The sequence below is a fragment of the Acidobacteriota bacterium genome, from assembly GCA_020853395.1.
Lineage (GTDB): Bacteria > Acidobacteriota > Vicinamibacteria > Vicinamibacterales > SCN-69-37 > JADYYY01.
In genome coordinates this window covers 1-56,334 of sequence record JADYYY010000009.1, presented here as the reverse complement: position 1 = coordinate 56,334, position 56,334 = coordinate 1, and the positions used below count along the sequence as shown (strand labels likewise).

Sequence of the window (56,334 nt, the reverse complement as noted above, 5' to 3'; positions counted from 1 at the left end):
ACGTCCTTCGAGTCGTGCTGGCGACCGTCCACATCCCGCTCGCCGACGTGCCGCGCGCGTTGACGACCGACGGCCTCGTCGCGCTGATGGGGCTCGTCGCGGCCGAGCTGCCGAGATTCGGCGTGACGGCGCCCAGGATCGCGGTCGCCGGCCTGAATCCGCATGCGGGCGAAGCCGGCCTGCTCGGCGCCGAAGACGCCGCGATCATCGCGCCCGCGATCGCCGGCGCCCGCGATCGCGGCATCAACGCGTACGGGCCCTATCCGGCCGACACGCTCTTCGTTCGCGCCGTGCGAGGTGAATTCGACGTCGTGATCGCGATGTACCACGACCAAGGGCTCGTCCCCGTGAAGCTCATCGCGTTCGGCAAGTCGGTCAACGTGACGCTCGGCCTGCCGATCATCCGGACCTCGGTCGATCACGGCACGGCCTTCGACATCGCCGGCAAGGGCACGGCGGACGAAGGCAGCCTCGTCGAGGCCGTGCGGCTCGCCGCCAGGCTCGCGCGCGGCCGCGATCACTCCACGACGGCGGCAACCGGCTGAGAGGCGGCGGGCCGTCGCATGAGGAAGACGACCGGGATCAGCACGATGAACACGATCCCGAGGAGCCGGAACAGGTCGACGAACGCCAGCATCGACGCCTGCCGCTGCACCATCCCGTTCATCGCCGCCAGGGCGACCAGGTCGTTCGGCGTGCCGAGCAGCCGGCCGAGCGCCTGACGCGTCGCCTCGCTCGCGGGATTGTACGGGCTGATGTGCTCGCTGAGCACGGCGGCATGCGTGACGCGCGTGCGGGTCAACAGCGTGGCGACCGCGGCGATGCCGACGCTGCTGCCGACGTTCCGCATGAGGTTGAAGAGGCTCGACGCGTTGCCGATTTCCTCGCGCGGCAGGTCCGCCATCGCGACGGTCGTCAGCGGCACGAACAGCAGTCCGAGCGCGACGCCTTGAATGACCTGGGGCCAGAAGAAATCCCAGTAGCCCGCCTGGAGGTTGATGGAACCGAGCCAGATCAAGGTCCACGCGCCGACGGCGAGGCCGACGGCGATCAGCTTGCGGGGATCCACCCGCGAGGTGAGCAGCCCGACGACCGGCATCGCGATGAACGAGCCCATGCCGCGCGGCGCGAGCGCGATGCCGGCCTGCAGCGACGGGTAGCCGTAGAGCGACTGCATCATCACCGGCATCAGGACCAGGCTGCCGAAGAGCACGAAGCCGAGCGCCGTCATGAGCAGCACGCCGACCGCGAACGTGCGATGCCGGAACACGTGCAGATCCACGATCGGATGACGGGAGCGGAGCTCGCGCCAGCAGAACGTCACGAGGCCGAACATCGCGGCCACCGCCAGCCCGACGATGAGCGTCGAATCGAACCAGTCCTCCTCCTGTCCTCGATCGAGCATCACTTGGAGGCAGCCCGCGCCGATCGCCAGCAGCGACAGGCCGAGATAGTCGATCGTCGCCGACGCCGCCCGGCGCAGGTACGCCGGATCGAAGACCCACAGCCGCGTGAGCAGCACCGACACGACGCCGATCGGGATGTTGATGTAGAACACCCACCGCCACGAGTAGTTGTCGGTCAGCCAGCCGCCCAGCACCGGCCCCAGGATGGGCGCGACCACTATGCCGAGGCCCCAGAATCCCATGGCCTTGCCCCGTTCGTGCGGCGGGAACGCCTCGAGCAGGATGGCCTGCGAGAGCGGCTGCATCACGCCGCCGGTCGCGCCCTGCATCACGCGGAAGATCACGAGCACGAGGAGGTTCGGCGCGACGCCGCAGAGCATCGAGGCGGCCGTGAAGCTCGTGATCGACAGAATCAGGAGGCGCTTGCGGCCGAAGAGCGACGCGAGCCAGCCGGTCATCGGCAGCACGACGGCGTTGGCCGCGATGTACGACGTGAGCACCCAGGTCGATTCCTCGACCGTGGCCGACAGGCTGCCCGCGATGTGCGAGAGCGAGACGTTCACCACGGTCGTATCGAGCACGACCATGAACGTGCCGAACATCACCGCGACGGCGGTGAGCCACGGGTTGACGTGCGCGCCCTGCTCGTCGGATGCGGGGCGGCTCGGCGCGTTGCCGGCTCCGCCGGCTGGCGGGGATCCGTCGCTCATCGCAGGTAGACGGTCGCGTTCACCGACATGCCGGGCCGCAGCACGGCGTCGGAGGTCCTGTCGTCGAGGACGATCTTGACCGGCACGCGCTGCACGACCTTCACGAAGTTGCCGGTGGCGTTGTCGGGCGGCAGCAGGCTGAACGTCGCGCCGGTGGCGCCCGCGATGCTGTCCACGTGTCCGGCGAGCGGATGGCCGCCGAAGGCGTCGACCTCGACCTCGGCCCGCTGGCCGGCCTTCATGTCGCGCAACTGCGTTTCCTTGAAGTTCGCCACCACCCACACGTCGTCGAGCGTGGCGATCGCCATGAGCGGCTGGCCCGGTTGCACGATCTGTCCGGGTTCGACGGACCGGCGGCTGACCACGCCGTTGGCCGGTGCGCGGACAGTGGTGCGCTCGAGGTTCGTCTGCGCCTGTTGCAGCGCCGTGCGGGCCTGCAGCACGTGCGCGTCCGCGACGGCCGCCTGCGCTTCGGTCAGCGCGATTTGCTGCGGTGCCGTGGCGGCGGCCGTGGTCTGCGCTCTGGCTTGTGCGAGCGCGGCGTCGGCCTGGCCGCGGCGCGCGGTGGCCACGTCCAGATTCGCCTCGGCCTCGCGCACGGCCGCCTCCGCCGATGCGACCGCCGCACGGGATGCCTCGGCCGTCGAGGCGGCCAGATCGAATTGCTGACGGGGCACCTGGTCCTTCTGCACGAGCGGCCGCAGGCGCTCGAGGTCCTGCGCCGCACGGGTCGCGACGGCGGCGGCTTCGGCGACGCGCGCGCGCGCGGCGGCGAGCTTCGCGGACGCCGCGTCCACCTCGCGCTGCGCCGCCTTCAGCGCGGCGTCGGCGCTGCCGGTGCCGGCCTCGGCGATGTCCTGGCCGCTCCTCGCCGTCGCCGACGTCACCGGCACGCTGCTGCGCGCCGCGCGGGCCGCCGCTTCGGCCGCCGCGAGGTCGGCCTCGGCGCGCGCCAGCGCGATCCGGTAGTCGTGGGGGTCGATCTCGACGAGCACGTCGCCGGCGTTGACGGTCTGGTTGTCGCGCACGTGCATCGCCAGCACGGCACCGCCGACGCGGGCCGCGACGGGACTGACGTGGCCGCTGACCTGCGCGTCATCGGTGGACTCGCGCGGCGAGAGCACCGTCCACAGCCAGTAGCCGCCGACGAGCACGGCGACGGCCAGCCCGCCGAGCATCCACGGGCGCCACGAAGAAGAAGCACGAATCGCCACTACGGGTGTCCTCCCACCAGCGTCAGGAACCGGGTTTCGCCCTCGCCGAGCGCCCGCGCGAGCTCGATCTTCGCGAGGTTGTGCCCGTAGACGCTGGCGATGTAGTGCTCGCTGGCGCGGGTCACCGCCTCCTGGGCCTGAACGAGCTCGATGCTGCTGGCGACGCCGGCGCGGAAGCGATCCTGCGCTTGTGTCAGCGCCTCGCGCGCGAGCGCGGCTTCTTCGGCCGCGGCCTCCACGCGCGCGGCGGCGGCCTTGACGTCGAGCAGCGCCGCGGAGAGGTCGTACCGCACGCCGACCGTCGCATCCGCCAGCTCGGCTTCGCGCCGGTGCAGCGCCGCATCGGCGCGCTGCACGTTGGCCGCCGTCCGTCCGCCTTCGAAGATCGGGACGTGCACGCTCGCGGCAATCGTGTAGGTGCGCTCGGCCGTGCCGGCGCTCGTGCCGAGCGCGCCGAGGTCGGTATCGAGCCGGAGGCTGGGCAGCCGGCCGCTCGCGGCGGCCTGTCGCGCCTGTCGCGCCGCGTCCACGCGGGCGGTGGCGCTCCTGACGTCCTGGCGGTGCTCGAGCGCCTCCGCGAGACCCGCCTCTTCGGTCATCTCCGGGGCCGCGACGTAGTCGACGCGGTCGCTCAGCTCGAACGCCTGCCCGGCGGGCAGGCCGATGGCGCGCGCAAGCTGCAGCTTGCGCTTGGCCAGCAGGTTCTCGGCGTCGATGAGCCTGGCCCGCGCGCCGGCCAGTTGGGTCTGCTGCCGCAGGACGTCGATGCGCGCCACGAGGCCGGCCGCGTGCTGATCCTCGGCCAGCGTGACCAGCGCCTGCGCCGTCTCGCGCTGCGACCTCGCCGACTCGACGCGGGCGCCATCGGCGAGCGCCTGCAGGTACACGTTGCCGACGGCGAGCACGACGATCTCGCGGACGCGGCGATCGTCGGCCTGCGCGGCCGCAGCCATGGCCCGCTCGGCGCGCCACTCGTGCAGGGCGGCGGCGTCGAACAACGGCGCCGACAGGGCCACGCGCGCGTCGAACACGGGGAACGGGCCGATCAGGCTGGGCAGGTCGCCGAAGCCCGTGAACCCGAACGCGGCGGTGTTGAGCACTTGATCGCTCTGGCGCACGGTGGCGGCGGCGTGAGGCAGGAGCGCGCTGAGCGCCTGGAGGCGCGAGGCGGCCGCGGATCGGACGTCGCTGGCGCTCGCGACGACCGCGAGATTCGCCGTCAAGCCGCGCTCGATGGCGCCGCCGAGCGAAAGCTGCAGCGGTTCCGGTGAGACGTTGCCGGTGGGCACCCCTCGAGCGAGCAGTTCGGGCGTGAGCGCCTGTGCGGCCGCGAGCGGGGCGCAGGCGAGCAGCAGGAGCAGCGAGCGAAGGGCGGCGATGGTCATCGGCGGGCGAGTCCTTGCCAGAGGAGCGATGCGGCGGCACTGGCGATCTCGTCGATGCTGCCGGCGTGCCAGCCTCGGATGCGATGGATGGTCAGGCCGTGCGCGAGGCTCACGATGGCCCTGGCGATCGCCGTGCGCCGGCTCGCGGCGACGGCCGTGCGCGGCGTGGCGTGTTGGAGCGCGGCTTCCCACGCCTGGACCTGAGCGGCGAAGACCCGGCCGAGCGTGTGCCGCGCTTTCTGCCGGACGTCGGGGCTGATCTCGAACTGGCAGTGCTCGATGAACTCGCGCCGCTCGTCGAAGAACGTCAGCGTTGCTTCGAGGTACTCGCGCAGCCGGCGATCGAGCGGCTCCGCTCCGGTGATGACGGGCAAGGTCGCGTCCTGCAATTCCCCGAGGTCGCGCGTCAACAGTTGCGCGAGGATTTCGTCCTTCGACCGGTAGTAGAGGTAGACCGTGCCCTTCGCCAGCCCCGCCGCCCGGGCGATGCCGTCCACCGTCGTCTCGGACACGCCGCGCCGCTCCAGGCTGTCGCGCGCGGCCGCGAGGATCTGGCCGCGCCGGAAGTCGGCCACGACATCGGTCTTGCTGACTCGGCGTGAACTCATGGGTCACTGAAATGACCGGACGGTCATTTCTGACAGTCTAGCAGACCACTGCCTCGCGCAAACGCGAGCTGCGTGTCCGGGCTATCGGGAGACGGCCTGGAAGGACGGTCGGGTTCCACGCGTCCGGGCAGGACGCGCGGCGTCGGTACGCGGCGGCTGTCGGGACCGCCCGCGCGGCGCCTCACGCCGCGGCCGACGAGTCAACCTTGGCCGCGGTCGGCCTGGAGCCGGGCGAGATCGGCGTCGACCATCATGCGGATCAGCTCCTCGAACGAGACGGAGGGCGTCCAGCCGAGCTCCCGGCGAGCCTTCGTGGAGTCGCCGATGAGATGGTCGACTTCCGCCGGCCGCAGAAACGCCGGATCCTGGACGACGTGCGCGCGCCAGTCGAGGCCGACGTGATCGAACGCGGTCTGCACCAGATCCTGCACCGAGTGGCTCTCGCCGGTGGCGATGACGTAATCGTCCGGCGTCGGCTGCTGGAGCATCATCCACATCGCCCGGACGTAGTCGCCGGCGAATCCCCAGTCGCGCTGGGCCTCGAGGTTGCCCAGCCGCAGCTCGGTGGCGAGCCCCAGCTTGATCCGCGCCACGCCGTCCGTCACCTTCCGCGTGACGAACTCCAGGCCGCGGCGCGGCGACTCGTGGTTGAAGAGGATGCCCGAGACCGCGAACAGGTCGTAGCTCTCGCGGTAGTTCACCGTGATGTAGTGCGCGAAGACCTTCGAGACGCCGTACGGACTGCGCGGATAGAACGGCGTGGTCTCCCGCTGCGGCACCTCGCGGACCTTGCCGAACATCTCCGACGACGAGGCCTGATAGATCCGGATCGACGGGTCGACGACGCGGACCGCCTCGAGCACGCGGGTCACGCCCTGGGAGTTGAACTCGCCCGTGAGCATCGGCTGTTCCCAGGAGGCGGGCACGAACGACATCGCCGCGAGGTTGTAGACCTCGTGCGGCCTCACGCGCTCGAGCGCGCGGATGAGCGAGAGCTGGTCGAGCAGGTCCCCGGGGATGAGCGTGATGCGGTCGAGCACGTGCGCGATACGCCAGTAGTTCGAGCTCGACAGGCGCCTGGTCATGCCGGTGACCTCGTAGCCCTGCTCGAGCAGCAGTTCCGACAGATAGGACCCGTCCTGTCCCGTGATACCCGTGATTAGCGCGCGTTTCGCCATACCGGCCGACCACGATAGCACGCGGGCCCGACAGCGTAGAATCGTGGCGGTGCCGGTCGCGATCCTGATCGTCAACTACCGCGTGTACCGCCACGTCGATCGCGCGTTGACCTCGCTGCGATCGTTCCTGCGTCCGGACGACGAAGTGGTGCTCGTCGATCACGCGAGCGATCCGGTCGAGCTCGCGGCTCTGCAGTCCAGGCATCCCGCGGTGACGTTCCTCCCGTCCAGTGCGAACCCAGGATTCGCCGCCGGCGTGAACCGCGCCGCGCGCGCGAGCCGGTCCCCCCATCTGCTCTGGCTCAATCCCGACACGGAGCTCGCCGGCCCGGTGCTCGACGGGCTCGAGGCATGGCTGTGCGAGCATCCCGACACGGCGGTCGTCGGCCCGCGCGTGCTGGATCCGGACGGACGCGTGGACGCATCGGCCAGACGCTTTCCCGGTCCGACGGCCGCCATCGCGGGGCGCTCGACGTGGCTCACCCGGCGATACCCGAACAACTGGTTGTCGCGGCGCAATCTGCCGGCGCGCGAGGCGACGGCGGCGATGGACGTCGACTGGCTGGCGGGAGCCTGCTTGATGACGCGGCGGGACGTCTTCGAGCAGCTCGGCGGCCTGGACGAGGAGTTCTTCCTGTACTGGGAGGATGCCGACTACTGCCGCCGCGCGACGGACGCTGGCTGGCGCTGTGTGTACCTGCCGACGGTGAGCGTGCGCCACGTGGGCGGCCGGTCGGCGGCCGCCGATCCGGCGCCGGCCATCCGCGCATTCCATCGCAGCGCCGTACGCCTGCTGTGGAAGCACGGCGGGCGCGGCAGTCGCCTCTTGCTGCCGATCGTGGGACCGGCGATGGTGATGTGGGGCGAGTTCCGCGCGCGCCTGCGCCGGCGCGGGCTCCCCTCGTCGCAGTAGAACGTCGCGGCGCGCGGCCTATGCGCCGCCGCGGAGGTACCGCCCGAGCGCATCCTGCCAGGTCGGCATCACGATGCCGACGCCAGCCAGCTTGGCGTTCGACAGCGCGGCGAATCTCGGGCGGCCGGCGGCGAGCCCGGCCTCGGCCATTCGTATCGGCACGATCGCCGCCTCCGGGCGGCCGAGCTGGACGGCGGCTTCGCGCGCCAGATCGAGCCACGTCGTCCACCCCGTGTTCACGCAGTGGTACAAGCCGTACGGGGATGCCTGCTGCAGCAGGCTTTCGGTCGCCCGCACGACGTCGTCGACGTAGCTCGGCGAGACGACGCGATCGGAGAACGCCCGTACTTCGGTGCCGGTCCTGATCCCATTTGCGATGCGGTCCACGCTGCTGCGCGCGGCCGGTCCGCCGAACAGGCTCTCGACGCGCAAGACGTAGTGCCGGGGCGCCGCCGCGGCGAACCACTCGCCGAGCAGCTTCGACGACCCGTACGTGCTCCGCGGATTGGGGGCGTCGGTCTCGTCGTACGGCACGTCCGTCTCGCCGTCGAACACGAAGTCGGTGCTGTAGTGGACCAGCACCGCGCCGAGGTCCTCGGCCGCGCGCGCCAGCGTGCGCACCGCGAACGCGTTGGTCGCGAGCGCATCCAGCGGGTGCTCCTCCGCGGCATCGACGGCGTTGTACGCGGAGCAGTTGACGATCGCGTCCGGACGGAGGTCTGCGACGACACGCCGCACGTTCGGGCTCGTCAGATCGAGCTCGGCCCGCGTCAACCCGACGACCTCGTCGCGCCGCCCGAGGCCGTGCACCATCGCGGCTCCGAGCTGACCGGCGGCGCCGAGCACCAGCACTCTCATGACGGGGCTCGGTCGAAGAAGTCCCGGACGCTCGCGACGACACGGCGCTGCTGCGCCTCGGTCAGCTCCCCGTAGATCGGCAGCGCCAGCGACGAGGCGGCGGCGCGATCGGCCACGGCGAACTCGTCCGACGCACGGCCCAGCGTCGAGAAACACTCCTGTCGATGGAACGGCACCGGGTAATAGATCTCGGTTCCGACGCCGCGGTGCGCGAGGTGCTCGCGCAAGGCGTCCCGCTGTGGTGCCCGGATGACGAACTGGTTGTACACGTGCAGGCAATCGGCTGGTTCGACCGGTAGCTCGACGACGCCGTCGAGGCCGGCTTCTGCGAACAGCCGCCGGTAGCGCGCGGCGTTGCGCCGGCGCGCCTCGGTCCACGCTGGCAGGTGGGGCGCCTTCACGCGCAGCACGGCGGCCTGCAACGCGTCCAGGCGGAAATTGCCGCCGATCCGTGCATGGAAGTACTTCGGCTCCGCGCCGTGGTTGCGCAGCAGCCGGATCTCCTGCGCGAGGCGCGCGTCTCGCGTGGTGACCAGGCCGCCGTCGCCGAACGCCCCGAGGTTCTTGGAGGGAAAGAACGAGAAGCAGCCCGCCTGGCCGATGCTGCCCGCCATGCGGCCGCGGTACCGCGCGCCGATCGCCTGCGCGGCGTCTTCGACGATCGGCACGCGCGCCTCCTGGGCGATCGCGATCAGCGCGTCCATGTCGGCGGCGAGGCCGTACAGGTGGACGGGAATGATCGCGCGCGTCCTCGGGGAGATCACGCGCCGCACGGCGTCGGGCGCGAGGTTGAAGGTGGTCTCGTCGATGTCGACGAACACCGGCGTCGCGCCCAGGCGGCTGACGCAGCCGGCCGTCGCGAAGAACGAGTAGGTCGGCACGATGACTTCGCTGCCGGGGCCGATGCCGAGCGCCATCAGCGCGACGAGGATGGCGTCGGTGCCCGAGGACACGCCGATCGCGTGCTCGACCTCGAGCATCGCGGCGAGCGTGCGCTCGAGCGCCTCGACTTCGGGACCGAGGATGAACTGCTGGCTGTCGGCGACGCGCGCGAGCGCCGCCAGAATCTCGTTCCTGAGCGGCGCGTACTGCAGCGTCAGATCGAGCAGCGGGACGGCGCTGTCGCGTGAGGCTGGCGTCGTCATTGCCGGCGGCGCCCGGCTACCGTGTCACGATGCGGGGGGCACCCCAGGCGCCGAGATCGCCGTCCGCGTTGTTCTTGCCCGGCACGCTGGTGTTCGTCTTCAGATAGACCCGGACCTGTTCGCCGGCGAACTCCGACAGATCCAGCGCGTAGTCCTGCCACTTGCGCTGCGACTCGTCGCCGTACGGATTGACGACCACGTTGAGGAGCTCGTCGTCGTTGATCGACACGCGGAAGACGACGCCGTCGCCGGCCGTCGTCCAGGCGGGTTCCTGGACGGCCGCGCTGAGATGGAGCCAGGCCCGATCCGGCACCGTCACGCTCCACGCGACGCGCGTGTTCTCCTTGGTCAGGATGGCGGGCTTCGCCACGCCGGCAATCGTCGTCTCCGCGACCGAGAACGCCTCGGGCGCCGGACGCACCTCGACCGCCTGGCCGAAGCTCGAGGCGAGGTCGAGCACGACGTTTTCGGAGGAACGCCGCAGCACCAGCCAGCCGACGACGGCGGTGAGCACGAGCACGCCGATGAGCACCCATCCGGACCGTTTCATGGGCGCCATTATACTCAGTCGGCCCGGCGCCCCTTGATCGCCGATCGCGTCTCGCGCTCCGCTTCGCGGCGCCGGATCGTCTCGCGTTTGTCGATGGTGTTCTTGCCCTTGGCGAGCGCGATGGCGAGCTTCACGCGGCCCGTTTTCGTGAAGTACATCCGCAGCGGCACGATCGTCAGGCCCTTCTCCGTCGTCTTGCCCAGCAGCTTGTTCAGCTCGGCGCGGTGCAGCAGCAGCTTGCGCGCGCGGACGGGGTCGTGCGCCGCGTAGCCGCCGTGCGAGTACTGCCCGATGTGCGCGCCGATCAGATAGGCCTCGGCCCGATCGAGGCGGCAGTAGCTGTCGCGCAGGTTCACGCGCCCTTCACGAGCGGCTTTGACTTCCGTACCGGTGAGCGCGATGCCCGCCTCGAACGTCTCGAGCAGGTGGTAGTCGTGGCCGGCTTTCCGGTTGTCGGCGATGAGGCGATCCGCGCGTTGCTCGGCCATTCCGATCCGCGGGGAGACGTCGCGGCGTCGCTATTATGGCATCGTGGGGATGCGGATCGTCGTGCTCAACTGGAACGGCCGCCGATGGCTGGACGGCTGTCTCGGAGCGCTGGCCGGCGAACGTTCCGACGCCGTCGAGGTCGTGCTCGTCGACAACGGTTCGACCGACGACTCCATTGCGCTCGTGCGCGAGCGCTTCCCCTGGGTGCGCGTGCTCGCGCTCGGCCGGAACGTCGGCTTCGCCCAGGGCAACAACGAGGGCGCGGCGGGCGCAACCGCCGAGTACCTGGTCTTCCTCAACAACGACACCGTGGTCGCGCCCGGATGGCTCGCGGCGCTGACCGCGCCGGCCGAGGCCGATCCCGGCGTGGGCCTCGTGACGTCTCGCGTGCTGTTCATGGACGACGAGACGATCGACTCCGCCGGCGACGGCTACCTGCGCGCCGGCGGCGCGTACAAGATCAATCACGGCCGGCCGTCGTCGTCGGCCGCCGCGTCGGGCGAAGTGTTCGGCGCGTGCGGGGCGGCGTTGCTCGTGCGACGGACGCTGTTCGAGCGGCTCGGCGGCTTCGCGGCCCACTTCTTCATGGTGTACGAGGACGTCGATCTCTCGTACCGGGCACGGCTCGCCGGCGCGCGCGTCGTCTACGCGTCGGATGCGATCGTCCGGCACGCCGGCAGCGCGTCGCTCGGCCGCGTCAGTCCGGACGCGGTGTTCTACGGACAGCGGAACCTCGAGTGGACGTGGATCCGCAACTCGCCGCGGCCCGTGCTGCTGCGGTCCGCCCTCGCGCACGGGCTGTACATGCTGGCCGGGTGCGTCGCGTACGCGCGGCGCGGGCTGCTTCGGCCATGGCTGCGCGGCAAGGCGGCGGCGATCCGCGGCCTCCCGAGGGCGTGGGCGGATCGACGGGCCATCCAGGCGGCGGCCGTGGTCGACGCCGAGTCGCTCTGGCGCGTGATGGACGCCGGCTGGATCGGGGTGAAGCGACGCGAGAAGCGGTTCGACTTCGACCGCGAGCCTATCGCGTCGCGATCGCCGCGTAGTCCTGAAACGTGAAGAGCCTGGCGTTCAGCCGCGCCATGTTCTCGTTGAACGTCTCGGCGAGATCGGCCAGCACCGGCGTCGTCCCGGCGGGCGGCGGCGGCACGGCCTGGAGCCGCTGGGTGTCGGCGACCGGCGATCGGTAGCGCAGCCTCACGTCGTGCAAGCCGCTCACGCGCAGCAAGTACTGCAGCGTTTCGGGATGAATCGGGCGCACGTGCGACAGGTCGCGGATGTAGCTCTCGAAGAACGCCAGCCAGCACGCGGGGTTGATCGTCTCGAGCACGACGATGCCGCCGGGACGGAGCGTTCGGGCGATGGCCTCCAGCAGCCGCGCCAGGTAGTCGGGCGGCAGGTGCTCCACGACCTGGGCGGCGAAGACGCCGCCGAGCGACGCGTCCGGCAGCGATGCGACGTGCGCGAGCGCGTCGGCCTGCACGACGTCGAGCCCTCGCGCGCGCGAGGCCTCCACCATCGCGCGGTTCAGATCCAGGCCGCGCGCCGTGATGCCCTGCGCGCGCAGCAGCTCGAGGAACTCGCCGCGGCCGCAGCCGATGTCGAGCACATCGCTCGCGCCCTGGAAGAACGGCAGGTACTCCGCGAGGCCCTCGCGGATGGCCTCCGGCGAGCCGCGAAAACGGTCCTCGAACGCGAGGTACTTGAACGCGTCGAGATCGACGGCCGGCAGCGCCGGCGATTCGGCGCGTTCGGGCGCCGGCGTCTCCTCCGCCTTCGAATCGTCTGTTGTCCGCGTCGCGCCCATCTGGACCAGCCGCTCGACCTCGCCCTTGAGCGACAACGCCGTCTGTTGCGCCAACGTCGCGGTTTCTCGCACATCGTCGATGGCCGAGAGACGACGCAGCAGCCGCTCCTCGCGAGCCGAGAGCGACTCCCAGCGCTTGAGCCAGGTGTCCGCGATCGCGCTCAGCCCGGCGTTCAGGACGTCCTGGCCCCCGGCGATCGCGCGATCCTTCGTGTCCACGTAGGCGGTGACGGTCTGGAGCAGTTGCATGAGGAGCGCGTGAGCGTGGCGCTGGGCGGCCGCGTGCTGTGCGAACGCGGCGGTCAGATCCGCGATCGTCCGCCGCGCTTCCTCGTGCGCCCCGACGTTTCGATTGAGATGGTCGACGAGCACCGCGTTGAAGTGCCGCTGGGCGACGAGCGTTGGCCCGATCTGGCGCCAGATGAACCCGCGCAGTCGTCCTTTGAGCGAGCCGTCCGACGGCGGAGGATCGCCGGGCAGGATGTCCCACGCTCGATTGACGTCCGGCAGCTTCGAGGCGTCGTAGGAAGTCGGCGCGGCCGGCGTCGTCACGTCCGGCGGTACCGCGCGATCGAGCGCGGTCAGCGCGTCGTTGTAGCGGCGGTCGGCGTCCTGCCGCTCCTGTTCGAGACGTGCCAGGCGTGCGTCGAGCGTCTCGGACACGTCAGCGCGCCGGGCCCGAGGTCACGAGCCCGGTCGTGGGGCTGCTCGCGGTCGCATACCGCTTCCTGGGAATCCGTCCGGCGAGGAACGCGAGCCGGCCCGCCTCGACGGCGTGCCTCATCGCCGCCGCCATCATGACCGGATCGGCGGCGCCGGCAATCGCCGTGTTCATCAGCACGCCGTCGGCGCCGAGCTCCATCGCGACCGCCGCATCCGACGCCGTGCCGACGCCCGCGTCGACGATGACGGGCACGCGGGCCTGCTCCTTGATGATGAGCAGGTTGTTCGGATTCTGGATGCCGAGACCCGAGCCGATCGGCGCGCCGAGCGGCATCACCGCCGCCGCGCCGGCTTCCTCGAGCTTCCGGCAGGCAATCGGATCGTCGTTGGTGTAGGGCAGCACGACGAACCCTTCTTTGACGAGGACGCGCGTGGCGGCGAGCAGCGCTTCGTTGTCCGGGAACAGCGTGCGCTCGTCGCCGATCACCTCGAGCTTCACCCAGTGCGACAAGCCGGCTTCGCGTCCGAGCCGCGCCGTGCGAATCGCGTCCTCGGCCGTATAGCACCCGGCCGTGTTCGGCAGCACGAAGATCTTCTCCGTGTCGATCCAGTCGAGCAGCGAGGCTGGACCGCGTGCGCCGAGATCGACGCGGCGCACCGCCACGGTCACCATCTCGGTGCCGGACGCGTCGTGCGCGGCTTTCATGATCTCGTGCGACGAGTACTTGCCGGTGCCGACGACGAGACGCGACGCGAACGTCCGGCCGGCAATCACCAGAGGGTCGATCATGCCGTCAGCTTACCGCTATTGCGGGTGCGGCGCATGCGCGGGCCTCGACGGCCGGCCCGCGCTACCGGAAGCGCACGATGCCGCGAGCGCGGCGCGCGCCGCCGGTGTCGATCTCGTCGAGCCGCAGGCGCAGTTGGCGGACGGTCACGTCGTGCCGCGCGGCGATCGTGCAGAGCTGTGCGAAGCGCGCCGGAGGGCAATCGTCGCTGCTCACGACGATCGTCGTCACCGTGCGATTGGCGTCCAGGAGTGCGTCGAGATCGGCGATCGTGCCGAGCACGCGCAGTCCCTCCGGGCGGTCGCCGAGGCGCGCGCTGTCGTCGTCGATGAAGCCGAGCGGCGCGAGGCCGAGTGCCGGGTTGCTCGAGAGCTCGCGCGCCGCCAGCGCGCCCCTCGGACCGGCGCCGTAGATCAGCGCGCGCGGGCCGGCCGGCTTTCGCCGCCGGAGATACTCGTCGAGCGCGTTGAGCGACGCGTGCCCGCCGGCGAGCAGCAGAACGACCAACACCGCCGCCACCGCGAACGCCTGGCGCGAGTAGCCTTCGAAGCGCGTGAGGTACAGCACGGCGATCACGCTCGCGGCCGACCCGAGCGCCGCGCCCTTGGCGATCGTCAGGACGTCCGCGCTGCCCGTGCCGGAGAGCGGCCGGCGATAGCAGCCGACGAGCCACAGCGCCGAGAGGTGCAGCCCGAGCACGAGCGGGAGAATGCTGGAGAAGGAGCCCAGGAACGCCTGCAGTTGGTCGGGATCCCGGAATCTGAGGACGAGCGCGAGGTAGTACGCCACCGCGATGAGGATCGCGTCGAACAGCAGCTCGTACGTGCGGTAGCGCGTCGCGACTTCTCCCGGCAACGGCGCCGCACCGCCCGCGGCGGTCTCGACGTGTGCCAGATAGACGCCGCCCGCCGCGACGAGCGTCCCGTAGGCCGCCACCAGCATCCAGCCGACCGGGGCCGACAGCGTCTGCAGCCCGATCGCGGCACCACCGCCCGCGGCAGCCAACGCGTAGAGCGCCAGGACGGCCTTCGAATCCGGCATGCCGAGCGCGACGATTCGATGGGAGAGATGGTCGCGTCCACCGACGAACGCGCTGCGGCCCGCCAGTTGGCGCGTCAGCGTCACGAGCAGCGTGTCGGCGCACGGCACGAGGAGCAGCACGATCGCCATCGCCGCGCCGGGACTGGTGCCGTTGCCGAGATGTGTCGCGGCGAGCAGCGTCGCACCGGCGAGGACCGAGCCGAGCAGATGGCTGCCCGCATCGCCCATGAAGATCGAGGCGGGATGCCAGTTGTGGACCAGGAACCCGAACGCGCCGCCCGCGAGCGCGCTCGTGACGAGCGCGAGCGCCACGAGCGATCCGTCGCCCGGCAGCACGAGCGCCACCGCCATGAACGTCGCCGCGATGCCGGCGATGCCGGCCGCGAGCCCGTCGATGTTGTCCAGCAGGTTGAAGGCGTTCGTGATGCCGACGTACCAGGTCACCGACAGCGCGACGTCGATCCACGCGATGCCCGTCACCGACGCGGCGCCGGTGGTCCAGACGAACAGCGAGGCGGCCGCCGTCTGCCAGGCGAGCTTCGTGATCGCCCGCATCGGCCACACGTCGTCGACGACGCCGACCAGGAAGAGGGCGCCGGCGGTCGTGACGAGCGCGCGCAGGTGAGCCTGGTGGTCGTGGAAGCCGAAGGTTGTGAGGTACCAGGCGACGGGCAGGAAGACCGCTGCGATCGCGACGCCGCCGAGCTTGGGTACCGGCCGGCGATGCCAGCGATCCTCGACCGGTGCCTCGAACAGGCCGCCGCTCTGCGCCATGCGGCGCACGGCCGGCACGACGAGGACCGTCGCCGCGAGCACGACGGCGAACACCACGAGCGGCGAGTACACAGGATGCACAGGCACGGGACCGGACGGCGCCGGAGGGGGAGGCCTGCGCGTGCGCTCAGCGGCGTCAGTGTACCAGACCTGACCAGCGCGTTCTGCAGGCCGCGCCGCCACCGACGAACGCGACGATCTCCACCTCGCCGCCTTCCTGGATCATCGTTTCGGCGTATCGGGCGCGTTTGATTACGACGCGGTCGTACTCGACCGCGACGATGCGCGGGTCGATCTCGAGCATCGCGAGCAACGCGGCGATCGACATCGGACCCGGCAGGTCCTTGGGCTCTCCGTTCAGAACAATTCGCATGACACGTCACCAAGCCCGGCGAGCAGCGCGCGGGTCGCCGCCGCTGGAGGCGGCGTCAGCGCCACGGGGTCGGGCACCGGGGCTGCCGCGGCGCGTGCGATCGCCCGCTCGTAGTCGTCGATCATCCGGATCATCGAGTGCTCGCGCTCCCAGTACGCGCGGCCGGCGTCGCCGAGCGCCGCGCGCAGCGCCGGGTCGGCGGCGAGCCGCGCCATGGCCAGCCGCAGCGAGTGATCCTCGTCCAGCAGATCGACCGCCACCGTCACCGGCGCGTCGGGGTCGCCGGCCGTCCACGGCTGCCAACTGCGAGGGTCCAACGCCGGCACGTGCGCGAGGTGCGCCAGCGCCGTGGTGATGGTGGCGCGCCGATCGGCCAGCGCCTGCAGCCAGGGGCCGGACGTTTCCACGGCCGTCGGCCAGCGGAGACCGATCGCCACGTCCACGGCGCCGATCGCGCGCTCGAAGGCGTCGTCGTCGAGCGCCGGATGCCAGGTCACGGCGTCGGCGAGACCGAGCGCGGCCGTGAGCGCCGGCACGTCGAGACCCGGCGCCGGCTCGCCGGCGAGGAGCAGACGCGTGGTCGGAAGGCGGGCGTGCGTCCAACGGAAGGCGTGCAGCACCTCAGGGAGACGTTTCTCGGGCGTCAAGCCGCCGAAGACGCCGTACACCACGGCGCTGTCGTCGTAGCCGAGCGCCGCGCGTGTCGCGCGACGTTCGGCGTCGGTCGACGGCTGCAGGCGTCCGGAGCTCAGCGCGATGTACTCGACGGGCCGGTCGGGGACGGCACTCCGGAGCTCATCGGCGCCTCCGCGCGTGTGCACGCCGACGAGCCGCGAGGCCAGGGCCACGGCGCGCGTCATCGGCCAGAGGTAGTAGTACGCGCCGTCGAAGCCGCGAACCGCGAGCTCGGCCGCGTCGGGTGACGCGTCCGGCTGGCTCAGGCGAAACTCGGCGCGGTACTCGGCCGAACGGCGGCGCGACAGCCACGCGTGCCCGCGCGCATGGTGCAGGCGGGCGTCGTGCAGCACGGTCAGGCCCGGCCAGCGGAACAGGTACGGCCAGACGAACGCGTGCTGGCGCGAGTTGCCGATCTGGTAGACGATCAGATCGTACTGGTCGCGCAGGTTGCGCCAGACGAAGTCGTGGGCGCTCTGGACGCGGACGGCGCCGGCCGCAGGCGGCATGTCGGACGCGCGGCGGGCCGCGGCGACGCGCTGCTCATCGACGAACACGTCGATGCCGTGGCCACGGCCGGCGAGCGCCGGGACGAGCGCGGCGGAGCGCCCGGCGACGCCGCTCGGCTGGGGCGGCCACGGCGAGAACCACGCGAGGCGCATCGTGCCAGTGTAAAGGGAGTTCGCCGGCACTTGAGAATCACGGGCAGTTCGCTTAGCATTCGAGATTGTTCGGTGCGCGAACAAGCGCGCCGTGGTGCACCGGGATGCGGTGCCCTCTTGCCTTCGAGTCCGACGTTCCCGGGAGACTGCTGGCCGCGATGGAAGGCTTCCTGCCTGTTCTGATCATGATCGGCTTCGGCGTGGGGTTCGCCGCCGGCAACGTGCTGCTCTCGCAGTTCATCGGCCCGAAGAAACCGACGCCCGAGAAGGTCGCGCCGTACGAGTGCGGCATGCCGCCCGTCGGCGACGCGCGCGAGCGCCAGTCGGTCAAGTTCTATCTCGTGGCCATGATCTTCCTGCTGTTCGACATCGAGGTGGCCTTCCTCTACCCGTGGGCCATCGCCTTCCGGGACCTCGGCGTGGTCGGCTACTGGCAGATCGTGACGTTCTTCGGGCTGCTGCTCACCGGCTACGTCTACGTCTGGCGGAAGGGCGCCTTCGACTGGAGCCGCGAGCGGACGCGATAGCCGAACGGTGAAGCGATGCCTCAACTCGAAATCCCAGTCCTGACGACCTCGGTCGAGAAGATGGTGCAGTGGGCGCGGCGGTCGGCCATCTGGCCGGTCACGTTCGGCCTCGCGTGCTGCGCCATCGAGATGATGGCCATGAGCTGCGGCCGCTACGACATCGCCCGCTTCGGCGCCGAGGTGTTCCGGGGGTCGCCGCGCCAGTCGGACCTGATGATCGTGGCCGGGCGGCTGTCGCGCAAGATGGCGCCCGTCCTGCGGCGCATCTACGACCAGATGCCCGAACCCAAGTGGGTGATCTCGATGGGCGCGTGCGCGAGCTGCGGCGGCGTGTTCGACAACTACGCGATCGTCCAGGGCGTCGACCAGGTCGTGCCCATCGACGTGTTCGTGCCCGGGTGCCCACCGCGCCCCGAGTCGCTCATCTACGGCATCGTCCAGCTCCAGCGGAAGATCGACCAGCAGCGGATGAGCGCCTGACCATGGGAGCCGACGACGTCCTTCACGTTTTGCAGGGGGCGCTGCCGGGCAGCGCGCTGGCCGATGCGACGGGCCCGGACGGGATGCCGGCCATTCTCGTCGAGCGAGACGACGTGCTGCGCGTCCTGCAGACGCTCCGCGATCATCCGGCGCTGCAGTTCGCGTTCTTCGCCGACGTGACCGCTGCCGACTATCATCCGGCGACGCCGCGCTTCGAGGTGGTCTACTTGCTGGCGTGCCTCGGCGCCGCGTACGCCACCGGGCAGCCCGCCCCGGCGCGGCGCCTGCGCGTCAAGGTGCGTGTGGCGGCCGAGGATCCGCGGATCGCGAGCGCCACGAGCGTGTATCCTGCCGCGGGCTGGCCGGAGCGCGAGGTGTTCGATCTGTTCGGCATCGCCTTCGACGGCCACCCGGATCTTCGCCGGATCCTGACGCCCGACGGCTGGGAGGGCCATCCGCTGCGCAAGGACTACCCGGTGCAGATCCGCAAGGACGCGGAGCGCTGGTCGCCCCTTCAGCTCACCGCGGAGGAGTTCGCCGAGAACATGCGCGCGGACCGTGAGCGAGCGACCCGGCAGGCGACCAACGTCAGGCCTCCGCGTGCTGACTGACCTCGAGCTCGTCCGTCGCACGTGTGAGGACGTGGCGGCGCTGCACCAGCGCGTCGGCGCGGAGCGCGGCGAGCTCATCGTGCGCGCGGCGGAGATCGTCCGGACCGCGCTCGTGGAGGGGCGGAAGGTGCTGGTGTTCGGCAATGGCGGCAGCGCGGCCGATGCGCAGCACTTCGCGGCCGAGCTGGTCGGACGGTTCGGTGCCGGCGTGGAGCGCCGGGCGCTTCCAGCGCTGGCGCTCGTCTCGGATCCGGCCATCGTGTCGGCCGTGTCGAACGACTTCGGTTTCGCGGCAGTGTTCGCCCGGCAGATCGAAGCCTTCGGCGCCGCTGGCGACGTCGCGATCGCGCTCACGACGAGCGGCGCGTCGCCCAACGTGAACGAGGGCCTGCGGTGGGCCCTGGATCGATCGCTCATCACGATCGCGTTGACCGGTCGGGACGGTGGAGAGAGCGGGAGGCTCGCCGACGTGCACGTCAACGTGCCCGATCGGAACCCGCAGCGTGTGCAGGAAGCCCACCAGGTAATCCTGCACCTCATCTGCGAGCTCGTGGAACGTACGCTGTAGTCCAGACGATGCCTGAGATTCGATCGGAAACGATGACCGTCAACATGGGGCCGCAGCACCCCAGCACGCACGGCGTGCTGCGCCTCGTGCTGGAGCTCGACGGCGAGACCATCGTCTCGCTCGAGCCCACCATCGGCTTCCTCCACACGGGCATCGAGAAGACGGCCGAGCAGAAGAAATGGCAGCAGGTCGTGCCGCTCGTCGAGCGGATGGACTACCTCGGCCCGCAGTCGAACAGCCTGGCCTACTGCCTGTCGGTGGAGCGGCTGCTCGGGCTCGAGCGCGTGATGCCGGATCGCGTCACCTGGATCCGCGTGCTGATCGCCGAGCTGCAGCGGCTGAGCAGCCATCTCGTGTGGCTCGGCACGCACGGCATGGAGATCGGCGCGATCTCCGTGATGATGTACTGCTTCCGCGAGCGCGAGCAGTTGCTCAACTTGAACGAGATGCTCGCCGGGTTCCGGATGTTTCCGAGCTACATCCGGGTCGGCGGGCTGCGCGAGGACCTGCCGCGCGGGTTCCATCAGGCCGTGAAGGCGTTTCTCGACGTCTTTCCGGACAAGCTGAACGAGTACGAGAAGCTGCTCACGAAGAACGACGTGTGGCTGCGGCGCACCAAGGGCGTGGGCAAGCTGTCGCGCGAGGACACGCTGGCGATGGGGCTCGTCGGGCCGATCGCGCGAGCGGCCGGCATCCCGTACGACGTGCGCAAGGTGTTCCCGTACTTGAAATACGACACGTTCGATTTCGTCGTCCCCACGCGCACCGACGGCGACGTCTTCGCGAGGTACTCGCTGAAGCTCGACGAGATGCGGGAGAGCGTGAAGATCTGCCTTCAGGCGCTCGAGCGGATCTCGCCGACCGGCCCCTACGACTGCGGCGACTACCGTGTCGTCCCGCCGCCGAAGGACCGCGTCTACACGGAGATGGAAGCGCTCATCCAGCACTTCCTGATCTACTCGCAGGGGTTCAACGTGCCGAAGGGCGAGGCCTACGTGCCGGTGGAGGGAGCGCGCGGCGAGCACGGCTTCTACATCGTGTCGGACGGCACGAACCGGCCGATGCGGGTCAAAGCGCGCGCGCCGTCGTTCTACGCGTGCCAGGCGCTCAGCAAGTTGGTCGTCGGCGGCCTGGTGGCCGACTTGATCGCCATCATCGGTTCCACCGACGTCGTCATGGGCGACGTGGACAGGTGAGATGAGAAGCGCAGGCCGCAGGGCAGGCAGCAGGGCAGGCAGCAGGGCAAAGGGCAAAGGGCAGAGGGCAAAGGTCAGGAATGAACTGACGCTGGCCCACTGGTTGTTCGGCAAGGGTGAACTGATGCTGGCCCACCGGTTGTTCGGCAGGAGTGAACTGACGCTGGTTCACTGGTTGTTCAGCAGGAGTGACCTGGCGCTGGCCGGCTGGTTGTTCGGCAAGGCTGAACTGATGCTGGCCCACCGGTTGTTCGGCAAGGGTGAACTGATGCCGGCCCACCGGTTGTTCGGCAAGGGTGAACTGACGCTGGCTCACTGGTTGTTCGGCAAGGGTGAACTGATGCCGGCCCACTGGTTGTTCGGCAAGGGTGAACTGACGCTGGCCCACTGGTCGTTCGGCAAGGGCGCCGGGATCCGCGCCAAAGGAATAGTTGGCCAGCGCCAGCTCGTTCCTGACCTTTGCCCTCTGCCCTTTGCCCTTTGCCCTACAAGGATCAAGCCATGAGTTTCCATCCGGTCATGGACTACGGTCGCGGGCACCACAAGTCCGCGCGGGCGATCCCGGAAGAAGGGCCGCCGTTCGCCTACACGCCGGAGAACCGCACCACGTTCGAACGGCTCTGCGCGCAGTACCCGCCGGAGCGGCGCAAGTCGGCGATTCTCTCGGCGCTGTTCCTGGCGCAGCGGCAGCAGGGCTATCTCACGCTGAACGCCATGCGCCACGTGGCCGAGGCCATCGGGTGCACGACGGCGGAGGTCGAGGACGTCGTGTCGTACTACACGATGTTCTACACGCGGCCGGTCGGCAAGTACGTCCTGCAGGTCTGCCGCACGTTGTCGTGCGCGCTGCTCGGCGCCGAGCGGGTCACCGAGGAGCTGGCGCAGGCGCTCGGCATCGCGCCGGGCGAGACGGATCCGGCAGGGGAGTTCACGCTGCTCGAAGTCGAGTGCCTGGGCGCGTGCGATCGCGCGCCGGTCGTGGGCGTCAACGATCACTGGCACGAATGCCAGTCGGCGGAGGCGGCACGCGCGCTCGTCGAGGGGCTCCGCACGCAGGGCCCGTCGGTGCTCACCGGCTGCCATCTGAAAGTGGAGAAGTGACGTGGAGCTGTTCCTGACTCCGCACGTGCGCGACGCCCACGGCTATGCGCTCGACGCGTACACGCGGCACGGCGGCTACGGCGCGCTGAGGAAGGCGCTGGCCATGACGCCCGAGGCCGTGATCGACATGGTGAAGGCGTCGGGGCTGCGAGGCCGCGGCGGCGCCGGATTCCCGACCGGGCTCAAGTGGCAGTTCGTGGACAAGAAGTCGCCCAAGCCGAAGTACATCTGCTGCAACGCGGACGAGAGCGAGCCCGGCACGTTCAAGGACCACGTGCTGATGGAGCGCAACCCGCACCTGTTGTTCGAAGGGTGCCTGATCGGCTGCCATGCGATCGGCGCGAAGGTCGCCTACATCTACATTCGCGGCGAGTTCTACCACGTGCAGCAGGTGCTCGAGGCCGAGCTCGAGAAGGCGCGCGCGGCCGGCTACGTGGGCCGGAACATCATGGGCACGGGCTTCGACTGCGACATCTACGTGCACCGCGGGGCCGGTGCCTACGAGGCCGGTGAGGAAACCGCGCTCATCGAGTCGCTCGAGGGCAAGCGCGCGCAGCCGCGGTTGAAGCCGCCGTTTCCGGCGGTCGAGGGCCTGTACGGCTGTCCGACCGCGGTCAACAACGTCGAGACCCTCTGCAACGTCCCGCTCATCGTCGATCGCGGCCCCGAGTGGTTCGCCGGCCTCGGGCCCGAGAAGAACGGCGGCCCGAAGCTGTTCTGCGTGAGCGGGCACGTGAAGAAGCCGGGAGTCTACGAAGCGTCGATGACCGTCACGCTGCGCGATCTCGTGTACGACGACCGGTTCGCGGGCGGCATTCGGGGCGGCCACGCCTTGAAGTGCGTGATCCCGGGCGGATCGTCGGTGCCCGTGCTCCTGCCCGACCAGCTCGACGTGACGGCCAGCTTCGACGGCGTCGCGCAGGCCGGCTCGCTGCTCGGGTCGGCCGGCATCATCGTCATGGACGAGACGACGTGCATGGTGTGGGCGGCCGAGAACCTGCTGCACTTCTACAAGCACGAGTCCTGCGGCAAGTGCACGCCGTGCCGTGAGGGCGGCGACTGGCTCCACCGGATCCTCGGCAAGATCGAGCGCGGGGACGGGCAGATGCGCGATCTCGATCTGCTGCTGTCGATCGGCAACAACATCATGGGCAAGACGCTGTGCGCGTTCGGCGACGCGGCCGCCACGCCCGTGCTGTCGACCGTGAAGACGTTCCGCGCCGAGTACGAGGCGCACGTGCGCGAGGGCCGTTGCCCGCTGCCGGCGCCCTGGCGCGCCGCCTCGCGATCGCTCGCGGCGGCCCACTGAGCCATGCCATTCGAGATTCCGCCGTCGCTCGTGGCGAACGTCGCCGTCATCCTCGTCGTGTTCTTCGCGCTGCAGATCTCGGCGGCGGTGCTCGTGTACATGGAGCGCAAGGTCGCCGCGTTCGTGCAGCAGCGGTATGGGCCGTATCTGGTCGGCCCGCGCGGCCTGTTGCAGCCGCTCGCCGACATCGTCAAGCTGCTGTTCAAGGAGGAGCTGCGGCCGAAGGCCGCCGACCCGATTCTCTTCTACGTCGCGCCGGTGCTCAGCGCCGTGGCGGCGTTCGCGGCGTTCGCGGTCGTGCCGTTCGGCGCGGACACGGACCTCTTCGGGCTGCTCGAGAAGCCGATTCACCTGGCGGCCGCCGACGTGAACGTCGGCCTGCTCGTCATCTTCGCGATCACGTCGATGGGCGTGTACGGCATCGTGCTCGCCGGGTGGAGCTCGAACAGCAAGTATGCGCTGCTCGGCGGCCTCCGGTCGTCGGCGCAGATGATCAGCTACGAGATCTCGTACGGCTTGTCGTTCGCGGCGGTCATCATGCTGGCCGGGTCGCTGTCGCTGCGCGAGATCGTCGGCCAGCAGGCCGGCGGCTTCCTCGGCGTGGGCCACTGGTACCTCTGGGTGCAGCCGCTCGGCTTCTTCATCTTCCTGACGGCCGGCGTGGCCGAGACGAATCGCGCGCCGTTCGACTTTCCCGAAGCCGAGCAGGAGCTGGTCGCCGGGTATCACACCGAGTACAGCTCGATGAGCTTCGCGCTCTTCTTCCTGGCCGAGTACGTGAACATGGTGACCGTCTCGGCCGTCGCCACGAACCTCTTCCTCGGAGGCTGGCACGGGCCGCTGCTGCCCGAGTGGCTGGGGTGGATCTGGTTCCTCGTCAAGGTCTTCGCGCTGCTGTTCTTCTACATCTGGATGCGGTGGACGCTGCCGCGTTACCGGTACGACCAGCTCATGGAGTTCGGGTGGAAGTACCTGCTGCCGCTCGCGGTCCTCAATCTCCTGGTGACGGCCTTCGTGGTCGTCTACTTCGTCTGGTAGCCCGCTGATGGACGCGCTCTTCTTCTGGGTGTTCGCGGCCGTTGCGGTCGTCGCCTCGCTCCTGGTCGTCGGGCAGCGGAACCCGATGTACAGCGTGCTGCTCCTGATCGTCTCGTTCGCGGCGCTGGCCGGCCTCTACGTGCTGCTCGAGGCGCCGTTCGTCGCGGCGATCCAGATCATCATCTACGCGGGCGCCATCATGGTGGTCTTCCTGTTCGTCGTCATGCTGCTGAACGTGCCGACGGAGGACCCACCGTCCGGATACCACGCCCGCCTGTTCGGCGGCGCCGGCCCGCGCCGGTTCGGGGCGGTGCTGTCGGCCGTGCTCATCGTCGAGCTCGCCTGGGCGCTGCGCCAGTTGCAGGGCGCGTCGCTGCCGTCACCGAGCGAGTCGGCGCCGGCGACCGTCAAGGACATCGGCGTGCGTCTCTTCCAGGACTACGGCTTCGCGTTCGAAGCCACGTCCGTCCTCATCCTCATCGCCATGGTCGGGGCGATCGTGCTCGCCCGGAAGGAACGCGGCTGATGCTGCCGGAGCCGACATTCAACTCGTACCTGATGCTGTCCGCCGTGCTCTTCACGATCGGCACGGCGGGCGTGTTCCTGCGCCGGAATCTGATCACGATCCTGCTCTCGGTGGAGGTGATGCTCAACGCCGTGAACCTGACGTTCGTGGCGGCGGATCGCTATCACCGCGCGATCGACGGGCAGATCATCGTGTTCTTCGTCATGACGGTCGCGGCCGCCGAAGCGGCCGTCGGGCTGGCGATCGTCATCGCGCTGTTCCGGCACAAGGAAACGCTGACGCCCGACGCGTTTACGTCGCTGAAATGGTGACCGCGTGCTGCTGCTGATCCCCCTGCTCCCGTTCCTCGGGTTCCTCGCCAACGCCACCGTCGGCCGGCGGGCGCCGAAGAGCCTGTCGGGCGGCATCGCGACCGCGGCGATGGCGCTGTCGTTCGGCGTCGCCGTCGCGGCGGTCTGGACGATGCTCGGCGTCGAGCCGGTCGGCGGCGTGCGGGCGATCGAGGAGCGCGTCTTCTCGTGGATCTCGTCCGGCACGCTCGACGTGCCGCTCGCGCTCCGGCTCGATCCGCTCGCGGCCGTCATGATCCTGGTCGTGACGGGGATCGGCACGCTGATTCACCTGTACTCGACGGCCTACATGCACGACGAGACGGACGCGGAGTTCGCGCGGTACTTCTCGTACCTGAACCTGTTCGCCGCGTTCATGCTCGTGCTCGTGCTGGGCGCGAGCTTCCCCGTGATGTTCGTCGGGTGGGAGGGCGTGGGCCTCTGCTCGTACCTGCTGATCGGCTTCTACTACACGCGGCATTCGGCCGCCGACGCCGGCAAGAAGGCGTTCATCGTCAACCGGATCGGCGACTTCGGGTTCGTCCTCGCGATGCTCGCGATCTTCGCGACGTTCGGCACGCTCGATTTCCAGGCGGTCGCCGCCAGAGTGGCGGCGATGCCGGTCGAGGCCACCGCCGGCATCCTCACGCTGATCACGCTGCTGCTCTTCCTGGGTGCGACCGGCAAGTCGGCGCAGTTGCCGCTGTACGTCTGGCTGCCCGACGCGATGGAGGGGCCCACGCCGGTCTCCGCCCTCATCCACGCGGCGACGATGGTGACGGCGGGCGTGTACATGATCGGACGCAACGCGGTGCTGTTCAGCCACGCGCCGATGACGCTCGAGGTCGTCGCCATCGTGGGCTGCCTGACGGCGCTCATGGCCGGCACCATCGGCCTCGTCCAGACCGACATCAAGCGCGTGCTCGCGTACTCCACCGTGTCGCAGCTCGGCTACATGTTCCTGGCGATGGGCGTGGGCGCGTTCGCCGGCGGGATCTTCCATCTCTACACCCACGCGTTCTTCAAGGCGCTGCTGTTCCTCGGATCGGGCGCCGTGATCCACGCGCTCCACGGCGAGCAGGACCTCCGCAACATGGGCGGTCTGAAGAAGGATCTGCCGATCACCTACTGGACCTTTCTCGTCGGGACGCTGGCGATTGCCGGCGTGCCGCTCCTGTCGGGGTTCTTCTCGAAGGACGAGATTCTCTGGCAGACCTTCGCGCGCGGCCACGTCGTGCTCTGGGGGCTCGCGCTCCTCACCGCGTTCCTGACGGCGACCTACATGTTCCGCCTGCTGTATCTCGCGTTCTTCGGTGAGCGGCGCGCGCCCGGGCACGGTCACGAGGTCGCGCCCGCGGGCCACGGCCACGCCGCGCCAGACCCGGGCCACGGCGAGCACGGCCACGCGCGCGGCACGCACGATGCTCCGCCGGCCATGGCGATCGCGCTCGTCGTGCTCGCGATCGGATCCGTCCTCGCCGGCTACGTCGGGATTCCGAACGCCCTGGTGCACGGCGGGAACCGCATCGAGGCCTTTCTCGAGCCGAGCTTCCACGCGCCGGTCGCGACAATCGCCGAAGCCGCGGCCGAGACGGAGCCGGCCGAAGAGGGCGCGCATCACGCCAGCACCGAGTTCGCCCTGATGGGCCTCTCGATCGTCGTCGCATTCGCGGGCATCGGCCTCGCGACGATGCTGTTCCTGACGGCGCCGCGGCGGGCGGATGCGCTGGCGGCGCAGTTCGGCGGGCTACACCGCCTGCTCCTGAACAAGTACTACGTGGACGAGCTGTACGATGCGGCGATCGTCCAGCCGATCAAGCGGCTGTCTTCCGGCCTGCTGTGGCGCGGCGTCGACGCCGGCCTGATCGACGGAACGGTCAACGGCGTCGGGCTCGTCGTGCGCGGCTGGAGCGCGGTGCTGCGCCGGCTCCAGACCGGATCGGTGCGGGCCTACGCGATGTCCCTGTTCGTCGGGGTCGTTGCGATTCTCGGGTATTACCTCTGGCGATGAACGCTCACATCCTGACCACGCTCGTCCTCCTTCCGCTGGCCGGTGCGGTCCTGGTGCTGCTCGTCGGCCGGGAGCGCGACGCGCTCGTTCGCAAGCTCGCGCTCGCTGTGTCGCTCGTGACCTTCGTCGTCAGCCTGGCGCTCTGGGCGCAGTTCGACGCGACGTCGGCCGAGTACCAGTTCCAGGAGCGGCTCGCCTGGCTCCCGGACTTCGGGATTTCGTACCACGTCGGGGTGGACGGCATCAGCCTGCTGCTCGTCGTGCTCACGACGTTCTTGACGCCGATTGCGCTCCTCTGCTCGTGGGAGTCGATCGAGGACCGGGTGCGCGAGTTCTCGTTCTTCATGCTGGCCCTCGAGGCCGCCATGATCGGCGTGTTCGTGTCGCTCGATCTCTTCCTCTTCTACGTGTTCTGGGACGCGATGCTGGTGCCGATGTACTTCCTGATCGGCATCTGGGGCTACGACCGCCGGATCTACGCCTCGATCAAGTTCATGCTCTACACGATGGCGGGCAGCGTGCTGATGCTCCTGGCCATCCTCTGGCTCGCGTACCACCACGAGGGGCTGGTCGGCCTGCCGAGCTTCGACCTGATCGACCTGCAGGCGCTCGGCGTCCGTCCCGGGCTGCAGATGTGGCTCTTCCTCGCGTTCGCGGTCGCGTTCGCGATCAAGGTGCCGCTGTTCCCGTTCCACACGTGGCTGCCCGACGCGCACGTGCAGGCGCCGACCGCCGGGTCGGTGATCCTGGCCGGCGTGCTGCTGAAGATGGGCACCTACGGGCTGCTCCGGTTCGCGTTTCCGCTCTTCCCGGACGCTGCGCGGATGTTCGCGCCGTACATCGCGTTGCTCGCGGTGATCGGCATCGTCTACGGCGCGCTCGTGGCGATGGTCCAGCCGGACATGAAGAAGCTCGTGGCCTATTCGTCGGTGAGCCACCTCGGCGTGGTCGTGCTGGGACTGTGCGCGCTCAACGTCAACGGCATTCAGGGCGCCGTCTACCAGATGCTCGCGCACGGCGTCTCGACCGGCGGGCTCTTCCTCATCGTCGGGATGCTGTCGGATCGCCGTCACACGCGGCAGATTGCCGAGTACGGCGGCCTCAAGGCGGTCACGCCGCAATTGGTCGCCGCGTTCCTGCTCGTGACGCTCGCCTCGGTGGCGCTGCCCGGCATGAACGGCTTCATCGGCGAGTTCCTGATCCTGATCGGCGCGTTCGGCAGCGCGACGCTCCAGAGCGCGCGCGTGTTCACCGCGGTGGCCGCGACGGGCGTGATCCTCTCGGCGGTCTACATGCTCTGGATGTTCCAGCGCGTGAACTACGGGCCCGTGACCAACGAGAAGAACCGCGGCTTGCGCGATCTCAGCCTGCGCGAGTGGTGTGTCATCGCGCCCGTCTGCGCGATGTGCATCGTCATGGGCGTGGCGCCGAACGTGTTCCTGAAGCCGATGGAGCCGGCCGTGCGCCGGACCGTCGAGCAGATCGTCCGCACCGGGCAGCCGGCGAACGCGTCGGTCGCGCCGCCGGCCGCACCCGTCACCGTGGACGCCGCGTCGGCGGCGGCCGCGGCCGTCCTGCCTCCACAGTCGCTGCCGGCCTCCCGCTGACCCATGCTCAACGACATCATCCCCGTCATCCCGGTCCTCATCGTCGTCCTGTCGGCGTGCGCCGTCCTGCTGGCAGAGGCGCTGCGGCGGCCGGGGGAGTCGATGCCGGTCGGCTGGCTCGGCATCATCGGTCTCGCCGGCTCCATCGTGGTCTCGACGCTGCTCTGGGATCGGCCGACCACCGCGTTCGGCGTCATCGTCGTCGACGACTACACGCTGTTCTTCAACATCACCCTCTGCGCGATCGGCCTCTTGACGATCTTGCTGTCCGACGGAACGGCCGAACGCGACCGCCTGCCGGTGGGCGAGTACTACGCGCTCATGCTGTTCTCGATCTCCGGGATGATGCTCATGGGCGCCACGCTGGACCTGCTCGTGATCTTCATCGCGCTCGAGATCATGTCGCTGGCCGTGTACGTCATGACCGGCCTGAAGCGCACGAGCGAGCAGGGCGCCGAGGCGGCGTTCAAGTACTTCGTCCTCGGGGCGTTCTCGAGCGCGTTCTTCCTGTACGGGATCGCCTTCGCCTACGTCGTGACCGGCACGACGCGGCTCGACGAGCTCGGGGTCCGCGTGGCGAGCGCTGCGCTGAATCCCGGCATCCTGCTGCTGCTCTCGACGGTGCTGCTGCTCGTTGGGTTCGCGTTCAAGATCTCGGCCGTGCCGTTCCACATGTGGACGCCGGACGCGTACCAGGGGGCGCCCACCCTCGTCACCGGGTTCATGTCCACCGGCGTGAAGGCCGCGGCGTTCGCCGGGTTCGTGCGCGTGTTCCTGACGGCGCTCGAGCCGCTGCGCGTGGACTGGATTCCGGTGGTCTCGGCCATTGCTGGCCTCACCATGGTGCTCGGCACGGTGGTCGGCGTCGCGCAGTCGAGCGTCAAACGCATGCTCGCCTACTCGAGCATCGCGCACGCGGGCTACCTGCTGGTGGGGCTCGTGGCCGCCAGCGCCGCCGGCAAGGCCGCGATCCTCTTCTACCTCGTCGCGTACGCCGTCACCAACCTGGGCGCGTTCGGCGTGCTGGCCGCGCTGTCCACGCCAGACCGGCAGCACGACGAGATCCGCGACTTCGCGGGCCTCTGGCGCGAGCGGCCCGGGCTGTCGGCGCTGCTCACGGTGTTCCTGCTGTCGCTCGGCGGCTTTCCGCCGATGGTCGGGTTCGTCGCCAAGTGGTACATCTTCAACGCGGCGATCCGCGAAGGGCTCTACGCGCTCGCGATTCTCGGCGTGCTGACGAGCGTCGTGTCGGTGTTCTTCTATCTCCGGATCGTCGTCCAGATGTACATGACGGATGAACAGGCGCCCGGCCATCGCCCAGTGGTGCCGGCCGTGGCTGCTGCCGGCATGGTCGCCGCCGTGGTCGCCGTCTTCTACCTCGGCATCCAGCCGGGACGGCTGCTGTCGATCGCCGCGACGTCCGTGAGCTCCATCTTCTGACGTCGTGGCCGGTGGCGAAGTGAGCGAGTGTCCAGCCTCTGAGGCCGATGCCGGACGACGAAGCGCCTGACCGCGTGCTGCCCGAGGAACCGAAGTACCGCCCGCTCGAGCGGTTCTGGCCGTACGCCGAGCTTGCCGAGCAGCCGAGCGAGGAGGAGCTGGCGAAGCTCCACCCGGAGCTGGCCGCGGCGGTCTTCGGCGCCGTACCGTTGCCGTTCTCGATCTCTCTCGTGTTTCCGGCGTTCGATGGCGAACGCTACGATCGAGCCGTGGCGCTCGCGAAGGCGGCGGACGAGCACGTGGAAGTGGCCTCGGGTGGGCGTGTCGTGCACCGGGCGCGGTTCTTTCCATCCGACCGGCCGGTCCGGCTACGGGACCTGTACGAAGTCATCGCCGACGTGCCGGGGGTCGAAGTGCTGGTCGACGATCGGCCCGTGCCGTACGCGCGCGAACTCTGGCTGCCGCTGGTGTGGTGCTTGATCAGGTAGGAGACGACGGGCGGATGACCGGGGGCATGGAAATCGAGGGACCGGAGCCCGGTGCGCCGGCCCCCCGCCGCGGCCTAGCTGGGCTTGGTGACGTTGCCGGCCTGCGGCCCTTTGGGGCCGTCGACGATCTCGAACTCGACCTGCTGGCCTTCTTCGAGCGTTCGAAAGCCGGACCCCTGGATCGCGGAGAAGTGCACGAAGACGTCGTTGCCCCCCTCGCGTTCGATGAATCCGTACCCCTTGGCGTTATTGAACCACTTGACCTTACCGGTAATGCGCATACTACTTGCCTGCCTTACGAACACGCGGCGAAACGCCGCCGCGATGACCCCTCCGTCAGCTACGCGGACCGCGACGGAGTATAAAAAAAGCCGCAACATGCGGCCTTGTGACTGACGCCAGCGTGCTCAACGTCAACGGCGGACTCTAGACGCAATACTCTCGATTGTCAAGAGCAAACCTCGCCCGTTTGGACGGGCCGGCCCTGCCGGCGCTGGCGACCGGACGGCCGACGAATGCCGAGGAATGAAGCGATGCGTGCGCTGATCAGTGTGTCGGACAAAACCGGGCTGGTGCCGTTCGCGCGGGCTCTCGCGGACGCCGGGTGGGAGCTCGTGTCGACGGGCGGCACGGCGAAGGCGCTCGGCGCCGCGGGCATTCCGGTCGTCGGCATCTCGGACGTCACCGGCTTCCCCGAGATGCTCGACGGCCGCGTCAAGACGCTGCACCCGCGCGTCCACGGCGGCATCCTCGCGCGCCGCCATCGTCCCGGCGATCTCGCGGCGCTGCGCGATCACGACATCCGGCCCATCGATCTCGTCGTCGTGAACCTCTATCCGTTCGCGCGCGCGGCGTCGCGGGCCGATCTGCCGTTCGACGATCTGGTCGAGGAGATCGACATCGGCGGTCCGAGTCTCGTCCGCGCGGCGGCGAAGAACTTCCGCGACGTGCTCGTCGTGGTCGATCCGGCCGACTACGACGCGGTGCTCGCGGCGCTCTCGTCGGCCGACGGCCCCAGCGTCGCGTTCCGGTTCGAGCTGTCGCGCCGCGCCTTCGCGCACACCGCCGCCTACGACCAGATGATCGCCGCGACCCTCGACGAGGTGCGCGTGGACGACGAGGGGGAGTTCGTCCGGGAGCGCGGACCGGCCGTCGACCTGCTGCCGGCCGTGTGGCGGCCGAGGCTCACCAAGCTGCGCGATCTGCGGTACGGCGAGAACCCGCATCAGCACGCCGCGTGGTACTCGGAGGGGCCGCTCGGATTCGGCGGCGCGGCGGTCCACCAGGGCAAGGAGCTCTCGTTCACCAACCTGCTCGATCTCGACGCGGCCGCGCGGATCGCCCTCGAGTTCGACGAGCCCGCAGCGGCCGTGATCAAACACACCAATCCGTGCGGCGTCTCGACCGCCTCGGTGCTGGCGGAAGCCTGCCGGCGCGCCCGCGAAGCGGATCCGCTGTCGGCATTCGGCGGCATCGTCGGCCTGAACCGGCCGATCGACGTCGAGACGGCGCGGGTGCTCACCGCGACCTTCCTCGAGGCCGTCGTGGCGCCTGGGCTCGAGCCGCGGGACGAGGTGCTCGCGATTCTCGCGGCGAAGCCGAACCTGCGCGTCGTGACGACGTCGTTCGCGGGCCTCGACGGGGCGCGCGACGTTCGATCGATTCTCGGGGCGTGGCTCGTGCAGGCACGCGACCGCGTGCTCGAGGCGGGCGAGTCGTGGCCGGGCCACGGCGTCGTCAAGGTCGTGACCCGGCGCGCTCCGACCACGGACGAGTGGCGCGCGTTGCGCTTCGCGTGGCGGGTGTGCGCTCATGTGAAGTCCAACGCCGTGATCTTCACGGGGCCGGACGTGACGCTCGCGATCGGCGCCGGCCAGATGAGCCGCGTCGACGCGGTCAAGACCGCCGTGCTCAAAGGGGCCGAACGCTTGAGCGGATCGGTGGCGGCGTCCGACGCGTTCTTCCCGTTCCGCGACGGCCTCGACGCGGTCGCCGCTGCGGGTGCGACGGCCGTCGTCCAGCCCGGAGGCTCCGTGCGGGACGCCGAAGTGATCGCCGCTGCCGACGAGCACGGTCTGGCGATGGTGTTCACGGGCCATCGTCACTTCCGGCACTGAGTCGTGCGGCGTTCCGCCGGCCTGCGCCGTCGCGATTCGCGCCCTGGCGCGATGATGCCGATCGCCGATCGCCGTGCGCGCGTCCGCGATCGTCGCCGTCCGCCCGCGGGTCCCGATTGATATATTCCACGCTCATGCGCCGCGGCGGGCTCCTGCTGGTCCTCGTCTGCCTGCTGACGTTCGTGTTCGCGCTCGGACGATCCGCCATCACCGATTCCGACGAGGCGTACTACGCCGAGGCGGCGCGCGAGATGGTCGTCAGCGGCGACTGGACGACGCCGCACTACAACTTCGAGCCGCGGCTGCAGAAGCCGGTGCTGTTCTACTGGCTCATCGCGTCGACGTATGCGGTGGCGGGTGTGGACGAGCTCAACGCGCGTGTCTGGTCGGCGCTGGCCGGCACGGGCCTGGCGCTCGTCGCGGCGGCCATCGGACGCCGCTGGTTCGGGCGGGCGGAAGGTCTCGTCGCCGGCGCGATCGTCGCCACGGGCTTCGGCGTCGCGCCGTTCGCCCGCCAATCGCTGCCCGACATGCCGCTCGCGTTCTTCGTCACCGTCTCGATCTGGGCGGCGTTCGAAGCGCTCTCGCCTGCTGAGGTGGTTCCCCGGACCCCGGATCGACGGCACGGGCACGGTTGGCTGTTCGTCGCGGCCGCCGCCGCGGCTCTGGGCATGCTGGACAAGGGCCCCGTGGCCATCGCGCTGCCGGTCACGGTCCTCGCACCCTGGCTCGCGTGGCGCGCGCGCCGCGGCGACCGGCGCTGGCCCGACGCGCTGCGCCCCGTGCCGCTCGCGACCGCCGCGGGCGTGTTCCTGCTGATCGCGGCGCCGTGGTATCTCGCCGTGATGCACGCGCAGGGCCTGGACTACGCCCGCCAGTTCTTCATCGGTGAGAACGTCGATCGCTTCGCGACGTCCACCTACAACCAGTGGCGCGGCTGGATGTACGTCCCGGTCATCATCGCGGGTCTCCTGCCGTGGTCCGCGTACTTCGTGCTGTGGCGGCCGGCGCTGGCGGACGCGCTCGCCGGTCGGCGCCGGACGACGCCGGTCGAGATGCGGCTGATCTCTTGGACGCTCGGTCCGCTCGCGTTCTTCATGCTCTCGGTCGGCAGCCAGCCTCGCTACATCCTGCCGTGCCTCGTGCCGCTGTCGATCCTGCTCGGACGTTCGATCTGGTCGCGCGCGACCGCCGCCGAGACCCGCCGGCTCGATGCCTTCCGGCTCTCGTCGGTGCTCGCCACGCTCATGATGCTGGCGGTCAGCGCGCTGCTCTGGCGCGCCGCGGCCATCTTCGCGCGTGCGGGCGCGGACGTCACCACGGCCGGGCCCGTGGCGATGACGCTGCTGTCCGCCGTGGCCGTGGTTGGCGCGTGCGTCGCCGCCCGCCGGCGGTTGCCGCTCGTCGTCGGCGGCGCCGCCGCGCTCGCGCTCGGCGTGTTCGCCGGCACGCTGCTGTCGCCGCCGCGTCCCGAACCGGCCGAAATCGTCGGTGCCATCCTGCGCACGGCGCCGCGCGACGTGCAGGTCTGCTCCTGCGGTGCGTTCGCGCGGACGCTGACGCTCTACGCCGAGCGCCCGGTCGTGATCGCGGACGTCACGCCCGCCGATCCGGGCCAGTTGCTGGAGGTGCTCGACTCGCCGGGCCGATCGATTGCCGTGGTCGATGCGCGTACGCTGGCCGTTGTCGAGCGTGAGGGACGCCGCTTTCCGCGGCTCGCCGACGTCACGTACTTGAATCTCGGTGTCTGGCAGCGTGGCGAGACGCTGCTCCGTCCGGACCCTGCATGGGTGCAACGCGTGATCGTGATCGCGAACCGATGAGCTCGGCGGCGGCCGGCACCTCGCGTCGTCTGACGCGGCCGGCCGTTGTGGGCCTGTTCGCCGCCGCGTTCCTCGTGCGGCTGCTCTTCGGCGTCACGAACGACTTCTGGGGCGACGACGAGTTCCAGGTCTACCTGATCGGGCTGCAGTTCTACACGACCGGCATCTGGCCGCTCTACGGGCCCGACGTCGTCTACACGCACACCCAGGTTCCCGGCGGACTTCAAGGTCTGCTCGTCGGTGGCCCGCTCTGGATCGTGCAGGAGCCGGAGGCGCCCTACGCGCTCCTCAACGTGCTCTCGTTCGCGGCGCTGTTGCTGCTCGGCTGGTACGTGGCGCGCCGCCAGCCCGACGTGCCGCGATGGTGGCTGTGGAGCTGGATGTTCTTCAGTCCCTGGACGCTGAACATGTCGGCTCACGTCGTCAACACGTCGTACGTGATGATCGGCGCCATCGTCTACACGATCTCCGCGCTCGAGCTGGTGCCTGCCACGCGCGCCGGCATCGTGCGTCGGGCGCTCGCCTGGTTCGGCCTCGGCTTCGGCGTCCTCTGGGTGTATCAGGAGCACCTGTCTGCGGCGCTGCTGGCTCTGCTGGCTGCAGTCGTGTTCGTCGTGGCCTGGAGGGAAGACGCCCGAGGTGCGCGGCGCGGCATCGGCTGGGCCGCGCTCGGCGGAGTGGTGGCTGGGGCGACGCTGTTGCCCACGGTCCTGGCCGCCGGGGCTGGCGGCGTCGCCGCTCGCACGGGCGCCAATCTTGTGTTCGAGCCCGCGAACCTGTTGCGGTTCCCACAGGTGGCGGCGCAGTTCTTCTCGTTCGCCAGCCTGGAGCTGCCGCGATTCATCGGCGGCAACACGGACGAGCGGCTCGCGTTTCTCGCGCGCTTCTGGTGGGCGGCGCCGTTCGTGGTCGCGGGCGCCATCGTCGGCGTCGTTCAGGCGGCGGTGCTGGCCATCGGCCTCGTGGTGCCTCGAGTCGAGTCGCCGCAGGAGCGTGGCGTGCGGCGGGCGACGGCCATCGCGCTCGGCGCCGTCGCCGCGAGCTTCGTCTTCTCCGTGAGGCGGCCGGCATCGCACGCGTTCTACATCGCCATGCCGCTCGTCGTGATCTATGCGTTCTCCTGGTGGGAGCGGCTGCTGCGATGGTCTTGGTGTCGTCGCGTCGCTGTGGCCGTGCTGATCGCGTCGGCCGTCGCGCACGTCGCCATCGCGCGCCGCAACTTCACGGACCGGTCACTCTATCGCGATCGCGCGCTCGTCGTGCGCGCAATCCAGGAGAAGAACTATCGCCTGCTCGGCGAACGGCGGCCGGACATCTGGCGGCTCGAGCGCGAAGTCCGGTGAAGCGCGAGACCGTCTGGCGTCAACACGACGCGGCGTCGGCCGCCGACGTGAGGTCGCGGTCCGCGGGTGTCGCTGACGCCCGCGACGCTCACCGCACTGTTCGACGGCCTTCTCAACGTTTCGAGTCGCGCTCGTCTTCGACTCGCCGGCCTTCACCATCGCGGGAGAAACGGGCCGAGCCCGAGGCGCGCGGCGATCAACGCGAACCACACGAGGGCAGGAAATGCGGGGAGGCTCGCATCGAGCCGATCGAGCGTGCGTCGAAGGCGCGGTGCGCCGCGATAGGCCGCGACGGTGCCCGCGGCCGCGACCGCGTAGGTCGCGTAGAACACGTACCGTTCTGCCACGCGGCTCGACGGGCTCAGCATCACCACCAGCGCGAGGGCGTATGCGGCGGTGAACCACAGCGCCCGCCGTGCTCTCGGCCCGTCGTCGTCAGCCGCGCCGCGAACGCCATGCCGCCACAGCGCCGCGACGAAGAACAGGCTCCACGGCGCGGGATGCCAGAGCAGCCGGACGATGTAAAACCAGACGTGCTGGACGAAGGTCGCCGCACCGTTCACCGGTGTGGCGACGTCGACCTCCGAGAACTGCCGTTCCCAGTAGGTGGCGAAGAACGACTCGCCCGTCACGTGGCGGTAGAACGCCTCGTAACCCACGGCGGTTGCGGCGGCGGCGCCGAGCGCGATGGCGAGCGACCCCACCGCACGGCTCGATGAGCCAGGCGCCTGACGCGGGTTCGCGGCGAGCCAGAGCACCGCGCCGGCCAGCACCAGCACCAGGAACGCACCTTTGACGAGCAATGCGCCGCAGACGCCGCAGACGACGAGCCCCACTCCCTTCCACGACGCTCTCGCGCGATCCAGTCCGACGATGATGACGAGCAGGCACGCGAGCAGCAGGTACTCCTGGTTGGCGCGCACCCGGAAGACGAAGGCGACCGGCATGCACTGCAGCAGCACGAGCGACGCCCGCGCCTCCGCGCGCGACGTGACGCCGGCCACCAGGTGGCCGATCAGCAGCAGCACCGCCAAGCCGGCGGCGACGCCGACGATGTAGGCCGCCTGTTCGCCGGGAACGCCGGCGCGTGCCAGCAGGGCCGGCAGAACGAAGCCGCCGACCGGATGCTCACGGAAGTAGCCGGTCAAGCCGATGCGCGGCCACAGGCCCCACCACTCGGGCGCAATCCAGCGAGGCCATGGCTGCTCGGCGATGCGGGCGGAAAGGCCGGCGTACAACATCGAGTCGGCGTCGGCGCTCTCGAACCGAATCGCCACGATCCAGCACGCGACCGCCAGGAACGCGACGATCCAGACGGTCACGTCACGGCGGCTGAGCATGCGGCTCGAATCAGGCGCCGGCCAGCGTCGCGGCCGACAGCTCCTCGGGCGTGACCGATGCCGGGCCGAACCGCGCGACAACCAGACCGGCCGCGATGTTCGCGAGATGGGCCGCGTCCGCCAGCGCGGCCCCCGCGGCGAGCGCGAGCCCCAGCACCGCGATGACCGTGTCGCCCGCTCCGGTGACGTCGGCCACCTCGCGCGCCATCGCCGGCAGCGCCTGCTCGACGACGGTCGCGCCCGATCCGTCCAGCATCCACATGCCGTGTTCTCCCCAGGTGATCAGCACGTTTGCACCGGTCTGCTCGCGCAGCAGCCGCGCGGCCCGGCGCGCATCGTCGATCGTGCGGATGACGGTACGCGCCATCAGCTCGGCTTCGTGATGGTTCGGCGTGATGAGCGACGCGCCGCGATACCGTTCAGCGTGCGCGACTTTCGGATCGACGAGGACCGGAATCCCGCGCGTCGCGGCGGCGGCCACCGCTGCCGCGATCACCGCCGGCACCACGACTCCCTTGCGGTAGTCGCTGAGCACGAGCGCATCCGTCGTGGCGGCAGCATGCCGGATGCGATCGATCAGCTCGTCGAGCACACGCCCGGTGGCCTCGGCGTCTCGTTCGCGATCGACGCGCGCCACCTGCTGGTTGCGGTTCGTCACGATGCGCATCTTCCGCGTTGTCGGCCGCGTGGCGTCCTGCACGAGCCCGCCGGCGTCGAGGCCGGCGATCTGGAGCTGCCGGCACAGCTCGCGCGCGGCGTCGTCGTCCCCCATCAGACCCACGACCGAGGCCTGTCCGCCCAGTGTCGCGACGTTCTGGGCCACGTTGGCCGCACCTCCCAGCCGGTACTCGTCGCGCTCGAAGCAGACGACCGGCACCGGCGCCTCCGGAGAGATGCGATCGACGTGGCCGATGAGGAAGTGATCGAGCATCACGTCGCCGACGACGGCGACGCGACGAGTGGCCAGCCTGCCGATCAGATCGGACAAGGCCCTCATCGCCCCTCTGGATCGATCGAACGCGCGCGCGCCGCGAACGGCAGCGTGATCAGACCGAGGAACAGCATCAGGAACTCCGAATCGCCGAAGTTGTACTCGAACAGCCCGGCCGCCAGCATCGCGACGATCGCCGCGAGGCCGGCGGCGGCGATCGCCTGCGCGGGCCCCTCCCGTACCTGACGCCACAACGGTGCCGCCGCGGCGGCGATGAACCAGAGCCAGACGGCGAGCGCCGGCAGGCCCCGCTCGGCCGCGATGTTCATCGGCACGTTGTGAAGGTGCGGGTTCGTCGGGTTGACCGCGTCGGGCGGACGATAGGCGGCGTAGACCACCTTGATCTGGTCGGGCCCGACGCCGAACCACGGATGGTCGGCGACGATGCGCCGGCCGATCGTGAGCATCGCCACGCGGTCGCGGTTGGTGGGATTGCTCGGGTCGAAGATCGACAGCGCGCGGTTCCTGATGCCCGCCGGCGCGATGAGCAGGCACAGGCCGACGACGATCGGCACCGCGGCGAGCAGCCGCAGCCGGCGCGCGCCCAGGATCGTGGTGACGGCGGCGACCGTGCCGATCCACGCGTTGCGGGCGAACGTCACCGCGAGGGCGACGCACATCGCCGGTACGGCGATCGCCGGCCAGACGCGCTGGTCCGGGTAGTAGACGAGCCGCGCCACCGCGCTGCTGAGCGCCAGCATGATGACGCCCGAGTAGGTCATGTAGTGCGACAGCGATCCTGTCGGCCGCCGATGCAGGTCGTCGAACCCGAACAGCGCGTACTCGGCGACGCCGATCAGCGCGCCGATGGCGCCGACGACGAGGATCGAGTTGAGCGCCGTCATGGCCCGAGGCCCCCGCGCCAGCCGCGCCACCATCGGCACCATGAGGAACAGCACGAGCTGCTTGCAGTCGACGAGGCTCGCCCGCGGGTCTTCCGAGAACGCCGCGCTCGCGAGCGTCGCGGCGCCGAACAACGCAAGCGGCCAGAAGAACGCGGGAACCGGCGCCCGGCGTTCGCGGAAGGCGACGAGCAGCCAGGCGATCGCCGCGACGCCGAAGCTCGCTTGTGCGGCGAGCAGGTTGATCTGAACGATCGAGAGGCTGGCGACGAGCGCGACGTACGCCGCTCGCTCGGCGTTGTCCGGCGGCCGCGTCATCGGGCGCGCTCCAGGAGGTGTTCCGCGGCGTTCAGCACCGCCGACGGCGCGATGTTCGTCAAGCATCGGAAGTCTCCGGGCGCGCATTCGCGCTGTGCGCACGGCCTGCAGGGTAGCGGGCCGGCATCGACGGCGGTCCAGGCGAGGTGCGACGGCCGCCACGGCGCCCACACACCCGGCAGCGTCGGCCCGTAGAGCGCCACGATCGGGACGTCGGACGTGGCCGCCACGTGCAGCGGCCCGCTGTCGCCGCCGATGAACATCGAGGCGCGCTCCATGACCGCGCGCAATTCGGCCAAGCTCCAGCCCTCGCCCGGCACGATGCGCTGTGCCGCGCGTCCCGCCGTCTGCCGCGCCGCTTCGATGACGCGTTCGGCCGCGTCGCGGTCCGACGGCCCACCCATGACCACCACGACGCTGTCGTGACGCACGAGGCCGGCGGCGACGGCCGCGAACGACGCCTCCGGCCAGCGGCGAAACCGGTTTCTCGCGCTCACGTGCATGATGACGAGCGGTTGCCCGGCGGTCAGGCCGGCGTCGGCCAGCCGCCTGTCGATGGCGCAGAGCGCGCTCGCCGTCACGGGCATCTCGACGCGATCGACGTCAGGCGTCGGCAGCGTCTCGAACCCGCGATCGAGCGCAATCAACAGATCCCATTGGTTCAGCACCGAGTGGCGCGGCGTTGCGACGGGCCCACGGGGCACCGTCCGCGTGTACATCCAGCCGCGACCCGCCACATCGTAGCCGATGCGCGTCGGTGCGCGGCTGGCCCACGTGAGCCAGCCGCTGCGCGGCCCGCCGTGGAAGTCGATCGCGACGTCGATCCGGCGGCTCCGAAGGTCCAGCGCCATGACGACGTCGTCTTTGACCCGTTGCCAGCCTCGGCGGTAGGGCAGCGTGATGACGTCGTCGACGTGCGGGTTGGCCTCGATGACGGGAGCGGCCAGGGCTTCGACGAGATAGAGCAGCCGCGCGTCGGGATACCGCCGCCGAATCGCCCGTACGGCTGGCGTCGTCAGGATGACGTCGCCGATCAGGCGCGGCCGGACGAGCAGGATCGTCAACGGCTCAGTTCTCGATCGTCGCCTCGTCGAGCAGCATGACGGGGATGTCGTCCTTGACCGGGAAGACGCGGCGGCACTTCGGGCACTTGAGGCCCGCGCCGTTGTGGACTGGTTGCACCGGCGCCTTGCACTCCGGGCAGACCAGAATCTCGAGGAGCGCGGGATCGACTGGCATGCGCTGACTATATAAGGAACCGGGTTCGATGGCACACGGCCGGGCCGCTCGGCTGGCCGTTGCGCGCGGCTGCCCGGCGCGCGCGCGTCGTGTGAAACAATCAAGGGGCACCGGATCCCTCATGTTCACCCTGATCTTCGCCGCGCTGCTGTCGCTCCAGAGCCCTCCCCAGGCGTCGCCGGCCGCCGAGCAGGTCGGGCGCGGCTACTACTACTTTCTGCAGGGGCTGGCGCTCGAGTCCGCCAACGATGTGCCGGCGGCGATCGAATGCTACCGGCAGGCGAGCCAGTTGCTGCCGAAGTCGCCCGAGATCCGCGCGGCATTGGCCGGGCTCTACGTCCGGCAGGATCAGCTCGGCGAGGCCGAGCGTGAGGCCGAGGCGGCGCTGGCGATCGATGGTGCGAATCGCGCGGCGCATCGCATCCTCGGCGGGCTCCAGACGTCGCGGATCGAGAACGCGACCGGGCCGCTGAGCGCCGCCGCCGTCGATACCGCGATCGATCATCTCGAGCGCGCGGTCGAGCGGGGATCGATCGACGTTCCGGTCGAGATGGCGCTCAGCAGCTTGTACCTGCGCGCCAACCGATCCGAGACCGCGATCGGCCGGTTGCGCGCGCTGCTCGTGGAGATGCCGGACTATCCACCCGCGCTGCGGCTGCTGATTCGCGCGCACGAAGCGACGGGACAGGCCCAGCAGGCCGCCGAGCTGCGCGGCCGTCTCGCGATGGCGCGGCCCGATCGGACCGAGATCCGCGTGCGGCAGCTCGAACGTCTGGAGCAGGGCGGCCGATGGTCGGATGCCGCCGCCGGCTGGGCCGAGCTGTTCGACGAGGACCCGGGCGCGGTCATCTATCGGGCGCGCTACGCGGCCGCGCTGGTCAACAGCGGCCGCGCGCAGGACGCGCGGCGCGTCCTGCTCGACGCGACGCGCGACGCGCCGCGCGATGCCGCGGCCTGGTATCTGCTCTCCGTCGTCGAGTCGCGGGTGGGCAACGCGGCGGCCGCGGAAACCGCGGCGCAACGCGTCGTGGATCTCGACCCGCGCGACGGGCGCGGGCCGCTGGCGCTGTCGCGCGCGAGGTTGGCGGCGAAGAACTACCGCGGCGCGATCCAGGCGCTCGCCCCTCGGGTTGCCGCGCCGACCGATGACGACGTGACCTCGGGAATGTTCGGCGAGATGGCGGAAGAACTGAGCCGGGCGTACATGCTGCTCGGCGACGAGAAGCGGGCGTTCGACGTGCTCGAGCAGGCGCGCACGCGCCTGCCGTCGGACGAGGCGCTCCTGTTCCAGTTGGCCGCCGGATACGAACAGCACGGCGAGTACGACCGCGCCGAGCGCGCGTTCCGCGAGCTGATTCAGCTCAACGGATCGCACGCCGACGCGCTGAACTACCTTGGCTACATGCTCGCCGAGCGTGGCCGGAAGTTGAGCGAGGCCGTCGAGCTGGTGACGCGCGCGCTCGCCGTCGACCCCGACAATCCCGCGTTCCTCGACAGCCTCGGCTGGGCGCACTTCCGCCTCGGGCAGTACGAGAAAGCGCGCGAACCGCTGGAGCGCGCGGCCGCGGCGCTGCCGCAGTCCTCGGTCGTTCAGGAGCACCTCGGCGATCTCTACCTGCAGCTCGGCCGGCCCGCCGATGCCGCGGCGGCCTTCGAGCGCGCCCTTGCCGGCGATCGCGACGGCATCGACGCCGGCGCGGTGACGAAGAAGCGCGATCGGGCGCGCGGCGCGGCCGGTAAGTCCTGACGCGCGCGCTCGTGACGATGCCACGACCGGCGCGTGCGCGCATCCGGCTCGGCGTGCTGCTCGTCGCGGCGACAGTCGCCGTGGGCGCCTGCGGCGCGCGCACGTTCGTGCGGCCGTCCGGGCCTGCGGCTCCCGCGCCGGACGCTGCGCACGCCTGGGCGGAGGCGAGCCGGCACTGCGGCGCCGTCGAGAGCTATGCGGGCGCGCTCGGCCTGACCGGTCGTGTCGGCGCGCAGCGGATCCGCGGCCTCGCCAGCGCCACGCTCGACGTCGCGATCGATCGTCGCGATCGCGTGGCGATCGAAGCGCGCGTCGGCGGCCAGATCGTGTTCAGGCTCGGCGGCGCGGCCGAGCGCGCGGTGCTGTGGCTCAGCGAAGGGAACCGCGTCGCGACCGCCGGCGCCGCGGACCTGCTGGGCGCGCTCGTCGGCGCCGGGCTCGCGCCCGGCCGGCTGCGCGAGGTGCTGGCCGGCTGTCCTGCCGCGTCGGCGCGCGTGGCGCACGCGGGCCGTTACGGCGACGTGCTCGAGGTCGAGCTCGACCGATTCGGCACGGTCTTTCTGCAGCAGGCCGGCGGTGCGTGGCGCGTGCGCGCGTGGATGTTCGATGGATGGGACGTCGGCTACGATCGGCTGATGCCCGAGGGGATGCCAGAGCGCCTGACGATCCGATCGCGCGCCGATATGTCGCCGGCCGTGAGCTTGTCGCTCCGGGTCCATCGTGCGGAGACGAACGTCGACGTTCCGGAGCCCGTGTTCGCCGTCGCCGTACCCGACGGCGCGCAGGAGACGACGCTCGACGATCTTCGTGCGGCTGGGCCGCTCGGGCAGCAGTAGAGTCGTGCTTCACTTTTCCCACTAGCCAATCGCGTGTCGCGTACTCTCGTCCTTCGGCCCTGCGCCAAGATCAACCTCACGCTGCGCGTCGGTCCTCGCCGCCCGGACGGCTATCACGACGTTCGCACGCTCCTGCAGTCCATCGCGATGTCGGATCGGCTGACGCTGACGGCGCGATCCGGGCCGTTCGTCGTCGCCACGCGCGGCGCCGGCGTGCCGGCCGACCGGACCAATCTCGTGTGGCGTGCCGGCGAGGCGCTCTGGCGTGCGATCGGGCGGTCGGGCGATCCGAGCGGCGTACACGTCAAGTTGGACAAGCAGATTCCGGTCGCCGCCGGGCTCGGCGGCGGCAGCGCGGATGCGGCGGCGGCGCTGGCCGGCCTCAACGAGATGTGGGGCGCACGGCGGGCGACGAGCGAGCTTGCGCGGATCGGCGCGGCGCTCGGCGCCGACGTCCCGTTCTTCCTGCGTGGCGGCACCGCGGTCGGCGTCGGTCGCGGCGACGAGCTGTATCCCGTCGACGACATCCGGCCGTTGTCGCTCGTCGTCATCAAGCCGTCGATCGGCGTGTCGACGGCGGACGCGTACGGCTGGTGCGACGAGGATCGGGCGCGTGGTGAAGAGGCCGCACCCGTGGCGTCGCGCCGCGACGTCGACGTGGGATGGGCGTGGGGCGCCGTCACCCTGACGAACGATCTCGAGGCGCCGGTCGCCCGGCGGCACCCGGTGATCGCCGAGATGATTCAGGCGTGCGTGCGCGAGGGCGCCGTGGCGGCCGCGATGACCGGCAGCGGATCCGCCGTGTTCGGTGTGTTCGCCGACGCGGTCGTGCGCAAGGCGCAGCGCCGGCTGCAGCGGCCCGACTGGCTGGTCGCGCTCACGAGGACCTGCAGTCGTGGCGAGGCTGCCCGGCATCTGGGGCTGGGCACGGGCCGCCTGTGATAAACTTTCTGGTTTGCGACGGCCCCAGTGGGCCCGGAAAGGGGCTCGGTCCTCGGATCGCGGCTGATGGGGCGTGGCCAAGCGGTAAGGCGCGGGACTTTGGATCCCGTATTCGAAGGTTCGAATCCTTCCGCCCCAACCAAACGTTGTCGAACGGAGTGTTCATGAACACCGCCGGTCGCCGGGCGCAGAGCGCCCGCCGGCTGCTCGCGGTCTCGGTCTCGTGATGGCCCACGGTCCCCTCAAGCTGTTCACCGGTAGTGCGCACCCGGCGCTCGCACGGGAGATTGCCGATCATCTCGGCCTGCCGCTCGGCGCGGCCAGGCTGCATCGCTTTCCCGACACCGAGGTCTCCTTCCAGATCGACGAGAACATCCGGGGTACCGACGTGTTCATCGTGCAGCCGACGTCGGCGCCGGTCGACGAGCACCTCGTCGAGCTGTGCGTGATGATGGACGCGTTTCGCCGGTCGTCGGCATCGCGGATCACGGCGGTGATTCCGTACTACGGCTACGCACGGCAGGATCGCAAGGACAAGCCGCGCGTGCCGATCTCGGCCAAGCTCGTGGCGAACCTGCTCGGCGCCGCCGGCGCGGACCGCATCCTGACGATGGACCTGCACAAGGCGCAGATTCAGGGCTTCTTCGACATCCCGGTGGATCACCTGTTCGCCGCACCGGTCATCATCGAGTACCTCGGCCGGCAGAACCTCGGGCCCGTGACGATCGTCTCGCCCGACGTCGGCGGCGCCGAGCGCGCGCGCGCCTACGCCAAGCGCATCGACGCGGACCTGGCCATCATCGACAAGCGCCGCAGCGAGGATGGCACGGCCGAGGTCATGAACGTCGTGGGCGACGTGCGGGGCCGCGTCTGCGTGATCGCCGACGACATCATCGACACGGCCGGGACGATCCAGAAGGCGGCGCAGGCGCTGCGTGACGCCGGTGCGAGCCGCGTGCTGGCGAGCGCCGTGCACGGGGTCCTGTCGGGGCCGGCGATGTCGCGGATCGAAGCGGCGCCAATCGACCGGCTGATCGTCACCAATACCGTGCCGCTGAGCCAGCAGAAGGCATCGTCCGAGAAGGTCGTCGTGCTGTCGGTCGCACGGCTGCTGGCGCAGGCGGTGTCGAGCATCCACGAGGAGACGTCGGTCTCCAAGCTGTTCGTGTAGCGGAGGAACGAGGAGTCATGGACGCAGTACTCGAGGCGGTTCGTCGCGAGACCAGGGGAGACGGCAACGCGGGACGCTTGCGCCGGAGCGGAAGGATTCCTGCCGTGCTCTACGGTGGGGAATCGGGCACGGCCGAGTCGATCGCGCTCGACCCGAAGGCGCTGATGAAGATCCTGCAGTCGCAGGGCGGCGCCAACACGCTCATCTCGCTGCAGCTCGAGGGCGGCGGCGAGACGAAGGTGCTGGTGAAGGAGTTCCAGATCCACCCGATGAGTCAGCAGATCCTCCACGCGGATCTGTACCGTGTGGCGATGGACAAGGTGATCCGGGTGACGGTGCCGGTGCACCTCACGGGCGAGGCGCGCGGCGTCAAGCAGCAGGGCGGGATCGTCGATTTCGTGCACCGCGAGATGGTCGTCGAGTGTCTGCCGGGCGACATCCCGGAGCACATCACGGTCGACGTCACGGAGCTGATGCTCCACGACGGCGTGCGCGTGCGCGACATCCAGACGGGCGGCCGATGGAAGCCGTTGAGCGAGCCCGAGATGCTCATCGTGCACGTCATCGCGCCGAAGGTCGAGGCCGAGCCGGCGGCGGCCGAGGCCGCGGCGACGCCGACCGCACCGGCCGAGCCCGAGGTCATCAAGAAGGGCAAGGTCGAGAAGGAAGGCGGCAAGGAGTAACCGGCGGCCGTGAAGCTCGTCGCCGGACTCGGCAACCCTGGCGAGAAGTACCGCGGCACCCGGCACAATGTCGGGTTCGAGGTCGTCGATCTCGTGGCCCGGCGCCACGGCCTCGACTTCGAGATGGCGCCGGTCGAGGCGATCCAGGCGCGATGGCGGCGTGAGGCCGGGCCTGTCGTCGTCTGCAAGGGGCTCGGCTACATGAACGAGAGCGGCCGGCCGATCGCGGCGCTGGCGCGCTACTACCGGATCGATCCGAGCGAGATCCTGGTCGTGTGCGATGACGTGAACCTTCCGCTCGGCCGCCTCAGGGTTCGGACGAGCGGCTCGGAGGGCGGGCACAACGGCCTGCGCTCGATCGCCGACGCGCTCGGCACGACGGAATACCCGCGGTTGCGGATCGGCGTGGGCCGAGGCGACCTGCGGCGGGACCTCGCCGATCACGTGCTGGCGAAGTTCGATTTGGAGGAACGTCCCGGGATTGAAGGCGCGATTGCCCGGGCCGCCGACGCGGTGGAGACGTGGATCGACCGCGGCGCCGGCGAGACGATGAACATCTTCAATCGCGCCGAAGCGTAATCGACGGCTCCTTGCCGCTCTCGCTGGAGGGCGGCCCGATGTCCAGAAGGAGACACATGAGCAGCGTTCGTCAGTACGAGTTGATCTACATCACGCCGGCCGAGACGACCGAGGAAGTCCTCGCCGATCTCCACACCCAGATTGCCGGCATCGTCGAACGGTTCGGCGGCTCGATCGAGAAGACCGAGCAGTGGGGCCGGCGCCGGCTGGCGTACGAGATCGCCGGCCAGCGCGACGGCATCTACGTCCTCGAGGTCATCAACGGGCCCGGGGCGCTCACGGCCGAGCTCGACCGCCGCCTGCGCGTGTTCGACACCGTCATCCGCCACATGATCGTCCGCGTCGACGAGGACCTGGCGGTCGCCGAGCGGGCGCGCGTTCGCCGCAAGGAGGAGAGCGCGGCACGGCGCGTCCGCCGCGGGTTGCCGCCCGAGCCGACCGAGACCGAGCGGCAGCGCCACGCCGAGGACGACGACGAGGGTGAGGGCGGCATGGAACAGATCTTCAGGGAACGAGGTGAGCGATGAGCGACGAACGTGACGCGAAGGGGCCGCGGTCCGGCGGCGCCCGGCGCGAGGCGGGCGAGAAGGCCGGCGGCCGCCGCGGGTTCTTCCGCCGGCGCCGGGTCTGCAAGTTCTGCGTCGAGAAGATCGACTACATCAACTACAAGGATCTGAAGCTCATCGCTCCGTTCATCCCGGAGCGCGGCAAGATCCAGCCCCGGCGGATCTCGGGCGTCTGCGCCACGCATCAGCGGGCGCTGCAGCAGGCGATCAAGCGGGCGCGGCAGATCGCGCTCGTGCCGTACGTCACGGAGTAGCGCGATGGCGATCGAAGTCATTCTCAGGGAGCACGTCGAGCATCTGGGCCGGCGCGGCGAGATCGTCAAGGTCGCCGACGGCTACGCGCGCAACTACCTCCTGCCGCGCAAGCTGGCGCTCGCGGTGACCGACAGCAACAAGCGGCAGATCGAGCGGGAGCGCGCGAAGGCCGAAGCCCGCGACGCCGAAGAGTCCCGCGAGGCGCAGGCGCTCAAGGGACGGCTCGAGACCCTGGTCGTCACCGTCGCCCGGCGCGTCGGCGAGAACGACGTGCTGTACGGATCGGTGACGTCGGCCGACATCGCCGAGCAGCTCGCGGCCCGCGACGTCGCCGTCGACCGCCGCCGGATCCAGTTGGCCGAGCCGCTCAAATCGCTGGGCGAGCACAAGGTGCCGGTGAGGCTGACCCGCGACGTGACCGCCGACGTGACGGTCGCGATCGTCGCCGCCGAGTAGGGGCCGATCAGAGTCGTGAGCTGTGGGTTCTGAGGTTCGGGCATCCACGGCTCACGGCTCACCGGCTGCAAGGGACGCACTACAATCCGCCTGAAGCTCCATGGACCGGACGCTCCCGCACAATCTGGAAGCCGAGAAGTGCGTGCTCGGGGCGATCCTGATCAACAACCAGACGTTCAACCAGGCGGCGGAGGTCATCGACTCGCACGACTTCTTCCGCGATGCGCACCGGCGCATCTTCGAGAAGATGGTCGTGCTCACCGAACGCAGCGAGCCGATCGATCTGGTCACGCTGAAGGACGAGCTGTCGCGGGCCGGCGATCTCGACGAGGTCGGCGGGCCGGCGTACCTGTCGGCGCTGACCGACGGCGTGCCGCGATCGGCGAACGTCGAGTACTACGCGCGCATCGTCAAGGAGAAGTCCACGCTCCGGCAGCTCATCCAGTCGGCGAACGACGTGCTCGGCCGGGCGTACGACGCGGAGGAGGACGCCGATACGCTCCTCGACGACGCGGAGCGGACGATCTTCGAGATCGCGGACCATCGCATGCGCTCCGGCTTCGTGCCGCTGAGCGACCTGGTCGCCGGCAGCTATCAGATGATCGAGAAGCTGCAGGAGCACCGCGGGCTCGTCACGGGCGTGCCCTCCGGCTTCACCGACCTGGACGAGATGACGTCGGGCTTCCAGCCGTCGGACCTCGTCATCGTCGCCGCCCGGCCCGGCATGGGCAAGACGAGCTTCGTGCTCAACATCGCGCTGCACTGCGGGATCGAGGCCGGCAAGGTGGTCGGCATCTTCAGCCTCGAGATGTCGAAGGAGCAGTTGTTCCTGCGGATGCTCACGTCGGAGGCCCGCATCGACGCGCACCGGTTCCGCGGCGGCTATCTGGGCGAGCCCGACTATGGCCGGCTCGCCGCTGCCACCAGCCGGCTGCTCGAGGCGAAGGTGTTCATCGACGACTCGCCCGCGGTGGGGATTCTCGAGATGCGGGCGAAGGCGCGGCGCTTGAAGCTCCAGCACGGGCTGGACATGCTCGTCGTCGACTACCTGCAGCTCATGCAGGGCCGGGGACGATTCGACAACCGGCAGCAGGAGCTCGCGTCGATCTCGCGGTCGCTGAAGATTCTCGCGAAGGAGCTGCACATACCGATTCTCGCGCTGAGCCAGTTGAGCCGCGCGACCGAGACGCGCGGCGACCATCGGCCGCAGCTCTCGGACCTGCGTGAATCCGGCGCTCTCGAGCAGGATGCCGACGTCGTGCTGTTCATCTTCCGCGAAGACATGTATCCGGTCGAGGGCGGCGGGCCGCCGCCGCACGAGAACACGGCGGAGATCATCATCGGCAAGCAGCGCAACGGGCCCACCGGCGCGGTCAGGCTCGCCTTTCTCAAACAGCACACGCGGTTCGAGAACCTCGCGTACGGCGGTTCCGACGGCAATCCGTGATCCGGCCGACGCTCGCGACCGTGGATCTGGCGGCGTTGCGCGCGAACGTGCGCGCCGTGCTCGATCTGCTGGCGCGCGAGGGCGGGGGCGAGCGTGCGCCGGCGCCCTCGCTCATCGCCGTCGTCAAGGCGAACGCGTACGGACACGGCGCGCCTGAGGTCGCCCGCGCGCTCGAGCAGGCCGGGGCCGCCATGCTCGCGTGCGCCGACATCGAGGAGGGCATCCTGCTGCGCCAGTCGGGCGTCACGGTGCCGATCCTCGTCTTCGGTGCGCTGAGCGTCAGCGACACATCCGGTCTGTTCGACTACGGCCTGACGCCGACCGTGTCGACGCCGGCCGCCGTCCGCGCGCTCGATCGGGCGGCCGCGCGCCGCGACGTCGTGCTCGGGTGTCATCTGAAGATCGACACGGGCATGAATCGGCTCGGCTTCCGCCACGACAACCTGCGGCGGACGATGCCCGAGCTGCTGGCGAGCCGCCATTTGCGGATCGATGCCGTCTACACGCACTTCGCCACCGCCGACGTGCCGGAGTCGCCCTTCTTCGCCGAGCAGCGCGCGACGTTCGAACGCGCGCTGGCGGCGCTCGGCGCGCTGGGGCTGCGCGGCGTGCGCCGGCACGCCGCCAACTCGGCCGCGCTGCTGCGCGATTCGCGCGTCTGGTACGACGCGGTCCGGCCGGGCCTGCTGCTGTACGGCGTCGTGCCGCCGCCGCTGGCGAGCGGGCTGGACCTGCGACCTGCCCTGTCACTCACCAGCCGTATCGTGGCGGTCAAGGGCGTGCGCGACGGCGAGGGCACCGGCTACGGGCTGCGCTGGCGCGCCGACGGCCCTCGCACGCTCGCGATCGTGCCGGCCGGCTACGCCGACGGGCTCGACACGCGGCTGTCGGGTCGCGGCGTCGTGCTCGTTCGCGGCCGCCGGCTGCCCATCGTCGGCTCGGTCTGCATGGACATGATCATGGTGGACGCCACGGGGATCGACGTCGAGCCTGGCGACGAGGTCGTGCTGATCGGACGTCAGGGCGACGACGAGATCACGGTGCGGGAAACGGCGGCGTGGATCGGAACGATTCCGTGGGAGATCGTCTGCCGGCTGGGTGCGAGAATCGAACGCCGGTATCAGGCGACCGATGAAGCCTCCTAAGACGCTCTACGCCTGTCAGTCGTGCGGCGCCACGTCGCAGAAGTGGCTCGGCCGCTGTCCGGAGTGCGGCGGTTGGAACACGTTCGTCGAAGAGCTGGCCGCCGTTGAGCCGGCGTCGCGCGGCGCGGCGCCGGCGCTCGGCGGGCAGGGCGCGCGGCTGTACGCCGAGGTCGACGCTCCGGTGTCGGTCCGGCTCGGCACCGGCATCAGTGAGTTCGATCGGGTGCTCGGCGGCGGCCTCGTGCCGGGCTCGCTCGTGCTCCTTGGCGGCGAACCGGGCATCGGCAAGTCGACGCTGCTCCTGCAGGCGGCGGCGCACTTCGCGCGGACGAAGGGGCCGGTGTTGTACTGCTCCGGCGAGGAGTCCGAGCACCAGATCAAGCTGCGCGGCGACCGGTTGTCGATCGGACCGGCGCCGCTGTACCTGCTGGCGGAAACCTGCGTCGAGCGGCTGCTCGACGCCGTGGATCGTCTGAAGCCGTCGCTGCTCGTCGTCGACTCGATTCAGACCGTGTTCTCGCAGAAGCTGCCGTCGACGCCCGGCAGCGTCGGGCAGGTGCGCCAGGCCGCGACCGATCTGCTGTTCATCGCCAAGGGCCGCAACCTGCCGACCGTGCTCGTCGGGCACGTGACGAAAGACGGCAGCCTCGCGGGACCGAAGGTCCTCGAACACGTGGTGGACACGGTCCTGTATTTCGAGGGCCAGCAGCATCACACCCATCGCGTCATTCGAGCCGTCAAGAACCGGTTCGGCGCCGTCAGCGAGCTCGGCGTCTTCGAGATGACCGCGACCGGTCTCATGCCGGTGCCGAATCCCTCCGCGCTGTTTCTCGCGGAGCGTCCCGTCGGCGTGCCGGGCTCCGTCGTCCTCTCCGCGATGGAAGGTTCGCGGCCGATCCTGGTGGAGGTGCAGGCGCTCGTCAGCACCTCGACCTTCGGCAACGCGCGGCGGACGACCACCGGATTGGATCCCAGTCGCCTTGCGCTGCTGCTGGCCGTGCTCGACAAGCGCGCCGGGCTCAATCTGGCCACCGACGACGTGTTCGCGAACGTCGCTGGCGGGCTGACCGTCAGCGAGCCGGCGGCCGATCTCGCCGTCATGGCTGCGGTCGCGTCGAGCCTGTTGAACCGGCCCATCGCCTCGGACGTGGTCGTGTTCGGCGAGGTGGGGCTCGCCGGCGAAGTGCGGGCGACGTCGCACGCCGCACTGCGGCTGCGCGAAGCGGCACAGCTCGGGTTCACCCGTTCCGTCGTGCCGGAGGCCAACGCCGCCGGTGCCGACAGCACGCCGGGGCTGTCGGTCGTCGGCGTGCGGACGATCGGCGAGGCGCTCGACGAGCTCTTGGAAGGCCGACATACAATGTCCCGATGAACGGCTACACCCTCGCCCGGGGCGTCTTTGCCGCTTCCGTCGTGTACGCGGCGCTCCTCATTCGACCAGTCGAGCCGGCCTGGGGGAGCGTCATCCTGGGCATCGGCCTGGCGAGCGCGATCATCGTCGCCGAGATGAGGCTGCGCGATGCGGCGGTGACGAGCCTGCTCGGCGGGCTCATCGGTTTCGCCGTCGGACTGATGATCGCCCGGGCGATCGGATCCGCGCTCTTCTGGACCAACACCGAGAATGCGAAAGTCCAGTTCATGCACGGGCTCACGATCCTCGTGCTGCCGTACCTCGGCGCGGTGCTCGGCGCGCGCCGCGGCGAATGGCTCGAGCCCGCGAAGTTCCTCTCTCTGTTCCGGGACGCGCGTCCGCAGAAGCGCTACAAGATTCTCGATACGAGCGTCATCATCGACGGGCGCGTCGCCGACATCGTCGAGACCGGCTTTCTGGACGGCACGCTCGTCGTGCCGCAGTTCGTCCTCAACGAGCTGCAGTACGTGGCCGACTCGCCAGACTCGCTCAAGCGCAACCGTGGCCGGCGTGGGCTCGACATCCTCCACCGCATCCAGAAGATCTCCGGCGTCGAGGTCGTGATCTCGGACATCGACTTCCCGCAGATCAAGGAAGTCGATCTCAAGCTCATCGAGCTGGCGCGGACGATGCTCGGCCGCATCGTCACGAACGACTTCAACTTGAACAAGGTGGCGCAACTGCGCGGCGTCGAAGTCCTGAACATCAACGAGCTGAGCAACTCGCTCAAGCCCGTCGTGCTGCCGGGCGAAGCGATGAACGTCTTCATCCTCAAGGAAGGCAAGGAGTACAACCAGGGGGTTGGATACCTCGACGACGGGACGATGGTGGTGGTCGACAACGCGCGGCCGCGCATCGGCCGCAGCGTCGACATCGTCGTCACGAGCGTGTTGCAGACGACCGCGGGCCGGATGATCTTCGGCCGGCACGCGGAGGCCGGTCCGGCGGAGGCCGGGCCCAAGTCCGAACGGGCCGAGCAGGACAGCGGCCGTCATCGTCGCCCCGCGGCGCACGGATAACCGTGGCCGTCGGCGTCATCGTCGTCGCGGCCGGCCGCGGCGAGCGGCTCGGGGGCGCCGTTCCGAAACAGTTGCTGGACATCGGCGGGCGGACGATGCTGCAGCGCAGCGTGTCGGCGTTCGATCGGCATCCGGCCATCGATGCGCTGACCGTCGTCCTTCCCGCCGAACTGGTCGGCCGCGGCCCAGCGCTCGTGGGCCAGACGCGGCGATCCTGTTCCTTCGCGGCGGGCGGACCTCGGCGACAGGACTCGGTTCGTTTCGGGCTGGCGGCGCTGCCGCCCGACGTCGACGTGGTCCTCGTCCACGACGCGGCGCGGCCGTTCGTCGACGCCGGCGTGATCGACCGCGTGATCGCGGGCGTGGCGGCGACCGGAGCGGCCGTGCCCGGTGTGCCGGCGCGCGACACGGTGAAGCGCGTGCGGCCCGGGACCGAGACCGTGGCCGAGACGCTGCCGAGGGAAGAACTGTGGCTGGTGCAGACGCCGCAGGGCTTCCGGCGCGGCGTCCTCGAGCGTGCGATGCGCGAGGTGGGCGATCGCGCGGTCACCGACGAAGCGACGATCGCCGAGCAGTTGGGCGAGACGGTCACGATGGTCCACGGGGACGAGCGAAACGTGAAGATCACGACGGCGCAGGATCTGGAGACGGCACGGCGAGCGGCGCGAGGCGTCCCGCGCGTCGGAATCGGTTACGACCTGCACCGGCTCGCCGAGGGCCGCCGGCTCGTCATCGCCGGCGTGGAGCTCTCGGCCGCGTGCGGCCCCATCGCCCACTCGGACGGCGACGTCGTCTGTCACGCGCTCGTCGATGCGCTGTGCGGCGCGGCGGGAACAGGCGACGTCGGCCGCCACTTCCCGAACACGGATCCGCGATGGAAGGACGCCGCGGGCCTCGACCTGCTGCGGCGCGCCGTCGAGATCGTCGCCGAGGCAGGCTGGGTGCCCGCGAGCGTGGATGTGACCGTCATTCTGGAGCGCCCGAAGCTGGCCCCGCACGCTGACGAGATCCGCGTGCGGCTGGCCGGGACGCTCGGCGTGCCGATCGGCGCCATCGGTCTCAAGGCGAAGACCAACGAGGGTGTGGACGCGGTCGGCCGCGGTGAGGCGATCGCGGCGCACGCGGTCGCCGTCATCCTGCCCGGAGAACCGTCGTGACGCCGCGGTTGCGCTTCGCGCCGAGCCCGACCGGCCAGTTGCACGTCGGCAATGCCCGCACGGCGCTCTTCAACTGGCTCGTCGCCCGGCGATGGGGCGGGGTTTTCGTGCTTCGCGTCGAGGACACCGACGTCGAGCGCTCGACGCACGCGTCCGAGGCGGCCATCCTCGACGATCTTCGCTGGCTCGGCCTCGACTGGGACGAAGGCCCCGACATCGGCGGACCGGTCGGCCCGTATCGGCAATCCGAACGGCAGGAGCTGTACGAGACGGCTGCGCGTGGTTTGATGGCTCGAGGCTTGGCCTACCGCTGCTTCTGTTCGTCCGAGCAGCTCGAGGCCGATCGGCAGGCGGCGCTGGCCGACGGGCGCCCGCCGAAGTACGCCGGGCGGTGCCGCGCGATCGATCCCGTCGAGGCCGAGGTTCGTGTCACCGCCGGCGAGCCAGCCGCCATACGGTTCCTCGTTCCAGCCGGCCGCGCCGTCACGTTCGACGACGTCGTGCGAGGTCCGGTGACGTTCCAGTCGGAGGTCATCGGAGACCCGGTCTTGATCCGATCGAACGGGTTTCCTGCGTACAACTTCGCGGTCGTGATCGACGATGCCGCGATGGAGATCACGCACGTCATCCGCGGCGAGGATCACATCTCGAACACGCCGCGGCAATTGCTGCTGTACGAGGCGCTCGAACACCAGCCGCCCGTGTTCGCGCACGTGCCGCTCGTCCTGGGGCCCGATCACGCGCCGTTGTCGAAGCGCCACGGCGCCACGAGCGTCGCGGAGTTCCGCGCGCGCGGCTACCTGCCGGAGGCGCTCGTCAACTACTTGGCGCTGCTCGGCTGGTCGCCAGGCGAGGGTGAGGAGATCGTCGGCGCGCGCGAACTGACCCGGCGCTTCGACGTGAGCGCCGTCAGCCACAGTGCGGCCGTGTTCGACATCGCGAAGCTCGCGTGGATGAACCGGCACTACATGAAGGAGGCGTCGCCGGCGCGGCTCGCCGGCCTGGCGCTGCCGGACTTCGTCGCGGCCGGGCTGCTGAGGGAGACGCGGACCGCGCGTGAGTACGTGCAGTCGATCCTGCCGATCGCGGTGGGCTCGGTCGATCGGCTCGAGGAGATTCCGGATCGCGTCGAGGCCGTGTTTCGCTGGGACGCGGAGACCGCCGCCGCGCTCGTCGCCGCCGAGCCGGCGGCCGATCGCGTGCTGCACGCGATGGCGGCGTTCGCAACGCACGCCGAGGCGTGCGGCCTGCTGCTCGATCGCGACGCGTTTCGCGGCCTCGCCGGGAGGGTCCGTCAGGAGACCGGGCTGAAGGGCCGTGAGCTGTTCCATCCGATGCGCGTGATGCTCACGGGCGCCGAGTCCGGTCCTGAGCTCGACCTGATCGTGCCTGCGATCGATCGGGCGGCGTCGCTGCCGGCTGGCGACACGCGAGTGCCGGTTGTTCCGTGCCATGCGCGCGCGCGCGCGGTCGTCGATCGGCTGCGCGCGGTCGTCGCTGGGCGCGAGGACCACCGGTGATCGTCTACGGCGTCAACGCGGTGAGCGAGGCGTTGCAGGCGCGGCGCGTGTCTCGGCTGATGCACGAGCGCGGCGCCGGTCCGCGCGTGGACGCCCTGGTCGCGCGCGCGCGCGAGCTGCGGATCCCGGTGGAGACGATCGATCGTCGAGGCCTGGAGTCGATGACGCACGGCGGCGTGCACCAGGGGGTCGTCGCCGACGTCCAGCCGCTGGCGGCCTACACGCTCGAGGAGCTGGTGACCGGCGCGGGCGGGCCGCCGTTGCTCGTCGTGCTCGACGGCGTGGAGGATCCGCAGAACGTCGGCGCGATTCTGCGCGCGGTCGACGGCGCGGGCGCTGACGGCGTGATTCGCCAGGCCCGGCATGCCGCGCCGCTCGACGGGGCGACGGCGAAGGCGTCGGCCGGCGCCGTCAATCACGTGCGGATCGCGACCGTGGTGAACATCGCCCGCGCGGTCGAGGAGCTGAAGGCGCTGAACGTCTGGACGATCGGCCTGGATGGATCTGCCACCGATCGCTACGACGAGGTCGATTACACGCTGCCGACCGCCTTCGTGCTCGGCGCGGAAGGCACAGGGCTGAGACGGCTCGTGAAGGAGCGTTGCGATCGGCTGGTGTCGATTCCGATGGCCGGCAGCGTCTCGAGCCTGAACGTGTCGGTGGCTGCCGGTGTCGCGCTGTTCGAGGCCGTGCGCCAGCGCCGGCGTCTTCGTCGTTGACGTTCCTGTGGTGGGACCGTCCCGTGAGGTCGTATAGTAAATGGCGGACGGCCCGGCCCCTCGTCGTCGCGGGCAGTACGCCTCGGGGCTTGGTAGGCTGGCACACTCCGTGCTAATATCCCTGTTTTGTCTGGCTGGCGTAGCTCAGTCCGGTAGAGCAGCTGATTTGTAATCAGCCGGTCGGGGGTTCAAATCCCT

57 protein-coding genes and 1 tRNA gene (1 of these 58 only partly in view) are annotated in these 56,334 nt (G+C 70.1%); 38 read left to right on the top strand and 20 right to left on the bottom strand.

The features are described from left to right. Positions 1-545, top strand: the 3' portion of a protein-coding gene (gene pdxA, locus IT184_08285; protein ID MCC7008800.1) for a 4-hydroxythreonine-4-phosphate dehydrogenase PdxA. It extends 364 nt beyond the left edge of the window; 545 of the gene's 909 nt are visible here — the last part of the coding sequence; its start codon lies off the left edge, out of view; it ends in the stop codon at positions 543-545. On the opposite strand, the gene IT184_08280 is transcribed toward pdxA, so the two are convergent. The 5 genes from IT184_08280 to gmd all read right to left on the bottom strand — a co-directional run bounded on the left by IT184_08280 (position 518) and on the right by gmd (position 6,501). Beyond that, complete coding sequence (locus IT184_08280; GenBank protein MCC7008799.1) at positions 518-2,116, bottom strand: DHA2 family efflux MFS transporter permease subunit; 1,599 nt, start codon at positions 2,114-2,116, stop codon at positions 518-520. The two genes, pdxA and IT184_08280, sit on opposite strands and share 28 nt — an antisense overlap. Then, complete coding sequence (locus IT184_08275; protein ID MCC7008798.1) at positions 2,113-3,330, bottom strand: HlyD family secretion protein; 1,218 nt, start codon at positions 3,328-3,330, stop codon at positions 2,113-2,115. Before IT184_08275 ends, IT184_08280 begins: the two co-directional genes overlap by 4 nt. Next, positions 3,330-4,715 (bottom strand): TolC family protein, encoded by a 1,386-nt coding sequence (locus tag IT184_08270; GenBank protein MCC7008797.1) that lies wholly within the window; start codon positions 4,713-4,715, stop codon positions 3,330-3,332. The genes IT184_08275 and IT184_08270 overlap by 1 nt, the downstream gene beginning before the upstream one ends. Continuing rightward, entirely contained in the window at positions 4,712-5,323 is a 612-nt protein-coding gene (locus IT184_08265; GenBank protein MCC7008796.1) for a TetR/AcrR family transcriptional regulator, read from the bottom strand. Before IT184_08265 ends, IT184_08270 begins: the two co-directional genes overlap by 4 nt. A 200-nt stretch (positions 5,324-5,523) precedes the next feature. Continuing rightward, on the bottom strand, positions 5,524-6,501 hold the full coding sequence (gmd, locus tag IT184_08260) for a GDP-mannose 4,6-dehydratase (protein MCC7008795.1): 978 nt from the start codon (positions 6,499-6,501) through the stop codon (positions 5,524-5,526). 43 nt (positions 6,502-6,544) lie between these two features. Between gmd and IT184_08255 the strand changes: the two genes are divergently transcribed. Continuing rightward, complete coding sequence (locus IT184_08255) at positions 6,545-7,414, top strand: glycosyltransferase family 2 protein (GenBank protein ID MCC7008794.1); 870 nt, start codon at positions 6,545-6,547, stop codon at positions 7,412-7,414. A gap of 18 nt (positions 7,415-7,432) precedes the next feature. Here IT184_08255 and rfbD read toward each other — a convergent pair whose 3' ends face one another. The 4 genes from rfbD to smpB are packed head-to-tail and all read right to left on the bottom strand — an operon-like array spanning position 7,433 to position 10,455. Beyond that, positions 7,433-8,272: a dTDP-4-dehydrorhamnose reductase gene (rfbD, locus tag IT184_08250; protein MCC7008793.1), complete on the bottom strand. Its 840-nt coding sequence runs from the start codon at positions 8,270-8,272 to the stop codon at positions 7,433-7,435. After that, positions 8,269-9,417 (bottom strand): DegT/DnrJ/EryC1/StrS family aminotransferase, encoded by a 1,149-nt coding sequence (locus IT184_08245; GenBank protein ID MCC7008792.1) that lies wholly within the window; start codon positions 9,415-9,417, stop codon positions 8,269-8,271. Before IT184_08245 ends, rfbD begins: the two co-directional genes overlap by 4 nt. A 16-nt stretch (positions 9,418-9,433) precedes the next feature. Then, positions 9,434-9,967 (bottom strand): hypothetical protein, encoded by a 534-nt coding sequence (locus IT184_08240; GenBank protein MCC7008791.1) that lies wholly within the window; start codon positions 9,965-9,967, stop codon positions 9,434-9,436. A gap of 14 nt (positions 9,968-9,981) precedes the next feature. Beyond that, the gene (gene smpB / locus IT184_08235; GenBank protein MCC7008790.1) at positions 9,982-10,455 is read right to left on the bottom strand and encodes an SsrA-binding protein SmpB; all 474 of its coding nucleotides are present in this window, start codon (positions 10,453-10,455) and stop codon (positions 9,982-9,984) included. Positions 10,456-10,498: 43 nt separating this feature from the next. Between smpB and IT184_08230 the strand changes: the two genes are divergently transcribed. Further along, entirely contained in the window at positions 10,499-11,515 is a 1,017-nt protein-coding gene (locus IT184_08230; GenBank protein MCC7008789.1) for a glycosyltransferase family 2 protein, read from the top strand. Here the strand turns inward: IT184_08230 and IT184_08225 are convergent. The 5 genes from IT184_08225 to IT184_08205 form a co-directional block, all read right to left on the bottom strand. Further along, positions 11,478-12,926 carry a methyltransferase domain-containing protein gene (locus tag IT184_08225; GenBank protein ID MCC7008788.1) on the bottom strand — a complete coding sequence of 483 codons (1,449 nt, stop codon included), beginning with the start codon at positions 12,924-12,926 and terminating at the stop codon, positions 11,478-11,480. The two genes, IT184_08230 and IT184_08225, sit on opposite strands and share 38 nt — an antisense overlap. 1 nt (position 12,927) lies before the next feature. Next, positions 12,928-13,716: a thiazole synthase gene (locus tag IT184_08220; protein MCC7008787.1), complete on the bottom strand. Its 789-nt coding sequence runs from the start codon at positions 13,714-13,716 to the stop codon at positions 12,928-12,930. A 61-nt stretch (positions 13,717-13,777) separates the two neighbouring features. Further along, positions 13,778-15,616 (bottom strand): hypothetical protein, encoded by a 1,839-nt coding sequence (locus IT184_08215; GenBank protein ID MCC7008786.1) that lies wholly within the window; start codon positions 15,614-15,616, stop codon positions 13,778-13,780. Between the two features lie 49 nt (positions 15,617-15,665). Beyond that, a complete protein-coding gene (gene thiS / locus IT184_08210) occupies positions 15,666-15,902 on the bottom strand; it encodes a sulfur carrier protein ThiS (protein MCC7008785.1) in 237 nt (78 codons plus the stop codon). Further along, positions 15,887-17,239 carry a glycosyltransferase family 4 protein gene (locus IT184_08205; GenBank protein MCC7008784.1) on the bottom strand — a complete coding sequence of 451 codons (1,353 nt, stop codon included), beginning with the start codon at positions 17,237-17,239 and terminating at the stop codon, positions 15,887-15,889. The genes thiS and IT184_08205 overlap by 16 nt, the downstream gene beginning before the upstream one ends. A gap of 158 nt (positions 17,240-17,397) precedes the next feature. On the opposite strand from IT184_08205, the gene ndhC reads away from it, so the two are divergent. Genes ndhC through IT184_08130 form a run of 15 tightly spaced genes read left to right on the top strand, consistent with a single transcriptional unit; the run spans position 17,398 to position 30,470 of the window. Then, positions 17,398-17,766, top strand: coding sequence for an NADH-quinone oxidoreductase subunit A (ndhC, locus tag IT184_08200; GenBank protein MCC7008783.1), 369 nt, complete (start codon positions 17,398-17,400; stop codon positions 17,764-17,766). Between the two features lie 15 nt (positions 17,767-17,781). After that, positions 17,782-18,246, top strand: a complete 465-nt coding sequence (locus IT184_08195; protein ID MCC7008782.1) for an NADH-quinone oxidoreductase subunit B — start codon at positions 17,782-17,784, stop codon at positions 18,244-18,246. A gap of 2 nt (positions 18,247-18,248) precedes the next feature. Then, positions 18,249-18,857: an NADH-quinone oxidoreductase subunit C gene (locus tag IT184_08190; protein MCC7008781.1), complete on the top strand. Its 609-nt coding sequence runs from the start codon at positions 18,249-18,251 to the stop codon at positions 18,855-18,857. Further along, the gene (locus tag IT184_08185) at positions 18,850-19,425 is read left to right on the top strand and encodes an SIS domain-containing protein (protein MCC7008780.1); all 576 of its coding nucleotides are present in this window, start codon (positions 18,850-18,852) and stop codon (positions 19,423-19,425) included. The genes IT184_08190 and IT184_08185 overlap by 8 nt, the downstream gene beginning before the upstream one ends. A gap of 8 nt (positions 19,426-19,433) precedes the next feature. Next, the gene (nuoD, locus tag IT184_08180) at positions 19,434-20,621 is read left to right on the top strand and encodes an NADH dehydrogenase (quinone) subunit D (GenBank protein ID MCC7008779.1); all 1,188 of its coding nucleotides are present in this window, start codon (positions 19,434-19,436) and stop codon (positions 20,619-20,621) included. 1 nt (position 20,622) lies between these two features. Next, complete coding sequence (locus IT184_08175; GenBank protein MCC7008778.1) at positions 20,623-21,126, top strand: hypothetical protein; 504 nt, start codon at positions 20,623-20,625, stop codon at positions 21,124-21,126. Further along, entirely contained in the window at positions 21,123-21,722 is a 600-nt protein-coding gene (gene nuoE, locus IT184_08170; protein ID MCC7008777.1) for an NADH-quinone oxidoreductase subunit NuoE, read from the top strand. Before IT184_08175 ends, nuoE begins: the two co-directional genes overlap by 4 nt. Position 21,723: 1 nt before the next feature. Continuing rightward, positions 21,724-23,031 carry an NADH-quinone oxidoreductase subunit NuoF gene (gene nuoF / locus IT184_08165; GenBank protein MCC7008776.1) on the top strand — a complete coding sequence of 436 codons (1,308 nt, stop codon included), beginning with the start codon at positions 21,724-21,726 and terminating at the stop codon, positions 23,029-23,031. 3 nt (positions 23,032-23,034) lie between these two features. Then, positions 23,035-24,069, top strand: coding sequence for an NADH-quinone oxidoreductase subunit NuoH (gene nuoH / locus IT184_08160; GenBank protein ID MCC7008775.1), 1,035 nt, complete (start codon positions 23,035-23,037; stop codon positions 24,067-24,069). Between the two features lie 7 nt (positions 24,070-24,076). Next, positions 24,077-24,595 (top strand): NADH-quinone oxidoreductase subunit J, encoded by a 519-nt coding sequence (locus tag IT184_08155; protein MCC7008774.1) that lies wholly within the window; start codon positions 24,077-24,079, stop codon positions 24,593-24,595. Beyond that, positions 24,595-24,906, top strand: coding sequence for an NADH-quinone oxidoreductase subunit NuoK (nuoK, locus tag IT184_08150; GenBank protein MCC7008773.1), 312 nt, complete (start codon positions 24,595-24,597; stop codon positions 24,904-24,906). Before IT184_08155 ends, nuoK begins: the two co-directional genes overlap by 1 nt. 4 nt (positions 24,907-24,910) lie before the next feature. Continuing rightward, the gene (gene nuoL, locus IT184_08145; GenBank protein MCC7008772.1) at positions 24,911-26,935 is read left to right on the top strand and encodes an NADH-quinone oxidoreductase subunit L; all 2,025 of its coding nucleotides are present in this window, start codon (positions 24,911-24,913) and stop codon (positions 26,933-26,935) included. After that, positions 26,932-28,542, top strand: coding sequence for an NADH-quinone oxidoreductase subunit M (locus IT184_08140; GenBank protein ID MCC7008771.1), 1,611 nt, complete (start codon positions 26,932-26,934; stop codon positions 28,540-28,542). The genes nuoL and IT184_08140 overlap by 4 nt, the downstream gene beginning before the upstream one ends. A gap of 3 nt (positions 28,543-28,545) precedes the next feature. Next, the gene (locus tag IT184_08135; GenBank protein ID MCC7008770.1) at positions 28,546-29,982 is read left to right on the top strand and encodes an NADH-quinone oxidoreductase subunit N; all 1,437 of its coding nucleotides are present in this window, start codon (positions 28,546-28,548) and stop codon (positions 29,980-29,982) included. A 47-nt stretch (positions 29,983-30,029) separates the two neighbouring features. Continuing rightward, on the top strand, positions 30,030-30,470 hold the full coding sequence (locus IT184_08130) for a hypothetical protein (protein ID MCC7008769.1): 441 nt from the start codon (positions 30,030-30,032) through the stop codon (positions 30,468-30,470). Positions 30,471-30,544: 74 nt separating this feature from the next. Here IT184_08130 and IT184_08125 read toward each other — a convergent pair whose 3' ends face one another. Next, a complete protein-coding gene (locus tag IT184_08125) occupies positions 30,545-30,751 on the bottom strand; it encodes a cold-shock protein (GenBank protein ID MCC7008768.1) in 207 nt (68 codons plus the stop codon). A gap of 234 nt (positions 30,752-30,985) precedes the next feature. Between IT184_08125 and purH the strand changes: the two genes are divergently transcribed. The 3 genes from purH (at position 30,986) to IT184_08110 (ending at position 35,753) form a co-directional block, all read left to right on the top strand. Beyond that, positions 30,986-32,587: a bifunctional phosphoribosylaminoimidazolecarboxamide formyltransferase/IMP cyclohydrolase gene (gene purH / locus IT184_08120; GenBank protein MCC7008767.1), complete on the top strand. Its 1,602-nt coding sequence runs from the start codon at positions 30,986-30,988 to the stop codon at positions 32,585-32,587. A 134-nt stretch (positions 32,588-32,721) separates the two neighbouring features. Further along, a complete protein-coding gene (locus IT184_08115) occupies positions 32,722-34,410 on the top strand; it encodes a glycosyltransferase family 39 protein (protein MCC7008766.1) in 1,689 nt (562 codons plus the stop codon). Then, entirely contained in the window at positions 34,407-35,753 is a 1,347-nt protein-coding gene (locus IT184_08110; protein MCC7008765.1) for a hypothetical protein, read from the top strand. The genes IT184_08115 and IT184_08110 overlap by 4 nt, the downstream gene beginning before the upstream one ends. A gap of 152 nt (positions 35,754-35,905) precedes the next feature. On the opposite strand, the gene IT184_08105 is transcribed toward IT184_08110, so the two are convergent. The 5 genes from IT184_08105 to IT184_08085 are packed head-to-tail and all read right to left on the bottom strand — an operon-like array spanning position 35,906 to position 40,483. Then, positions 35,906-37,093: a glycosyltransferase family 39 protein gene (locus tag IT184_08105; GenBank protein ID MCC7008764.1), complete on the bottom strand. Its 1,188-nt coding sequence runs from the start codon at positions 37,091-37,093 to the stop codon at positions 35,906-35,908. Positions 37,094-37,103: 10 nt separating this feature from the next. Then, entirely contained in the window at positions 37,104-38,081 is a 978-nt protein-coding gene (gene rfaE1, locus IT184_08100; protein ID MCC7008763.1) for a D-glycero-beta-D-manno-heptose-7-phosphate kinase, read from the bottom strand. A 5-nt stretch (positions 38,082-38,086) separates the two neighbouring features. Further along, positions 38,087-39,244, bottom strand: coding sequence for an O-antigen ligase family protein (locus tag IT184_08095; GenBank protein MCC7008762.1), 1,158 nt, complete (start codon positions 39,242-39,244; stop codon positions 38,087-38,089). Then, on the bottom strand, positions 39,241-40,308 hold the full coding sequence (locus tag IT184_08090) for a glycosyltransferase family 9 protein (GenBank protein ID MCC7008761.1): 1,068 nt from the start codon (positions 40,306-40,308) through the stop codon (positions 39,241-39,243). The genes IT184_08095 and IT184_08090 overlap by 4 nt, the downstream gene beginning before the upstream one ends. Before the next feature lie 4 nt (positions 40,309-40,312). Then, a complete protein-coding gene (locus IT184_08085; protein MCC7008760.1) occupies positions 40,313-40,483 on the bottom strand; it encodes a Trm112 family protein in 171 nt (56 codons plus the stop codon). A 121-nt stretch (positions 40,484-40,604) separates the two neighbouring features. Between IT184_08085 and IT184_08080 the strand changes: the two genes are divergently transcribed. From IT184_08080 to rlmB, 17 genes are all read left to right on the top strand, one after another. Continuing rightward, entirely contained in the window at positions 40,605-42,230 is a 1,626-nt protein-coding gene (locus tag IT184_08080; protein ID MCC7008759.1) for a tetratricopeptide repeat protein, read from the top strand. A gap of 11 nt (positions 42,231-42,241) precedes the next feature. Then, positions 42,242-43,066 (top strand): hypothetical protein, encoded by an 825-nt coding sequence (locus IT184_08075; protein MCC7008758.1) that lies wholly within the window; start codon positions 42,242-42,244, stop codon positions 43,064-43,066. Between the two features lie 33 nt (positions 43,067-43,099). Beyond that, positions 43,100-44,008, top strand: a complete 909-nt coding sequence (gene ispE, locus IT184_08070; GenBank protein MCC7008757.1) for a 4-(cytidine 5'-diphospho)-2-C-methyl-D-erythritol kinase — start codon at positions 43,100-43,102, stop codon at positions 44,006-44,008. A 67-nt stretch (positions 44,009-44,075) separates the two neighbouring features. Further along, a tRNA-Gln gene (locus IT184_08065) sits at positions 44,076-44,150 on the top strand. Between the two features lie 84 nt (positions 44,151-44,234). Next, positions 44,235-45,179, top strand: coding sequence for a ribose-phosphate pyrophosphokinase (locus IT184_08060; protein ID MCC7008756.1), 945 nt, complete (start codon positions 44,235-44,237; stop codon positions 45,177-45,179). A gap of 17 nt (positions 45,180-45,196) precedes the next feature. Then, positions 45,197-45,862 (top strand): 50S ribosomal protein L25, encoded by a 666-nt coding sequence (locus IT184_08055; protein ID MCC7008755.1) that lies wholly within the window; start codon positions 45,197-45,199, stop codon positions 45,860-45,862. 9 nt (positions 45,863-45,871) lie between these two features. Continuing rightward, positions 45,872-46,441, top strand: coding sequence for an aminoacyl-tRNA hydrolase (locus tag IT184_08050; protein ID MCC7008754.1), 570 nt, complete (start codon positions 45,872-45,874; stop codon positions 46,439-46,441). Positions 46,442-46,497: 56 nt separating this feature from the next. Next, positions 46,498-46,968: a 30S ribosomal protein S6 gene (gene rpsF / locus IT184_08045; GenBank protein MCC7008753.1), complete on the top strand. Its 471-nt coding sequence runs from the start codon at positions 46,498-46,500 to the stop codon at positions 46,966-46,968. After that, positions 46,965-47,261 carry a 30S ribosomal protein S18 gene (locus tag IT184_08040; GenBank protein MCC7008752.1) on the top strand — a complete coding sequence of 99 codons (297 nt, stop codon included), beginning with the start codon at positions 46,965-46,967 and terminating at the stop codon, positions 47,259-47,261. Before rpsF ends, IT184_08040 begins: the two co-directional genes overlap by 4 nt. A gap of 10 nt (positions 47,262-47,271) precedes the next feature. Next, positions 47,272-47,718, top strand: coding sequence for a 50S ribosomal protein L9 (locus IT184_08035; protein ID MCC7008751.1), 447 nt, complete (start codon positions 47,272-47,274; stop codon positions 47,716-47,718). Positions 47,719-47,818: 100 nt separating this feature from the next. Then, complete coding sequence (dnaB, locus tag IT184_08030) at positions 47,819-49,165, top strand: replicative DNA helicase (protein ID MCC7008750.1); 1,347 nt, start codon at positions 47,819-47,821, stop codon at positions 49,163-49,165. Then, a complete protein-coding gene (gene alr, locus IT184_08025; protein MCC7008749.1) occupies positions 49,162-50,310 on the top strand; it encodes an alanine racemase in 1,149 nt (382 codons plus the stop codon). The genes dnaB and alr overlap by 4 nt, the downstream gene beginning before the upstream one ends. Next, entirely contained in the window at positions 50,297-51,682 is a 1,386-nt protein-coding gene (gene radA, locus IT184_08020) for a DNA repair protein RadA (protein ID MCC7008748.1), read from the top strand. The genes alr and radA overlap by 14 nt, the downstream gene beginning before the upstream one ends. Then, on the top strand, positions 51,679-52,740 hold the full coding sequence (locus IT184_08015; GenBank protein MCC7008747.1) for a TRAM domain-containing protein: 1,062 nt from the start codon (positions 51,679-51,681) through the stop codon (positions 52,738-52,740). Before radA ends, IT184_08015 begins: the two co-directional genes overlap by 4 nt. A 2-nt stretch (positions 52,741-52,742) precedes the next feature. Next, complete coding sequence (gene ispD / locus IT184_08010) at positions 52,743-53,897, top strand: 2-C-methyl-D-erythritol 4-phosphate cytidylyltransferase (GenBank protein ID MCC7008746.1); 1,155 nt, start codon at positions 52,743-52,745, stop codon at positions 53,895-53,897. A gap of 8 nt (positions 53,898-53,905) precedes the next feature. After that, a complete protein-coding gene (locus IT184_08005) occupies positions 53,906-55,417 on the top strand; it encodes a glutamate--tRNA ligase (GenBank protein ID MCC7008745.1) in 1,512 nt (503 codons plus the stop codon). After that, positions 55,414-56,136 (top strand): 23S rRNA (guanosine(2251)-2'-O)-methyltransferase RlmB, encoded by a 723-nt coding sequence (gene rlmB, locus IT184_08000; GenBank protein ID MCC7008744.1) that lies wholly within the window; start codon positions 55,414-55,416, stop codon positions 56,134-56,136. The genes IT184_08005 and rlmB overlap by 4 nt, the downstream gene beginning before the upstream one ends. The last annotated feature ends 198 nt before the right edge of the window (positions 56,137-56,334 follow it).

What these genes read in the sequence shown, in the direction of transcription:
- IT184_08280 (MCC7008799.1), bottom strand. Translation starts at nt 2,116, where the DNA reads ATGAGCGACGGATCCCCGCCAGCCGGCGGAGCCGGCAACGCGCCGAGC.
- IT184_08270 (MCC7008797.1), bottom strand. Translation starts at nt 4,715, where the DNA reads ATGACCATCGCCGCCCTTCGCTCGCTGCTCCTGCTGCTCGCCTGCGCC.
- IT184_08265 (MCC7008796.1), bottom strand. Translation starts at nt 5,323, where the DNA reads ATGAGTTCACGCCGAGTCAGCAAGACCGATGTCGTGGCCGACTTCCGG.
- gmd (MCC7008795.1), bottom strand. Translation starts at nt 6,501, where the DNA reads ATGGCGAAACGCGCGCTAATCACGGGTATCACGGGACAGGACGGGTCC.
- rfbD (MCC7008793.1), bottom strand. Translation starts at nt 8,272, where the DNA reads ATGAGAGTGCTGGTGCTCGGCGCCGCCGGTCAGCTCGGAGCCGCGATG.
- IT184_08245 (MCC7008792.1), bottom strand. Translation starts at nt 9,417, where the DNA reads ATGACGACGCCAGCCTCACGCGACAGCGCCGTCCCGCTGCTCGATCTG.
- IT184_08240 (MCC7008791.1), bottom strand. Translation starts at nt 9,967, where the DNA reads ATGAAACGGTCCGGATGGGTGCTCATCGGCGTGCTCGTGCTCACCGCC.
- smpB (MCC7008790.1), bottom strand. Translation starts at nt 10,455, where the DNA reads ATGGCCGAGCAACGCGCGGATCGCCTCATCGCCGACAACCGGAAAGCC.
- IT184_08220 (MCC7008787.1), bottom strand. Translation starts at nt 13,716, where the DNA reads ATGATCGACCCTCTGGTGATTGCCGGCCGGACGTTCGCGTCGCGTCTC.
- thiS (MCC7008785.1), bottom strand. Translation starts at nt 15,902, where the DNA reads ATGCGAATTGTTCTGAACGGAGAGCCCAAGGACCTGCCGGGTCCGATG.
- IT184_08205 (MCC7008784.1), bottom strand. Translation starts at nt 17,239, where the DNA reads ATGCGCCTCGCGTGGTTCTCGCCGTGGCCGCCCCAGCCGAGCGGCGTC.
- ndhC (MCC7008783.1), top strand. Translation starts at nt 17,398, where the DNA reads ATGGAAGGCTTCCTGCCTGTTCTGATCATGATCGGCTTCGGCGTGGGG.
- IT184_08195 (MCC7008782.1), top strand. Translation starts at nt 17,782, where the DNA reads ATGCCTCAACTCGAAATCCCAGTCCTGACGACCTCGGTCGAGAAGATG.
- IT184_08190 (MCC7008781.1), top strand. Translation starts at nt 18,249, where the DNA reads ATGGGAGCCGACGACGTCCTTCACGTTTTGCAGGGGGCGCTGCCGGGC.
- nuoD (MCC7008779.1), top strand. Translation starts at nt 19,434, where the DNA reads ATGCCTGAGATTCGATCGGAAACGATGACCGTCAACATGGGGCCGCAG.
- IT184_08175 (MCC7008778.1), top strand. Translation starts at nt 20,623, where the DNA reads ATGAGAAGCGCAGGCCGCAGGGCAGGCAGCAGGGCAGGCAGCAGGGCA.
- nuoE (MCC7008777.1), top strand. Translation starts at nt 21,123, where the DNA reads ATGAGTTTCCATCCGGTCATGGACTACGGTCGCGGGCACCACAAGTCC.
- nuoH (MCC7008775.1), top strand. Translation starts at nt 23,035, where the DNA reads ATGCCATTCGAGATTCCGCCGTCGCTCGTGGCGAACGTCGCCGTCATC.
- IT184_08155 (MCC7008774.1), top strand. Translation starts at nt 24,077, where the DNA reads ATGGACGCGCTCTTCTTCTGGGTGTTCGCGGCCGTTGCGGTCGTCGCC.
- nuoK (MCC7008773.1), top strand. Translation starts at nt 24,595, where the DNA reads ATGCTGCCGGAGCCGACATTCAACTCGTACCTGATGCTGTCCGCCGTG.
- IT184_08140 (MCC7008771.1), top strand. Translation starts at nt 26,932, where the DNA reads ATGAACGCTCACATCCTGACCACGCTCGTCCTCCTTCCGCTGGCCGGT.
- IT184_08135 (MCC7008770.1), top strand. Translation starts at nt 28,546, where the DNA reads ATGCTCAACGACATCATCCCCGTCATCCCGGTCCTCATCGTCGTCCTG.
- IT184_08130 (MCC7008769.1), top strand. Translation starts at nt 30,030, where the DNA reads ATGCCGGACGACGAAGCGCCTGACCGCGTGCTGCCCGAGGAACCGAAG.
- IT184_08125 (MCC7008768.1), bottom strand. Translation starts at nt 30,751, where the DNA reads ATGCGCATTACCGGTAAGGTCAAGTGGTTCAATAACGCCAAGGGGTAC.
- purH (MCC7008767.1), top strand. Translation starts at nt 30,986, where the DNA reads ATGCCGAGGAATGAAGCGATGCGTGCGCTGATCAGTGTGTCGGACAAA.
- IT184_08115 (MCC7008766.1), top strand. Translation starts at nt 32,722, where the DNA reads ATGCGCCGCGGCGGGCTCCTGCTGGTCCTCGTCTGCCTGCTGACGTTC.
- IT184_08110 (MCC7008765.1), top strand. Translation starts at nt 34,407, where the DNA reads ATGAGCTCGGCGGCGGCCGGCACCTCGCGTCGTCTGACGCGGCCGGCC.
- IT184_08105 (MCC7008764.1), bottom strand. Translation starts at nt 37,093, where the DNA reads ATGCTCAGCCGCCGTGACGTGACCGTCTGGATCGTCGCGTTCCTGGCG.
- IT184_08095 (MCC7008762.1), bottom strand. Translation starts at nt 39,244, where the DNA reads ATGACGCGGCCGCCGGACAACGCCGAGCGAGCGGCGTACGTCGCGCTC.
- IT184_08085 (MCC7008760.1), bottom strand. Translation starts at nt 40,483, where the DNA reads ATGCCAGTCGATCCCGCGCTCCTCGAGATTCTGGTCTGCCCGGAGTGC.
- IT184_08080 (MCC7008759.1), top strand. Translation starts at nt 40,605, where the DNA reads ATGTTCACCCTGATCTTCGCCGCGCTGCTGTCGCTCCAGAGCCCTCCC.
- IT184_08060 (MCC7008756.1), top strand. Translation starts at nt 44,235, where the DNA reads ATGGCCCACGGTCCCCTCAAGCTGTTCACCGGTAGTGCGCACCCGGCG.
- IT184_08055 (MCC7008755.1), top strand. Translation starts at nt 45,197, where the DNA reads ATGGACGCAGTACTCGAGGCGGTTCGTCGCGAGACCAGGGGAGACGGC.
- rpsF (MCC7008753.1), top strand. Translation starts at nt 46,498, where the DNA reads ATGAGCAGCGTTCGTCAGTACGAGTTGATCTACATCACGCCGGCCGAG.
- IT184_08040 (MCC7008752.1), top strand. Translation starts at nt 46,965, where the DNA reads ATGAGCGACGAACGTGACGCGAAGGGGCCGCGGTCCGGCGGCGCCCGG.
- dnaB (MCC7008750.1), top strand. Translation starts at nt 47,819, where the DNA reads ATGGACCGGACGCTCCCGCACAATCTGGAAGCCGAGAAGTGCGTGCTC.
- radA (MCC7008748.1), top strand. Translation starts at nt 50,297, where the DNA reads ATGAAGCCTCCTAAGACGCTCTACGCCTGTCAGTCGTGCGGCGCCACG.
- IT184_08015 (MCC7008747.1), top strand. Translation starts at nt 51,679, where the DNA reads ATGAACGGCTACACCCTCGCCCGGGGCGTCTTTGCCGCTTCCGTCGTG.